The following is a 54,526-nucleotide window of genomic DNA, read 5'->3' as shown; positions in this document are numbered from 1 at the left end:
TCCGCCTCGGTGCCCAGCGTCTCGCGGGCGTACGACACCAGCGCGTCGGCGTAGCCGGGCACCTGGTCGTACAGGGCGAACTGCCCGATGTCCCAGCCGTCCGCGACGAAGAAGTCGAGGATGTTGCGGGCGATGACGCCCGCCCCGACGACGGCGATCCGCGCCGCGCGGGAGGAGCCGTGCAGCTGCGCGGCGCCGAGCACGCAGGACGCCGCGGTGCGCGCGGCGCTGATCTGCGACGCCTCCAGGCAGGCGAAGGGGTATCCCGTGGCGTAGTCGTTCAGCAGCAGAACGGCGGACGCCCGCGGGACGTTGCGCTCGACGTTCTCGGGGAAGCTCGCGATCCATTTGATGCCGGCCACGTCGTAGCCGCCACCGAGGTAGGCGGGCAGTGCGATGATCCGCGCCGAGGGCTTCTCGGGAAAGCGCAGGAAATAGCTGTTCGGGTTCACCGAGTCCCGGCCCTCATGGGCCAGATAGGCGTCCCGGACGATACCGATCAGTTCTTTCCGCGATTCGGAGATCACCTCGCGGGCGACCGTACCGCTGACTACATCGAATCCGAACATGAGGTTCCCCCACGGAGTTCACGGAGTTTCATCGGCCCATCACGGCCGGAAGCTGGGAAACGGGGTCGACGCCGAATCTCGCGGCGACCCAGTCGTCGTCGTACACGGTGCCGAGGTAGCGCTCGCCCATGTCGGGCGCGATGGCCACCACCCGGGAACCGGCGGGGATGTCGAGGGCCCGGCTCTGGACCGCCGAGAACACCGATCCGCTGGAGCCGCCCACCAGCAGGCCGTGCCGCCGGGCGAGCATCCGGCAGGCCTTCACCGCCTCCGCCTCCTCCACCAGCATGACCTCGTCGATCAGGTCGGTGCGGCTGATCTCCGGTACGCGGCTGGTGCCGAGGCCGGGCAGATGGCGCGGGCCGGGCCGGGCGCCGAAGGTGACCGAGCCGACGCTGTCGACGGCGATGATCCGGGTGCGGGGCGAGGCCTCACGGAAGTGGGAGGCGCATCCGGTCAGGGTGCCCGTCGTGCCGGCCCCGACGAACAGGTAGTCCACCCTGCCGAGTTCGGCGAGGATGGACACGGCGGTGTTCGTGGCGTGGACACGCGGGTTGGCGGGGTTGGCGTACTGGTTGAGCCACACCAGCGCCGGGTCCTCGGCCAGCATCCGCCGGATCAGCGCGATGCGCGTCCCGAGGAAGCCGCCGTTGGCGTCCCGCTCGTCGACCAGCACGACGTTCGCGTGCAGGGCCCGCATCAGCGCGACGCTGTGCGGTGAGGCGTTGACGTCGGTGACGCAGGTGAAGTCGTAGCCCTTCGCGGCGCAGACCACCGCCAGGGCGACACCGAGGTTGCCCGAAGAGGACTCCACCACCTGTCCCCCGGTGCCGAGCAGCCCGCGCCGCTCGGCGTCCTCGATCAGCCCGACCGCGGTCTTGAGCTTCACCGAGCCCGCCGGGTTCAGCCCCTCCAGCTTCAGGAAGAGCTCGCTGCCGGGCAGGACGTCGGGAAACCGCAGGAACACGTCGTCGGTGACGACGTCGTACACGCAGTCCTTGATCATGCGTTGTCCCGGCGCGCGGTCGCCAGCGACTCGAGAACGGCCATGGCGCTGGTCAGCTTCATCTCCGCCTGCGTCCAGGCGAGGGTGCGCTCGCCCTCCAGCACGCCCGCGGAGATCTCGTCGCCCCGGTGCGCCGGCAGGTCGTGCATGAGGACGGCCCCGGGCCGGCGGCTCATGAACGCCTCGTCGATGTAGTAGGGACGGAAGAGCTCCCGCCAGCCGGCGTCCGGCTTCGAGGTGCCCGTCGTCTGCCAGCGCGTCGTGTACACCACGTCGACGGCGTCGGGCGCCTCGTCCGGGGAGTGCGTCTGGCGCAGTACGGAGCCGTTGGCCTCGGCCCTGCTCCGGGCCGCGGCCAGCTCGTGCCCGGGCACGCCGTACCCGGGCGGGGTGAGCAGGGTCAGCTCCGTCCCCGGGTAGTGCGCCAGGCCGTGCGCCAGCGCCACGGCACTGTTGTTGCCCTCGCCGACGTACAGCACCTTGACGCCCTCGACGGCGCCGAAGTGCAGGTTGATGGTGGCCAGGTCGCAGACGCCCTGGGTGGGGTGCTCCTCCTGCCCCATGGCGTTGACCACGGGGATCCCGCCGTACCGGGACAGGGTGCGCAGCTGCTCGACGGGGCCCGCGGTCCGTGCGACCAGCAGGTCCAGCATCCGCCCGAAGACCCGGCCGGTGTCCTCCAGGGACTCACCGGTCTCCAGCTGGAGGTCGTGCGGGCCGTAGCTGATCACCTGGGCGCCCAGCCGGAGCGCGGCGGTCGTGAAGGCCGTGCGGGTCCGGGTGGAGGTCTTGGTGAACAGGATCCCCGCGATGGTGTCCCGCAGCGGGCGGTCGTGGTCGCTGCGGTCGGCGAAGAAGTCGCAGGACCGGCGCACCAGGGTGTCGAGGTGTTTGCCGTCCAGCTCGGACAGCGAGAAGACGCCCGTCTCGGGGACGCTCTCGGGCGTTCCCAGGAGGGAACGGGTCTCTGCAGTCATTTCCTTCTCCCGTGTCCGTCGTCAGAGCAACCCGGCGGACATGAAGGAGTCCCGTGCACCCGGCACGTCCAACACGCCTACGGATTCGAACAGTTGAAAGGTGTGCCGGGCACTGGCCCGGATGCCGTCCCGGGTCTTGTCCGGGGCGTAGACGTCGGCGAGGACCTCGCTCACCGCCGCCTCGTCCAGTCCCGCCAGCCGGAGGGAGCCGCGCACCGGCACCAGGTCGGGCGTGAGGCTGCGGCTGACCAGTTCCGGCAGGCAGCGCGAGGCCCGCTCCCGCAGGGCGGGGCTCAGGTCGTGCCAGAGCTCCTTGAAGAACGCCGCGAAGTACGCGTGGTGGCGTCCCTCGTCCTGGGCGTGGTCCCGCACGACCTCCCGCACGGTGCCGACCACCGTCTGATCCTTGGGGATGTCCTTCAGGATCGAGGTGACCAGCGTCTCGAAGACGACCACCTGGAGCAGCTGGACGAGAATCGTCTCACCGGGCAGGACCGCGGCCCCGAGGCCGTCGAGACGGTCGAGGAACGGGGCGAAGTCGTAGTCGGGCACCGCGACACCGGTGGCATCGCTCACCTGCTCCACCACGTCCAGGCTGTACAGGGCGTGGTAGGCCTCGTCGCAGTAGATCTTGTACGCGTCCAGCCGCGTCGCCGCCGGCAGCGGCAGGCCCGATGTGCCGTTCGCGATGCGCTCGGCCGCCCGGTTCACCACACTCGTCTCGAAGTGCATCGTGAACTGCATGTACTGGTACAGGTGACGTGCGGTGATCCGGTACCGCTCCGCGGGCTCCAGGGCGGCCACGAGGGGATGGTCCAGGTACGGGATCAGCGTGTGCGGGAAGAGGGTCTTACCCTCCTCCAGTTCCCGTGCCATGACCCGCCGCGGGTCGGTCCGCACCCCGGCCTTGTCGTACCAGCCGTCCAGCGGCGACTTCATCTCAGTTCTCCCGATGTCTAGATTCCCGTGACCGCGGAGACCATCAGCCACAGTCCGACGGCGACCAGGGCCGCCCCCGCGACCGTCTCCAGGACGCGGCGCCATCCGTCCTTGCGGAACACGTCTCCCATGCGGGCGACGATCGCCGCGTACGCGAGCAGGGAGAGGAAACTCAGGGCGACGTGAATGGCCGCCAGCAGCAGCGAGGAGGAAAGGGACGACCCGTCCGCCGGAATGAACTGCGGCAGCAGGGAGGTGTAGAAGACACCGACCTTCGGGTTTCCCAGACTGGTCAGGGCGCCTTGGCGCCAGTCCCTTCCCGAGCGCGCGGGCACCTCTTCCCGCCCGGTCTGACGGGCCGCGTCCGGTGTCCCGGTCCGGCGTGCCGCCACGAGCGCCTGCCCGCCCAGATACACCAGATACGCGGCCCCGGCGGCTCTGAGCAGGTTGAACAGCGTCGGCGACGCGGCCAGGGCGGTCGCGAGCCCGATGGACGACATCAGGGCCCAGGCGACCAGCCCCGCGCACACACCGACGGTGGTGCGGACCGCGCTCCTGAAGTCACCGCTCAGCGTGTTGCGCACCACGACGAGGGTGTCGGCTCCAGGAATGATCACCAAGAGACCTGCAACTGCCACGTACCCTGAAATGTCAATCAATGGGATCCACTGCCAGGTAGGCCGAATTCAGCAGGCAGGCCGGGAGAGAAATCAGTCCCAACGAATGTCGGGCGCCTGCCCGCAACGCTCGAGAGAGAACATGTCACGAATGAGCGAGGACATTTTCGGTCTCCTGCTTTCTGGGATTGCGAGTTGGTACGGGATTTCCGGGTAGTACAGGCTCGGTAGCCCGGTTTCGAGCATCACCTATCACCGTTCAACAACTCCAGCCCCGCGGCCATCATCTCCCTGCAGTGCAGGGAGATGAGCCGCACCTGCCGTGGACGGGTCGGCCGGCGGGCTCCCACAGTGGAGCGAGTCATGTCGCAACCGCCGCGAACGTCTTCGGGGCCCGAGAGAACAGAGACGGAGTGCTCTTGTCCGCACCCACTCCGGCCGGCGCCACCCTGACGCCCCTGGCCCGTCGTTCGGCGTCCGGGCCGCTGCGCATCGGCGTCCTGGTCTCCGCCACCGGCGCCAATCTCACCACGCTGCTGGACCTGCAACGGACACGGCCCGAGGAGTTCCGGGTCTGCCTCGTCGCCTCGCACGCGGAGCGGGTCAAGGCCCTGGACGTGGCACGGCAGGCCGGGGTCGAGGCGTGGCCGGGCGACTTCGACCGCGTCTGCGGAACGGCGTCGGCCGCCGTCGGCCGGGCCGGCCGCGAGGCCTACCGGGACCGGGCCCGGCAGTGGCACGACGCGCTGGACGGACGGATCTCCGACTGGGAGAGGGACAACGGCGAGCTGGACCTGGTCGTCCTCGCCTACCACCGCTGGATCGACGGCCGGCTGCTCGAACGCTACCGGGGGCGCATGATCAACCAGCACCCGGCCGACCTGTCGGTCCTGGACGAAAAGGGCCACCGGCGGTTCACGGGCAAGGACCCCGTCCGGCTCGCGATGGCGGCGGGCCGCGAGACGACCCGCACCTCCTGCTTCCTCGTGGACGGCACCCGGGACGGCGGCGCGATCCTCGCGATGGGGCCGGAGGTGCCCGTCGAGGGACGACGGCCGACCGCCGAGGACGCCCAGACGCAGGAGATGAAGCAGAAGAGCCTCAGCGACCGGCCGTGTCTGCGGTGGTCGGTGGAGGCGTTCGCGGCGGGGCGGCTCGCCCTGTCGGACCAGCAACACCGCGACGGCAGCCGGGTCGTGGTGGTGGACGGAGAGCCGACCGAGCTCGGCGGACGGCGACTGACCGGAGAGACCCAGACATGACCGACCTCGCCGACGAGCGCATCCCCTCCTACGCCGGGGCGGGCAACCTGGTCTACCGCGAACCCGACGTCCCCCGTTTCGTCTCCGGCTCGGGCAGCTGGCTGACCGCGCACGACGGGCGCCGGTACCTCGACGCGGAGGCCGCCAACGGCACCGTCGCCTTCGGCTACGACGCCACCCTGCTGCAGGAGGCGATGCGGCGCTGCGAACAGCTGCCCGCCCTGCCCTCCTTCGCCGAGTCGGAGCTGCGGCTCAAGGTGCTCTCCCGGCTGGAACCGCTCGTGTCCGACGTGCTGGGCACGCCCGGCCGGGTGGAGCTGGACCTCGGCGGAGCGCAGGCCATGGAGACGGCCCTGCGCATCGCCTTCGCCGCGAACGGCCCGGGCACGATCGTCGTCTTCGAGGGCGCCTTCCACGGCCGCTCCGGCGTGACCAGCATGCTCAGTTCCAGCCCGCGCTACCGGGAGTTGCTCGCCGCGTGGGGGCTGGAGGTGGTCCGGCTCCCGAGCCCGGACTCGCAGCGGTGCCCGCACGCCGTGGCGGGAGCCGGCTGCGGGCCGGGCTGCCGTGAGGCCGTCACCCGGTGGGGATCCGAGCTGAGCGGCGTCGGGGGGCGGGACTTCGGCCGGAAGGTGTCGGCGTTCGTCTTCGAGTCCGTCCAGAACGTGGGCGGCATGGTGGAACCCGACCACGAACTGCTGCGCGCCGCCGTGGATCACGCCCGGGAGCAGGGGGCGGTGGTCATCGCGGACGAGATCTTCACCGGTATGCACCGGGTGGGGCCGCGCTGGGGGTTCCAGCGCTCCGGGGTGACCCCGGACATCGTCGTCACCAGCAAGGGTCTGGCCAACGGCGGTGCGGCGCTGAGCATGGTGTGGTCCCGCGAGCCGCTCGGCAGCCCCGAGCGGTACCGGCCCGGCAGCCACTCCTCCACGTACATCGGCATCCCGAGCGCCCTCGCCGTCGTGGACACGGTGCTGGACCGCTGGGAGCGGTGGACGACGGTCGACAAGGACGTCCTGCGGCTGGAGGAGGCCATGCGCGGCCGGCTCACCGAGGTCGCCGCGCGGCATCCGGACCTCGTACGGGGTGTGGACGCGATGGGCGGCACCGCGCGTATCGTCCTCACCGGACCGCACGCCGGCCGGATGCGGCACCTGTTCCGGTCCGGGCACCCGGACGCCGGTGTCCTCGTCGCGACGACCGGTATGGCGCCGGACGTCATCAACGTGCACCCCCCGCTCGTCATCGGGGAGCGCGAACTGGACTTCTTCGCGGAGGTCTTCGAGACGGCGCTGAACGGCATCGCCTGATGGGGGTGGAGACGGAGCGGAAGTTCCTCGTCGGCCGCGGCTGGCGCGAGACGGTGGTGCGGACCCGGGAGGTCCGCCAGGGGTACATGTCCGCCGAACCCGGGCGCGCGGTGCGAGTGCGGATCACCGACGGCGCCGAGGCGGTCCTCACCGTCAAGGGCCCCCGCGACGGGGCGCGCCGGGCCGAGTTCGAGTACCCGGTGCCGCTGGCGGACGCCGAGGAGATCCTCGCGCGGCTGTGTCCGCAGCCGTTGGTGCAGAAGAAGCGGCACTATCTGGGCGGGCGCTTCGACGGCTGGACCGTGGACGAGTTCTACGGCTCCAACGCCGGTCTGGTGCTGGCGGAGCTGGATGCCGAGGACGCGGCGGACGTGGTCGACCTGCCCGAGTGGGTCACCGAGGAGGTCACCACCGACCTGCGGTACGACAACGCTTGCCTGCACGGCCGTCCGTACCCCACCTGGGCGGCGGGGACGGCACCCGCGCCGCGACCGCTGCGGGACCCGGCCGACGCGGATCTGGTGATCTTCGACAACGACGGCGTGCTCGTCGACTCCGAGCCGATCGCCAACCGCGTGCTGGCGGCGCTGCTCACGGAGGCCGGGTTCCCCACCTCGTACGAGGACAGCGTGCGCCGCTACATGGGCGGCACCCTGGACCGCGTCCGGGCCATGCTCAGGGCCGAGACCGGGCGGGAGCTGCCGACGGGGTTCACCGGGCACTACCGGGCCCGGCTGATCGAGGCCTTCGAGCGGGACCTGCGTCCGGTCGCCGGCATGGCGGAGGTCCTGCGGGCCCTGTCTCTGCGCGGCACCCCGTTCTGCGTCGCGTCGAGTTCGCCCCGGGACCGGCTCGCCCTCGGCCTGCGCGTCACGGGGCTGGCGTCCTTCTTCGAGGGCCGGGTGTACTGCGCGGACGACGTCACCCGGGGCAAGCCGGCGCCGGATCTCTTCCTGCACGCGGCGGTCCGGATGGGAGTCGACCCCGCCCACGCGGTGGTGGTCGAGGACAGCGTGCCCGGAGTCGACGCCGCGAAGGCCGCGGGCATGACCAGCATCGGCTACGCGGCCCTGACCCCGGCCGGCCGCCTGTCCGCCGCGACCCGCGTGGTCCACGACACCGCGGGGCTGGCAGTGGAGTTGGGGCTGAAAATCCCCGAGTGAGGGCACCTGCGCAGGCAGCCCTCCGGTACGGTCCCGCCATGGCCGAAGGCGACGGTGTGCCGGAGAAGGTGGCGTGGGTCCTGGTCCGGGACGCTCTGGTGCTGGTGACGCGCAGTCACGGCAGAGACCGTTTCTACCTCCCCGGCGGTCACCGTGAGCCCGGCGAGTCCGACCGCGAGACGCTGGTGCGGGAGATCGACGAGGAACTGCGGGCGGCGATCGACCCCGGTTCCATGGCCCACTTCGGCACGTTCGAGATCGGCGAGGGCCATCCGGATCACGACCCCTTCAGAATGATCTGCTACACCGCCGACCACCACGGCCGGCTGACCCCCTCACGGGAGATCGCCGAGAAGGCCTGGTTCCGCTACACCGACCGCGCCCGCGTCTCGGCCATCGACGGGCTGGCCTTCGACGCACTCCACGCGGCGGGCCGGCTCGCGTGACCGCGACACTTCCGGACGGGACCAGGACCCTCGGGACCAGCACCAAGAAGGAGACGCTGAACACCGCTTTGCACGGGATGCCGGGGAACCGGCGACGCGCTCTGGCGCTCACCCGCCTGCGGGCGGCGTCGTCCGAGGGCGCCTTCGACCTTGAGCTCCTCGAGGACAAGGGCAACTACCGTCGATGAACGCCGCGCAGTTACTGATCGACACCGGATGAGGCACCGTAGGTCTGGTGCGCCAAGGGTCACCCCGGGACCGCGTCCCTTCGCTCGGTGTCCGTTTCCGGGTCCTCGTGGTCGCCCAGTGTCTCGGCGGGGGCCTGGGCGGGGACGGTCGGGGTGAGGGCGGTGGGGGACGGCGGGGCCGGGGTGGGTGCCCAGCGGGCGGTGACCCGTACGTAGCCGTAGATCACCGACGCCATCGCCAGGAGGAGGAGAGGCCCGGAGACCTCCGGGACGGCGGCCATGCGCATCGGCAGGTAGCGGTACGACACCAGGAGCGCGGCGAACAGCGTCGTGCCGTAGGCGACCAGCCGGAAGCCCGCCCGGTCCCAGCCCCGGTCGTGCGCGCGGAGTGCGGCCTCGATGGTGAGGGCGAAGACCACCCCGGCGACGAGGTCCACGCCGTAGTGGTAGCCGAATCCCAAGGTCGCGGCGAGTGTGACGACCAGCCAGAACGTGCCCGCGAACCGCAGGAGCCGCGGGGCCCGGCGGGTGTGGACGAAGATCGCGACGGCCCACGCCGTGTGCAGGCTGGGCATGCAGTTGCGCGGCGTGATCCCGTCGTACGTCATCGGCTCCGGGACACCGACCGGCAGCGGCGTGTGCGGCCACAGGTTCGCCGCCGCCCACTGCACACCGCCGGTGCCCGAGGCGCCCGGGCCGTAGGCGAAGACCGGTCCGACCACCGGGAAGAGCATGTAGATGCCCGGCCCGAGAAGGCCGATCACCAGAAAGGTGCGCACCAGGTGATGGCTCGGGAAGCGGCGCTCGGCCGCCACGTCGCGCAGCTGGTAGAGGGCGACGACGACCGCGGCCACCGCGAGCTGGCCGTAGACCAGCTGGAGCAGGTGGGTGCTGAACGGGGCGGTGGCCTCCACGATCCGGCCCGCCAGCCACGACGGGTTGCCCAGCGCGTGGTCGGCGGTCGCGACGTACTGGTCGAGCACGGTCGGACGGGTCTTCGCCGTGATGAACAGCCAGGTGTCGCCGGTCTTGCGGGCGGCCACCAGCAGCAGACCCAGGCCGACGCCCTTCAGCAGCAGGACGCGTTCGGCGCCGCTGCGGCGCGTGACGGCGACGACGCCGAACCCGAGCATCACCCACAACGCACCGGTGCCCAGGGAGTGGCCCTCGGCCGCCTCGGCGCCGGCCGCCCAGCGCACCAGCAGGAGGACGGCGTCGATCCCGAGCGCGGCGCCGGCCGCGATGAACCGCTGCCGCCAGGTGAGCACCACCATCATCAACGCCAGACCGCCGTACAGCGGCCCCGGCTTGGGGGCGAAGACGAGGGCCTCCACCTGGGTGGTGAGCGGCCCGGGCTCGCCGTGGCCGCGGGCGGCGATCTCCAGAGCGACGAGGAAGGCGAGGGCCACCACGCCCGCCGTGCCCCACAGCGCCGCACGCCGGTGGCGAGACGCGCCCCCCGCGGTCATGCCACTTAGTCGGGAAAACACCCGCGATGCCCTGGATATCAATCTTTTGGCCGATTCATCCGAATGGCTGGGTCGATGGTGAGCGATGGCGGGACCACCGCGAGTTCGAACATGCTAACGGAGTGATGCGGCGCGGCGACCCTGTCGTCCGGCCACGTCCGCCACGCGGCGCCGTCCCTCTCACGCACTCACCCGCACCGCCGTGCGGACCAGCCCCGCGACTCCCCGGGAACGGCTGTGGGGCGGCCAGGCGATCACGGTCGTGACCGTCGGCGCGTCCTGTACGGGCACCGCGGCGAGGCCCTCGCGCAGCTGGGACCGGCAGGACTCCGGTGCGATCCAGCAGGCACGGCCGAGGGCGATCAGCTGGAGCAGCTGGGCGTGGTCACGGGCCTCGGGGCCGGGACCGGCCGGGTAGGTGCCGTCGGGCCCGGGCCAGCGCGGCATGGGCAGGCCAGGCAGACCGGTGACGTCGGCCGTGCGCAACCGGGGCCGGTCGGTGAGGGGGTGGCCGGCCGGGAGGATCGCGACCTGCTCCTCCGTGCAGAGCTCTTCGGTGTCGAGACCTGACGTGGTGTCGAACGGCAGGTGCAGCAGCGCCACGTCGGCCCGGCCGTCGCGCAGCATCGGGCCCTGCTCGCCCATGCCGCACAGGAGCAGATCGACGGTGACCGCGTCGGGCTCGGCGGCGTAGGCGTCGAGCAGTTTCGCCAGCAGCTCGCTGGACGCGCCGGCCTTCGTGGCGAGGACCACGCCGGCCTGGCCCGCGGGGGCGAGAGCGGCCCGGCGGGTGCGGCGTTCGGCGGCCTCGACGGCCGCCAGCGCCGCGCGGGCCTCCCGCAGCAGCACCGCCCCGGCCTCCGTCAGGGTGACCGCGCGGCTGCCGCGCTCCAGCAGCGTGGCCCCCAGGCGCCGTTCGAGCTGCCCGATCGCCCGGGACAGCGGAGGCTGCGCGATCCCGAGCCGCTGCGCGGCCCTCCCGAAGTGCAGCTCCTCGGCGACGGCGACGAAGTACCGCAACTCCCTTGTCTCCACGCCGCGATGGTACTGCCGCGAGCTGGGCCGATACCCGTGCGGTATCGCCGCCCACCCGATCGGTGTTGGCCGCACCGCACCGGCCCCGGACAGGATCGACCGCATGAGCGAACAGACGATCGCGCTGGTGACCGGCGCGAACAAGGGAATCGGATACGAGATCGCGGCCGGCCTGGGAGCCCTCGGGTGGCGGGTCGGGGTCGGCGCCCGGGACCGGGAGCGGCGCGAGACCGCCGTGGCGAAACTGCGGGCGGCCGGCGTCGACGCGTTCGGCGTGCCGCTCGACGTGACCGACGACGCGAGCGTGGCGGGCGCCGCCGCACTGCTCGGGGACAGCGCGGGACGCCTCGACGTACTGGTCAACAACGCGGGGATCACGGGCGCCGTGCCGCAGATGCCCACCTCGGTCGACCCGGCGACGGTGCGGACCGTCGTGGAGACCAACGTGATCGGCGTCATCCGCGTCACCAACGCCATGCTGCCGTTGCTGCGCCGCTCGTCGTCCCCGCGGATCGTGAACATGTCCAGCGGCGTGGGGTCACTGACCCGGCAGACCACGCCCGGCAGCGACACGGGCCCGATCGCCGCCGCCTACACGCCCTCCAAGACGTTCCTCAACGCCGTCACCGTCCAGTACGCCAAGGAGCTGGAGGGCACGAACATCCTCATCAACGCGGCCTGCCCCGGCTACTGCGCGACCGACCTCAACGGGTTTCGCGGCGTCCGCACCCCGGAGCAGGGCGCCGCGGTCGCGATCCGGCTGGCGACGCTGCCCGACGACGGACCGACCGGCGGCTTCTTCGACGACGAGGGCGAGGTGCCGTGGTAGCCCCTCACCCGTCTCTCTCCCGGGTGCGCTCGCCTGGTCCGATCGGCGACATGTTCCGTAGGGCACGGCCCGGGATACGGCCCAACGGGTGATGTGACCTTCGTCGCGACAGAGGCGTTCCGGCGGGCCCGCCACCCCGCCGCCCGGCGACGGCGACGGCAGCGGCGCATCTCCCGTCGCCGGAGGTCACAGGGCCGGCACACGGGGGCGCGACAGGAAGGTCCGCGCCCGCGAAGGGCAATATCTGTGCCCGCAAAATGAGAAATAGGAGCGGGGCCCGAAGACTATTCTTCGATCATCCGACGGACCGGAATTTCCGTACGACACTCGGCCGAACCCCCCGTGCTACTGTCGATGTCAGTTGCAGGTGTGGTTGCCAGAAGGTTCATTTCCTACGGGGTAATCATCACGGCGACACGGAATTCGCACGGTGTGAATTCCTGAAACCGCCTCCGAAGGAGAAACAAAATGGCTACCGGTACCGTGAAGTGGTTCAACTCTGAAAAGGGCTTCGGCTTCATCGAGCAGGACGGCGGCGGCGCTGACGTCTTCGCCCACTACTCGAACATCGCCGCCCAGGGCTTTCGCGAGCTGCTCGAGGGCCAGAAGGTGTCGTTCGACATCGCGCAGGGCCAGAAGGGCCCGACGGCCGAGAACATCGTGCCCGCCTGACATCGGCGCTCGCGCATATTCCGCAGCCGGGGCCCGCACCTGAAGGGGTGCGGGCCCCGGCTCGCTTTTTTCCCGACGGCCCGACCCGGCCGCATCGACTTCGGCTCGTCTCGAGATTCTCCCTGCGCCGTTCAACTGCTGCGGGATTTCCTTGCCACGCGCCCGTCAAGGAAGGTCCCGCATGAAGCGTGCCCACACATCCCGTACCCGTGACCGTTTCCCCGGAGGCGGCGGCGATGGCGGCAACCGCCGGTCCGGTGGTCCGCGCCGTTCCCAGAGCTACGGAAACCGCCGGGCTCCGCAAGGCGAGTTCGCCCTGCCGAAGACCGTCACGCCCCCGCTGCCCGCCGTCGAGTCGTTCGCCGATCTCGCCATGCCCGCGGGGCTGCTGGCCACACTCGGCCACGAAGGTGTGACCGCGCCGTTCCCCATCCAGGGCGCGACCCTGCCGAATTCCCTGGCCGGTCGTGACGTGCTCGGCCGTGGCCGCACCGGCTCTGGCAAGACCCTGGCCTTCGGCCTCGCCGTGCTCGCCCGTACGGCGGGGCGGCGCGCCGAGCCGCGGCAGCCGCTCGCCCTGGTCCTGGTGCCCACCCGCGAGCTCGCCCAGCAGGTCACCGACGCGCTCGCCCCCTACGCCCGCTCCGTGAGCCTGCGGCTCGCCACGGTGGTCGGCGGCATGCCGATCGGCCGGCAGGCGAACGCGCTGCGCACCGGCGCCGAGATCGTCGTCGCCACGCCCGGCCGCCTCAAGGACCTCATCGACCGGGGCGACTGCCGTCTGGACCAGGTCGGCGTCACCGTCCTGGACGAGGCCGACCAGATGGCCGACATGGGGTTCATGCCGCAGGTCACCGCCTTGCTCGACCAGGTGCGGCCGGGCGGGCAGCGGATGCTGTTCTCGGCCACCCTGGACCGCAACGTCGACCGGCTGGTCCGCACCTACCTGCACGACCCGGTGGTGCACTCCGTCGACCCGTCCGCGGGTGCGGTCACCACGATGGAGCACCACGTCCTCCATGTGCACGACGCCGACAAGCACCGGACCACCACCGAGATCGCGGCGCGGGACGGCCGGGTGATCATGTTTCTCGACACCAAGCACGCGGTGGACCGGCTGACCCAGCACCTGTTGAGCAGCGGTGTGCGTGCCGCGGCCCTGCACGGCGGCAAGTCCCAGCCCCAGCGCACCCGGACCCTCACCCAGTTCAAGAAGGGGGACGTGACGGTCCTGGTGGCGACGAACGTCGCGGCGCGCGGCATCCACGTCGACAACCTCGACCTGGTCGTCAATGTGGATCCGCCCGTCGACCACAAGGACTATCTGCACCGCGGCGGCCGCACGGCGCGCGCCGGCGAGTCCGGCAGCGTGGTCACCCTGGTGACCCCGGGCCAGCGTCGCGGGATGAGCCGGCTGATGTCGTCGGCGGGCATCACGCCCCGGATCGCCCAGGTGCGTTCCGGCGAGGCGGAGCTGAACCGCATCACGGGCGCCCAGGCTCCTTCCGGCGTCCCGGTCGTCATCCCCGCGCCGTCCGCGGAACGCCCCCGCGGCTCGTCCGCTGCGTCCCGCGGCCGTCGGAGGCGCCGCCCCGCCGGTGAGGCGGCGCGGCCCAGGGCACAGCGGCGCACCGGATCCGGCTCGGCCGCGTAGGTCCCGGACCCACCAGAACATTCCCCCCTCGGCAGGAGACCCCATGACGCCGGTCCGGACGCAGCACCCCGCCGCCCACGCCCCTTTGATCCGTGACGACATGACGGTCGAGGTGGCGCTGTCCCTCATGGCCGGCGCTCAGGTCGACCACCTCGTCCTCTGCGACGGGGACGACCAGAGCACGGGCCTGGTCACCCTGGCCCGGCTCACCGCGCTGCGGAACACGCCGGTCTACACGGACCGGGTCCGTCTCCGGGACGTCCCGGAGGAGTGAGACACCGGCGGATCACCGCCACCAGAACCCGTGAGGGCCCTGCCGACGCGCGTCGGCAGGGCCCTCATCGGCGTGTCGCGGGGCGATGGACGGCAGAGGATGCCTCTTTCGGCCGGACTCAAAAATCTATCTTTGCCAGAGTAGACATTGCCGCTCGCCGTGGTTAGTCTTCTTCTCGTAGACATGGTCAGACGAGAACCGGAAGAAGGACGGAGGAGCAGACGCCATCAGGATCGCCCGGCCGGGCAGCTCTCGGTCCGGGTACCGCAAGACCCCGATTGGATGGTGGTCCCCGGTCACGCAGCCGCGATCCCCGCACCCCTCCCGCAGCCGGGCCGGGTAGCGGAAACAGAAGGTCGGCACCGCATGAGGGCCGACAGATGGTGTTCAATTTCCTTCGGGGCCCTGGTGCCGTACGGCACCAGGGCCCCTCGACGCGTTGCACTACGAGGTGACATGCCAGCAGATACCCCGCTCAGCGATCGTCTGGACGACGACGACTACCCGGCCTACACCATGGGCCGGGCCGCAGAGATGCTCGGTACCACTCCCGGCTTCCTGCGCGCCATCGGCGAGGCGCGCCTGATCACGCCGCTGCGCTCGGAGGGCGGGCACCGCCGGTACTCCCGCTACCAGCTGCGGATCGCCGCCCGCGCCCGCGAGCTCGTCGACAGGGGAACCCCGATCGAGGCCGCCTGCCGCATCGTCATCCTCGAGGACCAGCTCGAGGAAGCCCAGCGCATCAACGCCGAGTACCGCCGCGCGGCGCGCGAAGCGTCCGGTGGCGCGGACGCCGGTCCGAGCTGACCGCCCGCAGCCGATCACCGCCCGAGTCGAGCGCGGCCCTCACCCGCTCCTCGTCACCCCAGGCCGGCGGCCTGGGGTTTGTTGTGACTCCGGCCGGTACGGGGGGTCCGCCCGTGGTGAACCCGTCCCCCGTCACCAGGTCAAGCGTCCCGGACCCTTGACTCGTCGAGCGGAAGTGGCGATTCTCGTCGCACACTTTGCGAGGTCATGACAAGAGGGTCTCGCTGATCCGCCGACCGAGGGACGTGGGCTGTGACCGGTTCCGGACGCCCGTACCGCCGACGCAAGAACGTCACCGTGGTGTCGCTCCTCCTACTCGTGCTGTCGATCGCGCTCGGCCCCACCCCGAGTGCGGCCGCCGGGAACGACTGGTGGGAGCCGACCGCACGGCCCGCCCCGGACTCCCGGATCGACGTCACGGGCGAGCCCTTCACCGGCACGAACGCCAGGGGCGAGGTGCGCGGGTTCGTCGACGCGCACGACCACATCTTCTCCAACGAGGCCTTCGGCGGCCGTCTGATCTGCGGAAAGGCCTTCTCCGAACAGGGTGTGGCAGACGCGCTCAAGGACTGCCCGGAGCACTACCCCGACGGCTCGCTCGCGATCTTCGACTTCATCACCAACGGCGGCGACGGCAAGCACGACCCGAACGGCTGGCCCACCTTCAAGGACTGGCCGCGGCACGACTCGCTGACCCACCAGCAGAACTACTACGCCTGGGTCGAGCGGGCCTGGCGCGGCGGCCAGCGGGTGCTGGTCAACGACCTCGTCACCAACGGCGTGATCTGCTCGGTGTACTTCTTCAAGGACCGTCCCTGCGACGAGATGACGTCCATCCGGCTCCAGGCCAAGCTGACGTACGACATGCAGGCGTTCGTCGACAAGATGTACGGCGGCCCCGGCAAGGGCTGGTTCCGGGTCGTCACCGACAGCGCGCAGGCCCGCCGGGTCATCGAGCAGGGCAAGCTGGCCGTCGTCATGGGTGTCGAGACCTCCGAACCGTTCGGCTGCAAGCAGGTTTTGGACATCGCGCAGTGCAGCAGGGCGGACATCGACAAGGGGCTCGACGAGCTCCATTCGCTCGGCGTGCGCAGCATGTTCCTGTGCCACAAGTTCGACAACGCCCTGTGCGGGGTGCGGTTCGACTCGGGCTCGCTCGGCACGGCCATCAACGTCGGGCAGTTCCTGTCGACCGGCACCTACTGGAAGACCGAGACGTGCAAGGGCCCGCAGCACGACAACCCGATCGGCAACGCTGCGGCGCCCGCGGCCGAGAAGAAGCTCCCGGCGGGCGAGGAGGTCCCGACGTACAGCGCCGACGCGCAGTGCAACGTGCGAGGGCTCACCGACCTCGGCGAGTACGCGGTACGCGGCATGATGAAGCGCGGCATGATGCTGGAGATCGACCACATGAGCGTCAAGGCCACCGGCCGGGTGCTCGACATCTTCGAGGCCGAGTCCTACCCGGGCGTGCTCTCCTCGCACAGCTGGATGGACATGGACTGGACCGAGCGGGTCTACGGCCTCGGCGGATTCATCGCCCAGTACATGCACGGCTCCGAGGGCTTCATCGCGGAGGCGAAGCGCACCGAGGCCCTGCGCGACAAGTACGGCGTGGGCTACGGCTACGGCACCGACATGAACGGCGTCGGCGGCTGGCCGGGACCGCGCGGGGCGGACGCGCCGAACAAGGTCACCTACCCGTTCAAGAGCGTCGACGGCGGCTCGGTCATCGACCGGCAGACCACCGGTGAGCGCACCTGGGACCTGAACACCGACGGCGCCGCCCACTACGGCCTGGTACCGGACTGGATCGAGGACATCCGCCGGGTCGGCGGCCAGGACACCGTCGACGACCTGTTCCGGGGCGCGGAGTCCTACCTCGGTACCTGGGCGGCCGCCGAGAAGCACGAACCGGGCGCCAACCTCGCGGCCGGTGCGGCCACTTCGGCCAGTTCCTCGGAGTGGAGCCTGTTCACGAGCTACAAGCCGCACCGGGCCGTCGACGGCGACCGCTCCACCCGCTGGGCGAGCGACTGGAGCGACGACCAGTGGTACCAGGTCGACCTCGGCTCCCCGCGGACCGTCGGCCGGGTCACCCTCGACTGGGAGCGGGCGTACGCGAAGTCGTACCGGATCGAGCTGTCCACCGACGGCACGACCTGGCGGACCGCCTGGACCACGACCGCGGGTGACGGCGGTCTGGACACCGCGCGCTTCGCCGGTACACCGGCCCGTTACGTCCGCGTCCACGGCCTGGAGCGCGGCACCGGCTGGGGCTACTCCCTCTACGAGGTCGGCGTCCACGGCGGCTGACGGGCACGAGAGGGGTTCCATGGCACGGTTGCCGTCCGCCGAGCGGCGGCGACAGCTCACCGAAGCGGCGATCAGGGCGATGGCCCGGGACGGCGTCCACCGGACGACGACCCGGTCCATCGCCGCCGAGGCGGGCGTCTCGCTGAGCGTCTTCCACTACTGCTTCGATTCCAAGCAGCAGCTGATCGAGTCCGTGATCACCACCATCACCGGGCACTACGTGACGGTGGTGAAGGAGGCACTGCGCCCCAGAGCCACCCTGGAGGAGACCGTCCGGGCGGGTTTCCAGGCGTACTGGGACCATGTCCGCGCCCACCCGGACGAGCACATGCTCACCTACGAGCTCACGCAGTACGCCCTGCGCCAGCCCGGTTTCGAACACCTGGCGCGCCGTCAGTACGCGTTGTACGCCGAGACGTACACCGAACTCATCGACCAGTTGCGGCAGGCCATGGGACTGCGGCTGCGCGTGCCCGTGCCCGTCCTGGCCCGCTACCTGGCCGCCATGACCGACGGCCTGACGCTCAACTACCTCGTCCTGGGCGACGATTCGGCCTGGACGGGCATCCTCGACACGGTCACCGCGCACGTCGCCGGACTGGTGCGGGAGAACTGACGGCGGTCTCCGCCGAATCGGTAGTCATGGGAACGCCGCTGAGGGGCATTCGAACAAAACAAGTCGAAAGTGAGGAGAGTGCGGCCCGTTCGGTCCGTGCCATCGACAACTGGGAGTTTTCCATGGCGAGTTACGGCGGTTCCTCTGCCGCGTCCTCCGGTTCGCGTACCAACGGCCTGGCGATCGCGAGCCTGTGCTGCGGCATCATCGGCCTGTTCTTCCTGAACATCATCCTCGGTCCGCTGGCCATCGTCTTCGGTGCCGTCGCCAGGCGTCAGGCGTCGGTCAGGAACGGTGCCGGAATGGCGAAGGCCGGCATCATCCTCGGCATCGTCGACGTGGTGCTGTGGCTGATACTCCTGGCCGTGGCCAGCAGCAACGGCGGATTCAGCTGGTACGTCGGCGGCTGACGACCGCCCCACCGGGGCGGGGTGTGCGGGCGGACGGCGGCGGCTCCCTGACTCAGCGGGCCGCCGCGGTCTTCTTGCGGGCGCGGTACGCGGCGGCCTTGATCTTGTTGCCGCAGGAGTCCATCCCGCACCACTGGCGCCGCATGCCCCGCGAGCGGTCGATGTAGGTACGCGTGCACTCCGGGTTCTCGCACTCCTTGAGCAGGGGCACGTCCGGGCCGCTCAGGAGCTCGACGGCGTGCCGCGCCACCAGGGAGAGGGCCTCGTCCGGCGTCGCCTGCGTCCAGCGCCCCGACGGGGTGAGCTGGGGGACGGCGGGCGGCGTGCGCGCCGCGTTGTTCAGGACGGTCAGCGCCGCCCTGTCGTACTCCTCCCCGAGCCGGCGGGCGGTGACCAGGCGGTAGACCGCTTCCCGGACGGCCCTCGCCCGCTCGACGTCGGCCTCCTGGCCCGGGGAGACCGCGTCGACCAGCCCGGACTCCACGTACCAGGCGTTCAGCCGGTCCGGCGTCACGAGCACCTCGAAGCGCGCCGAACGGCGTGCGCGGAGCGTGGCGGCGAAGTCGAGGGCCGGGTTCCCGCAGACGAAGACGTGGTCGAGATTCACGTCACCATTCTGGCCGGTGACCATGGCCGGGGCAAGCCTCAGAGGCGGTCGGCGTCGACGACGGCCTGGGGGTCTCGGCCATGCCGCCGGCCGCTCCGGCGTCAGGGGTCGTACGGCCCCTCGACCCTCGTGGGATCCATGCGGGCGCGGGAGGGAACCAGGCGGCGGTAGGCGGCGCGGGCGTGGACGACACGGGCCAGACCGGTGCCGACGAGGGCGGCGGTGAGCAGGCAGGCGAGCCAGGAGGTGTCGCGGTCACCGGCCCAGGTGAGCACGCCCGCGGGCGGTATGGCGAAGCCGTTGAGGAACAGCCAGCACAGGAGGGCCGTGCCGGGGGCGGCCGTGAAGCGTGCGCACAGGCCCAGCAGTGCGGCCAGCACGGACAGCGCGAGCAGGGCCAGGCCGGGCCGGTCCGGCCCGACCACGGTGTTGAGGAGCGCCACCAGCGCCAGCGCGCCACCCCCGGCCCCGGCCCAGACCAGCGGCGTGGCCACGGGCTGGGGTACGGGCCTGGCTCCGGTGCCCAGGGGCTTCCACTCGATCATGCTGGCGCTTCCTTCCGGTCCTCCTGGACGGAATTCTCCCCCGGTCTCCCCCGCCGGTGCCCGGGGTGCTCGCCAGGGTGCCAGCGGGCCCCGCCGCGGAGAACAGCCAATCCGGACAGCCGTTCCCGGCTCAGGGGCGGGGCGGGCGAGGAGGCCGCCGGCGCCCTCGGCGACCTCGCCGGACAGGGCGACGCCGACCAGGAAGAATCCCGGCGCACGGCAACAGCCCTTGACCGCACACGAGTTCTGCGGAGCCGACGGAGGAGCGCCGCGGCCCTCACGCCCCCGCGGCCTGCCGTACGGCGCGTGGGGACGCGCCGAGTTCCTTGCGGCAGGCCTTGTTGAAGGCCTGGAGGTCGGGGATGCCGACCGTCGCCGCGACGGCCGGGATCGCCAGGGTCGAGGCGACGAGCAGGTGGCGGGCGCGCTCCATACGGCGGCGCCGGACGTAGCCGACGACCGTGTGCCCGGTGTCCTCGCGGAACAGCCGGGTCAGGTGAGTGTGCGACACCCCCGCGACCCGGGCGATGCCGGGAACGCTCAGCGGATCGGCCAGGTGCTCCTCGATGTGGGCGACGGCCGCGCGCAGCGCCGGGTGCCGGGGCCCCGAGGGCGGCGCGGCGGCCTCGGTCAGGCCGGTCGTGCGCCACAGCACCGTCCACAGTTCCGCGGAGGCCCGGGCCGGGGACTGCGCGCAGGCCGTGATCGTCTGGCGCAGCAGCGCGCTCAGCACCGCCGCGTCCGCCCCGGCGTCCTGCATCGCCGGGAGCCGCCGCCGCTCCCCGTCGCCGGGCAGCCGGAAGTGGGCGTACAGGTGCTCGCAGCGCGCGGCGCCGTAGTGGAAGTGCACCTCCGTGCCGGGCGGCACGAGGCTGAGGTGCCCGGGGCGGATCGGGTGCCGGGCGCCGTCGAACTCCAGGGTGCCGGAGTAGCCGTAGAGGTGCAGCTGCCACAGGTGCGGGAGGCGGAAGACCTCGTGCGGGCCGGCCGAGCCGTGCACGCCCACACCCGCGTGCACCAGGTCCGGCGGCACGTCGAGGGGCAGTTCCACGGAGGCAGGCATGGTGGAAAGTTACCAGTGGTTGCCGATTACGACCCACGACAGCCCGCCTCCCCGCTTCTACGGTTGCGTCATGTCAACCACGAAACAGCTGCTGAGCTCGGCCGAGGTGGCACGGTTCACGGCCCATGGTTTCCTGCGCCTGGACGGCGTCGTGCCCCAGGAGATGAACGAGGATGCGCTCGCGGTCTTCGCCGCCGGAGCGATGCCCGCCGTGCCGTACGGCACTCCCGTACCGGCGGCGTTCCCCGAGGGTTCCTTCACCCGTCGGCTCATCGAACTGCCCGTGGTCGCGGGCGCCCTGGAGAGCCTGGTGGGGCCGGATCCGGACGTCGACCACCACTTCCTCCACACCCGCCCGCCCCATGAGGGCAGCGCCCAGCCGTTGCACGCCGACGCCCTCATCGACGTGCGGCCCGACGCGTTCGACGTGCAGCTCATGTACTACCCGCAGGAGGTGACCGCCGACATGGGCGGCACGCTCGTCGTCCCGGGCAGCCACCTGCGCCGCACCAACGAGTCCGACACCGGCCGCTATCAGAACCTGCGCGGCCAGACCCGGCTGACCTGCCCGGCCGGGACCGTGCTCCTGCTGCACCACGGCATCTGGCACGGCGGGCGGCGCAACGACAGCGACACCGTCCGCCACATGTACAAGATCCGCTTCAACCCGACCGTGCCGCAGGTGCGGCTGTGGGACACGCGGGACCTGGACTCCCCCGCCGTCCGCGAGGAGTTGGGCCGCTCCTTCCCCTGGTACGAGCAGGCCACCGGCCGGCTGGAGATCCACAACCGGGTTCTGCTGTGGCGCTCCCTGTCCGGCGACCCCGGCTTCGACATCGAGCACTGGGCCACCCGCATCGCCAACCGGCCCGCCGTGTCCGCCGCGCACGCCACCCTGAGGAGCACCGCATGACCACCACCCGGCAACAGGTCCTCGTCCTCTACCTCGACACCTCCGCCCTCGACTCCCGGGTGGTCGGCTGGGCCCGATACGACGGCACCGGCTCGACCCGCCCGACGACCGGCGACAGCGACGAACCCCCGTACGAGACGGGGGTCGGCGCCCTGGAGGACGGCTGGCGGCTCTTCCAGGCCGCCCCGCTGGTGCCGCCGTATCCGGGGGCGGAGCACACGACGTCGTTCCTCAAGCACGAGTTCTTCTTCGAGAAGCTGGTGCGTCACTGAGGACGGCCGCCGGAGCGCGCCTCGGCGGTGGCCTTCAGGTCGCGCAGCCAGGTGTCGAGGCCCCGGCCGAGGGCCTCGGTGGCGGTGGGGACGTCCGCTTCGACCTGGTCGCCGGTCCAGGTCTCCTCGGTGTGGACGCGCACACCGCCCTCGGCCTTCCGGAAGGTCCACAGGTGGACGCCCTCGTCGATGCGCAGGCCCTCGCCGATCGCGGGTCCCTTCCACAGGATGCAGTCCTGGTGCCGCAGTTGCCGGACCGTGGACGTGATCTCGAGGGTGGTGGCGGGGGTCGTCGGGGTGGCGGGTGCCGGGGTCGTCCAGCGGAACCGCGAGCCCTTCCGCAGCGGGCCCGCATCGAGGTGACCGGCGGCTGCCACACGGGCCAGCCCTCGACGTCCGTCTGCAGCGTCCAGACCGTGCGCAGCGGCGCCTTGATCACGATGTCGGACTCGTGGCGGACGAGGGCACCGGGGTCGGCGCCGTGCCCCGCACACCGGGACGCGCCGGCGGTGTCATGGCGATCCTGCTGGACGCCTGCGCCGAGGTGGACGCGGACGCCCCGGCCACCCCGTTCGGCACCCACCTCGACGAGCACCGGGAGTGGGCGAACGGGCATCCGGCCCCGCCCGCGGCCCTGCACCGGGCCATGACCTTCTGGACCCGGCTGCACGGCGTGCTGTCACTGGAACTCGCCGGTCACTTCACGGGGATGGGCTTCGACCCGGCCCCGTTCTTCGCCGCCGAGGTCGACGCACTCGCAGGCCGCGTCCGGCCTGGCGCTTCTGCGCCCGAGGCCGCCCGCCGGGACGTCTCCTTCCGCGCACCCGGCGCCTGAACCCCGCCCGCCCCGCTACGGTTCCGGACGTCGGGCCGTACGAGACGGGGGTCACACGTCGCCATGGGCATACGCGGGGAACTGCGCGGGTGGTGGGAGCGGGGACGGGTCCTCGCGGTGACCCATCCGCTTCTGGTGGACATCGGCGTCGCGCTGCTCGTCCAGGGCGCGATGTCCATGCCGTTCCTCGTGCCGCGGGCGGCCGGGGCGCCGCCGGCGACCTGGGCCGCCTACGGGCTGAGCACGCTCACCGTCGTACCCCTGGTCTGGCGGCGGCGCGCGCCCCTCGGCGTGCTGTTCGCGGTGCTGGCCGCCAACGCCCTGTACCGGCTGGCCGTCGACGGGCCCGGGCAGCCGTTGCCGTACACCGGGCTGATCGTCACGTACACCATCGCCGCGCTGGCGGCCCCGCTGCGGCGGCTCCTCGCCGGGCTCGTCCTGCTGGTCGCCGTGCCCGTGGGGGTCTGGCTCAACACCCGGTCCGCCCGTGAACTGACCTTCTCCCTCATGGTGTTCGCCGCCGCCTACGTGTTCGGGCGGCTGACCGACGCCCGGCAGCGGGCCCACCGCGTCGAGGCCGAACAGGCCGCCGCGCGCGAACGCGCCCGGATCGCACGGGAGATGCACGACGTCCTCTCCCACGCCGTGAGCCTGATGATCGTCCAGGCGGAGGCCGGTCCGGTGGCCGTGCGGGCCGCGCCGGAACGGGCCGAGGCCGCCTTCGACGCCATCTCCGCGACCGGGCGGGACGCCATGGCGCAGTTGCGGGACATGCTGGGCGTGCTGCGGGACGGGGGTGACGAGCCCGGCCCCGCCGCCCCGCGCGAACCGCAGCCCGGGCTCGCCGCGCTGCCCGGGTTGCTCGACCGGGTGCGCGGGAGCGGGCTCGACGTGACGTACCGGGTCGTGGGGGACGTCCGGCCCGTCCCGGAGGGCGTCGGCGCAACCGTCTTCCGGGTGGTCCAGGAGGCCCTGACCAATACGCTCAGGCATGCGCAGGCGCGGACGGCGCAGGTGGAGTTGGCCTACGGGGGTGGCGAGTTGGCGGTCCGGGTGACCGATGACGGGAAGGGGCCGAGGCCCGTGTCCCGCCGGGGTGGGCACGGGCTCACCGGGATGCGTGAGCGGGCGGCGGCGCACGGCGGCAGCGCGGACACGGGGCCCGGGGCGGACGGGCGGGGGTTCGCGGTGCGGGTGCGGATCCCCGTGCCCGACGCGGCGGAGGCGGGGCGATGACGATCCGCGTGGTCGTCGCCGACGACCAGGAGCTCGTGCGCAGCGGCTTCGCGATGACCCTGGACGCGCAGCCGGACATCGAGGTCGTCGCCGAGGCGGCCGACGGCGGCGAGGCCGTCGACGCGGTGCGGCGGCACGCACCCGACGTGGCGCTGCTCGACGTCCGGATGCCCCGGACGGACGGCATCGAGGCCTGCCGCGTGATCAGCGGGAGCGGCGACTGCCGGACGGTGATGCTGACGACCTTCGACTCCGACGAGTACGTGTACGACGCGCTGCACGCGGGCGCGAGCGGCTTCCTGCTCAAGGACGTCCGCCGGGACGACCTCGTGCACGCCGTGCGGGTCGTCGCCCGGGGCGACTCGCTGCTCGCGCCCTCCGTCGCCCGGCGTCTCGTGGAGCAGTTCACCCGGCCCGCCGCCGCCCGGACCCGCCGGCCCGATCCACGGCTGGACGTCCTGACCGGCCGGGAGCGCGAGACTCTGCTCCTGCTCGCGCGCGGCCTGTCGAACGCCGAGATCGCCGCCGCGCTGGTGGTCAGCGACCACACCGTCAAGACGCACGTCGGCAACGTGCTCGCGAAGCTGGGCCTCAGGGACCGGATCCAGGCCGTGATCTGCGCCTACGAGACCGGCCTCGTCGCGGCCGGGGATCCCCCGCCCGGGGGAGCGGCCGGGGCCGGGCCCTCCCCCGCCCCGGCGAGGAAGTGACGCCGCAGGACCGCCCGCCGGGGTGATCCGCGGGGCGGCTGTGCCGCGGAGGATGAATCCGTTCTCTCAACGCCACTTCCTCGCAACGGAGTTCGCCATGAAGACCGGTACCCGCCTCCTGACCGCCGCCGCGCTCGTCGTCTCGGTCGCGGCCGGGCCGTCCGTCCTCCCGGCCGCCGCCACCGCCCCCGCCGCACCGGCCGCCGCGCGGGACACCACGGGGCGGTCCCCGCACGCCGCCCTCGAAGCGGCCATCGCCGGCCTGCCCACCGCCGACGCCACCGCCGCCCTCGTGCGCGTCGGCGGCAAGGAGGGGACCTGGCACGGCAGTTCAGGCGTGCACGACCTGCGGACCGGACGGCCGGCGGATCCGGCCGCCCGCTTCCGCGCCGGGTCCGTGACCAAGGTCTTCACCGCCGCCGTCGCCCTGCAACTGGCCGCGGAGGGACGCCTGGACCTGGACCGCAGCGCCCGCTCGTACCTGCCGGACCTGATCCCGGCCTCGTACGCGCGCGTCACCGTCCGGCAGCTCCTGAACCACACCCACGGCATCCCCGCCGCGGACGTCCCCGGCGCCACCGTCGAGGAGTGGTACGCGAACCGTTTCCGGATCCACCACCCCGAGGACATGGTCCACTCGGCCACGTCGAAGAAGCCCGAGTTCGCACCGGGCGAGCGGCAGCACTACCTCAACATCGGGTACACCATCGCCGGCCTGATCATCGAACGCGTCACCCATGACTCCTACGAGCGACAGGTCGCCCGGCGCGTGCTCGGCCCGCTGGGGCTGCGGGACACATACCTCCCGGGGACGAACCCGCGCATCACCGGGCCGCACAACCACGGCTACCAGACCATGCGGCTCGACGACGGCACGACCGGGCTCCGGGACGTCTCCGTGTGGGGGGCGACGGACGCGTGGGCGGCCGGCAACCTCATCTCGACCACCGCGGACCTGGAACGCTTCACCCGCGCCCTGTTCCGGGGGCGGATCGTGCGCGGGCCGCTGCTGGAGGAGATGTTCACCCTGCCGGAGGTGACCGACGTCAGGACCGGGGAGCCGGCCGCCTACTCCGTCGGTCTGTCCATGAAGGTGCTCGGCGGGCGCGAGGTCTGGGGCAAGACGGGCGGGCGCTGGGGGTACAACGCCGCCATCGCCTCCACCCGGGACGGCTCCCGCACCCTCGTGTACAGCGTCAACTCCACCGACGCCAAGGGCCAGGACATGAACAGGACCGCCGAATCCCTCATGGTCGCGGCCTTCGGCAAGCCGTAGGGGCGTGGGGGCGGTCAGCGGGCTGAGGGTGAGGTTTTCGGCGATCTCCGTGTTGACCTGCCCTCGGCGGCCAGGGCCATCACCTCGCGTTCGCGGACCGTGAGGTCGGCGAGGCGCTCCGGCGGGGTCAGGCGGGTGCCGGAGGCGGGGGCCATGAGGAAGCGCGTGATCAGGGAGCGGGTGGCGACCGGCGACAGCAGGGCCTCTTCGGAGGCCCTGCTGGGACTCGATGCCGGGCATCGAGAACTCCTCGTCGACGGCCCACTCGATACAGGAAGTCAGCCACGGCAGGAGGTCTCCCCATCTGATGTCGCACGTCTGCCGAGCTTCTCGGGCAGCGGGCTGTCCCGTCGTCGTGCGGCTGCCGACGATCTCCGGTACTCGATACGCAGTACGAACGGCCCGCCGGATCCACCTCGGGTACGACAAACCCGAGCCGTCCGATCCGGCCTGTGCTACCTTGGCTCGCGTTGCAGTTTTGGTTCCCAGAGACTTCGAGTGCTCTTTCGACCTTTCGTCGACGAGCACTTTTTTTGTTTCCGAGGATTCTCGGATCTCCCAAGGGTGATCATTTCGGCGACTACGGGCCCGCAAGGTGCGGGCCCTGAGTACTGCCCTCTAAGGAGATTCAGATGGCTAACGGCACCGTGAAGTGGTTCAACTCGGAAAAGGGCTTCGGCTTCATCGAGCAGGAGGGTGGCGGCCCGGACGTCTTCGCCCACTACTCGAACATCGCCACCTCTGGCTTCCGTGAGCTCCAGGAAGGCCAGAAGGTCACCTTCGACGTCACGCAGGGCCAGAAGGGCCCGCAGGCCGAGAACATCCTTCCGGCCTGACGCGTACGCGCATGCCCTGACCGGGGCCCGCACCCTCGCGGTGCGGGCCTCGGCTCGTTTTGTTCGTCTCCGGCTCAACTCTTGCGAATCCCGCGGCCTCTCCGTGCCGCCGCGCATTCCTCGACGCGTGCCGCATCGAGGAAGGTTCCCCATGGACCGTACGGCTCGCAGGAACAACGGCTCCCCCCATACCCGCGGCAACGGGTCCCGGTCGCGCAAGCCCGGTGGCGCGGGCAGCGCCTCCCGCCCGTCGGGCGGCGGCCGCGGCGGGCGCCGCCCCGCCGCCGGCCGGGAGTTCGCACCGCCCGCCACACTCACCCCGGCGCTGCCCGCCGTCGAGGCGTTCGACGACCTCGACCTGCCCGAGCGGCTGCTGGCCGCGCTGCGCGCCGAGGGGCTGACCGCGCCGTTCCCGATCCAGGCGGCGACGCTGCCGAACTCGCTGGCCGGCCGGGACGTCCTGGGCCGCGGGCGCACCGGCTCGGGCAAGACGCTCGCCTTCGGCCTCGCCCTGCTGGCCCGCGTCGACGGGCGGCGGGCCGAGGCCCGGCAGCCGCTCGCCCTCGTCCTGGTGCCCACCCGGGAGCTCGCCCAGCAGGTCACCGACGCCCTCACCCCCTTCGCCCGTGCGCTGCGGCTGCGGCTCGCCACGGTGGTCGGCGGCCTGCCGATCGGCCGGCAGGCGAACGCGCTGCGCACCGGCGCCGAGATCGTCGTCGCCACGCCCGGCCGCCTCAAGGACCTCATCGACCGGGGCGACTGCCGTCTGGACCAGGTCGGCGTCACCGTCCTGGACGAGGCCGACCAGATGGCCGACATGGGGTTCATGCCGCAGGTCACCGCCTTGCTCGACCAGGTGCGGCCGGGCGGGCAGCGGATGCTGTTCTCGGCCACCCTGGACCGCAACGTCGACCGGCTGGTCCGCACCTACCTGCACGACCCGGTGGTGCACTCCGTCGACCCGTCCGCGGGCGCGGTCACCACGATGGAGCACCACCTGCTGCACGTGGAGGACGACGACAAGCACGCCACCACGACCCGGATCGCCGCCCGCGACGGACGCGTGATCATGTTCCTGGACACCAAGCACGCCGCCGACCGGCTGGCCAAGAAGCTGCTCGCCGTCGGGGTGCGCGCCATGGCCCTGCACGGCGGGAAGTCCCAGTCCCAGCGGACCAGGACCCTGGCCCGCTTCAAGGACGGCGAGGTCACGGTCCTGGTGGCGACCAACGTCGCCGCCCGCGGCATCCACGTCGACAACCTCGACCTCGTCGTCAACGTGGACCCGCCCGGCGACCACAAGGACTACCTGCACCGGGGCGGCCGTACCGCGCGGGCCGGCGAGTCCGGCACCGTCGTCACGCTGGTCCTGCCGCACCAGCGGCGCGAGATGACCCGGCTGATGGCCGATGCCGGGATCACCCCGCAGATCACCCGGGTCCGCTCGGACGAGGACGAGCTGAGCCGCATCACCGGGGCGCAGGAGCCCACGGGCGTGCCCGTCGTCCTCGCCCCGCCGGCCGCCGGGAAGCCCCCCGCACGCACGGGCTCCGGCCCGAACCGGCGGCGGAGCAGGCCGTCCCGGGGCCGCCGCCGCTGAACCGACGGCCGCGGGCGGTGCGACCACGCGCCGCCCGCGCCGTACGGGCACGCCGGGCTCTCCGTCGCAGCGGCCGCGGCCGACGCCGCCGGGGTGCGCAGGGGTCAGCCGCTCGTCACGTCCGTCACCTTCCAGCGCTGGTTGGAGCCGGAGTTGGGCTGCCACACTCCGACGGAGGCGCCGTCGTTCGTGGACTGGCCGCCGACATCCGGGAGCTGCCCGGTCGCCGCGTTCACGAGCGTCCATGAACCGTCGCCGGTCGAGGACGCGATCCACTGCGCGGCGTCGTCGCGCCGGCCTTCGTCGGTTTCGGCGACCAGCGCACCGTCACGGACGGCCAGGCGCTTGCCGGAAGCCGTCTCCGTCAGCACGTACCGCTTGCGGTTGTCCGCGCCGCGGATCTGCTCCACCCGCCACTGCTGCCCACTGGGGTCGGTCGTGTTCGGGGTCTTGATGACCAGGCCCGTGCCGTTGCCGGCGAGGGTGAGGTCCTTGCCGCTCTGGACGCCGGTGAGGCGGTAGGTGTGGCCCCTGCGCAGCTCGGCCGCGTCCTTCGCGACACCGGAGACACCCTTGACCAGGAAGGATGTCACCGACTGGGCGGGCACGGCGAGCGTGGCCTGCTTGCCGGTGACCCGGACGGCCTTCTGCTTCTCCAGCTTGCCGTCGGCGCTGGTCACCACCGGGGTGACCGTGGCGCGGGAGGAGACGCGGCCGAACTTCGACAGGTCGAGCGTGACCTCCCGTGCCTCGGCGGCGCTGTTGACGTGGACGACGGTCGCCGCGTCGCCCTTGCGGGAGATCGCCGCGGTGCTGGACGTGTCGTTCGTCTTGATCAGCCGGTCGCCGGGCTTGATGTAGTGCGTGAAGTTGCGGGCCGTGTCGAACTTCGTGTTGGTGTGGATCGGGCAGGACGTCAGCGTGTCCTTCGAGGTGCAGCTGAAGGGGAGCTGGATCTCGCCCCAGTTGCCGCCCTTGGCGGACTCGCCGCCCGGCTTCATGTTGTCGTAGTCCTCGACGGGCTGCCAGAAGACCCAGGCCTTGGGCTCGAGTTCGCGCAGGTCGTCCACCATGCGCTGGGCGAGCCCCAGGCCGGGCCGCATGTCGGTGAAGCTCTGGCCGTCGCCCCAGTCGCCCTCGACCTCGCTCATCCACAGCGGCTTGCCGGCGGCCTTGGCCAGGTCGCGGACGGTGGTGCGCAGGCCGGTGCCGTAGGTGTGGACGTTCATCTGGCCGACCAGGTCGCGGACCTCCTGCGGGTAGGAGTTCCAGTTCGTCGCGAACGTGCCCGGGTTCGTCTCGTCCATCGCGGATATCTCCGCGTGCGACCGGGACTTCTCCAGGACCGGGGCCAGGGCGCGGATCACCTTCTGCTGGAGCTCGGGGCCGATGTGCGCGCCCTCCTGGCGTCCGCCGACCGGCTCGCCGTCCGGGCCGAGCCTGGTGCCCCAGTAGTCGGTGTTCGGCTCGTTGAACGGGTCGAGGGTGTCGACCTTGATGCCGTGCGCCTTCTCGAGACGCTCGGTCGCGCCCACCAGGTACCGGGCGAAGTCGTCGACGGAGCCGGGCTTCAGCTGGTCCTTGCCGGCGTCGAAGTTGCCGGAGACGTAGCCGCTCTCGGTCATGAACCAGGGCGGGGAGTTGCTGAAGGTCTCCCAGTGGGTGATGTCCTTCTTGATGCGGTCCACCCACCAGCGCTGGGTCTTGTCGGCGTTCCTGTTCCAGTCGGCCGGGTCGTCGGCGTCCCACCAGTCGACGTCCTCGCGGGTGGTGCCCGCCGGGGCCTTCCACCAGCCCTCGACCGCGCCTCCGGCCCGCAGGTAGTCCTTGACGTCGGGGGCGTTGCCGCCGCCGATGTTGTAGCGGGCGATGTTCAGGTTGAGGCCGTCGTCACCGAAGAGGAGCTTGTAGAGCTTCTCGCGGATCGCGGGCGGGTAGTCGCCGGTGGCGTTGGCGAACCAGACCAGGCTGGTGCCCCAGCCTTCGAACTCGTCCCCGGCGTAGGAGGGGTCGGGCCGGACGGTGACCCCGGCGGCCGCGGCCCGGGCCGGCCCGGCGTGCGCGGCGGGCAGGGTCGTCGTGGCCAGGAGGGTTCCGGTCGCCACGGCGGTGACGCCGATGGCCCCGAGGAGCCTTCTCTTACGGGTGCGGTGTGCCATCTCGAGTACTCCAGCTCTTCTGCGTGCCGCGCGTCCCGGCGGGCGCAGAGATCGGGGCCTGCGTAGTACGACTGGTACGGATTCGGTGCCTTTGCGTACGATTTCGACTAGGTGATGTTTACGTAAACATCCACTGGCGGGATGTCTACACTGTCCGAATCTCAGGGGTCAAGGAGTCGTTCCGGACCTGAATTCCGCGCCGGGGGCGCGTCGAGGGAGGCGAGGGGCGGGTGGGCACGGTGAACGGCGAGAGCGAGCCGGGAGGCACGAGCCGTACGAGACGGCGCGCGGCGCGGCCCCGGCAGGGTGCCTCCATGGCGGACGTCGCCCAGCTCGCCGGGGTCTCCTCGCAGACCGTCTCCCGCGTCTCCAACGGCTTCCCGGGCGTCACCGAGGACACCCGCGCGCAGGTCCTGGCCGCCATGCGGGAGCTCGGCTACCGCCCCAACAGCGCGGCGCGGGCACTGCGCCGGGGCGAGTTCCGCACCCTCGGCGTGATCACCTTCTCGCTCTCCACCATGGGAAACATCCGCACCCTGGAGGCCATCGCCACCTCCGCCGCCGAGCACGGCTACGCCGTCACCCTGCTGCCGGTGGCCGTCCCCACCCAGGACGAGGTGAACGGCGCCTTCTCCCGGCTGGGGGAACTCGCCGTGGACGCCGTCATCGTCATCATGGAGATCCACCTGCTCGACGCGGTGACGGTGTCCCTGCCGCCCGGTGTGCAGGTCGTGGTGGCCGATTCCGACGCCGGCGACCGCTACACCGTCGTCGACACCGACCAGGCGGGCGGCGCCCGGGACGCCGTACGGCATCTGCTGGACCTCGGGCACGACACGGTGTGGCACCTGGCCGGCCCGGAGGGCTCCTTCGCCGCCCAGCGCCGTGCCAACGCCTGGCGCACCACCCTCACCGAGGCGGGCCGCACCCCACCGCCCCTGGTCCGGGGCGACTGGTCGGCGGAGTCCGGTTACCGCGCGGGGCTCCGGCTGGCCGGCGAGCCGGACTGCACGGCGGTGTTCACGGCCAACGACCAGATGGCCCTGGGCCTGCTGCGCGCCCTCCACGAACGCGGCCGCCGCGTCCCCGAGGACGTCAGCGTCGTCGGCTTCGACGACATCCCCGAGTCCGCGTCCTTCCTGCCGCCCCTGACCACGATCCACCAGGACTTCGCGGAGGTGGGGCGGCTGTGCGTGGAGGGGGTGCTCAGCAAGCTGCGGGAGGCCGGCACGGAGCACGGGACGACGCTGGTGCCCACGCGCTTGGTGCAACGCCGGAGCACGGCCCGCAAACCGTCTCCGGGCCCGGCATAGGGGGCACCCTGGGCTTGCGGCGTGATCGGCGGTCCGTCGGAGTACCCGGAACTGTGGGCGTTCCTGGTATCGCTGCGCCAGGGCGAGGTCCTGTCCGGCACGGTGACGGCGACGAACGGTTCGGCGTGTTCGTGGCGCTGGACGACGGCCCCCGCCACCCGGTCTTCCCCGGCGACGGATTCCTCTCGTGCGCCGAGCTGTCCTGGCACCGCTTCCGAGCGCCCTCCGACGTCGTGAGGCCAGGCTGTCCTTGAAGGCGATGTGGCCGGATCCCTTCGGTGCCTTCGCCGACAGCACCACGACGGGCCGGGAACTGCGGGGACACGTCACCAAGCTGGTCCCGTCCGGCGTCTTCGTCGAGGTCGCGGACGGCATCGAGGGACCGCTCCAGCTACGCGATCTCGCCCGGCCGCCGGTGGCGGATCCGCCGGAGGCCGTCAAGGCCGGCGACGAACTCACGGTCGTCGTCACCGGAACAGACCGACGACGGCGAACACCTTCGCTCTGCCCGGCGACTCGGGTGACCCCGGCCGACAGGAACGGCTCCGACGGGCGGCCCACGGTGCTCCGCCCCGCTCGGCTACCGTGGGCCGGTGATCACGCTGCTGCAATGGGACGGGCTCACCGATCGCGCGCGCTTCAACCAGTGGTACCTGGACCGGCGTGATGCCTTCTCGGACCTGGCACGGGACGCCGACTGGGAGCGGCTGTTCGAGGCCTTGGGGGAGTGGCCGGAGTGGGTCAATCTGCCCCGGCCCGGGAACCGCAGCGGTTTCTCCCCGTTGCATCAAGCGGCCTGGCACGGCGCCGAGTTCGCCGTGGTGTCCCGGCTGATCGCGCACGGCGCCTGGCGCACCCAGCTCACCCGGGACGGCCGCCGTCCCGTCGACATCGCCCGGGAGCGGGGGCACACGCACCTGCTGGAGCTCCTCGAACCGGTCACGGTACGGCCCCTGCCCGCCCCGGCGGACGCCCTGGAGCACCACGTCCACACCCTGATGCGCGAGACGACCGGCCGGTGCTTCGAGGAGATCGAGCACCTGCTGCCCCCGCTCGCTCCCCTCACGGAGGGTCCCGCCGTGAAGGTCGTCTTCACGGTGGTCGGCATGATGGGCGGCTTCCGGTACCACCACGAGGGGGACCACGTGCACGTGCACGCCAGCTCGCGGATGGACGCCGACGACGGGGACCACTACAGGGTGACGCCCGAAGGCTGGACCGAGATCAAGTAGCCGCGGTGCACCGCGCCGGCGGAGTTCGGCGGTCGGGCTTTCGTCGCGGTCGACCGCAGGAACGGTGAGAGGGGACATCTCGCATGGCCGAGCTCCATCCCGCCGGCATCGAGCCGTACGAGCACGGCATGCTCGACGTCGGTGACGGCAACCGCGTCTACTGGGAGACCTGCGGGAACCCCGCGGGCAAACCCGCCCTCGTGCTGCACGGCGGGCCGGGGTCCGGGGCGGGGCCGTTCTGGCGGCGGCTGTTCGACCCGGCGGCGTACCGCATCGTGCTCCTCGACCAGCGCGGGTGCGGGCGCAGCACGCCCGACGCCGCCGACCCGCGGACCTCGCTCGCCGCCAACACCACCCACCATCTGATCGCCGACGTCGAGCAGTTGCGAAAGCACCTCGGCATCGGGAGATGGCTCGTCCTCGGCGGCTCCTGGGGCACGACCCTCGCGCTGGCCTACGCCGAGCGGCACCCCGCCTCCGTCTCCGAGCTGGTCCTCTTCAGCGTCACCCACACCACCCGCCGCGAGGTCGAGTGGGTCACGCGGGACATGGGGCGGATCTTCCCCGAGGAGTGGGCCCGGTTCCGGGACACCGTGCCCGCGGCGGAGCGCGAGGGGAGTCTGGCCGACGCCTACGCCCGGATGCTCGCCGATCCCGATCCCGCCGTGCGGGAGCGGGCCGCGCGGGAATGGTGCCGGTGGGAGGACGTGCATGTCTCCACCGCTCCCGGGCACCGGCCCGACCCCCGTTACGACGACCCGCGCTTGCGGATGCGCTTCGCCCGCCTCGTCACGCACTACTGGCGGCACGCCGCGTTCCTGGAGGACGGGGCGCTGCTGCGCGGCGCCGGGAGGCTGGCCGGCATCCCGGGCGTGCTGATCCACGGCCGGATGGACATCAGCAGCCCCGCGGACGTCGCGTGGCGGCTGGTCCGGGAGTGGCCGGACGCCGAACTCGTCCTGATCGGCGACGAGGGGCACGGGCTGTCGGGGACCTCCACGACGGCGGCCGTCGTGGAGGCCACGGACCGGTTCCGGAACACCTGAGCCCGGTTCACCGAACCCACGGACGGTTCCGGAACACCTGAGCCCGGTTCACCGAGCCCACGGACGGTTGCGGAACACCTGAGCCCGGTTGCCGGCGGCGTGACGGATTCCTCACGGATGCCGCGCGCACGGCACTGGCCACGCCGCCCCGCCCCATCCGAGGGTGGGCACCATGGATGATCACGCTGCCGAGTCCGACGCCGTCCGCCGCTTCTGGGGGCGGCTCGGGCTCCCCGGTCTCGTCGACGTGCACACGCACTTCATGCCCGAGCGGGTCCTGCGCAAGGTCTGGGAGTACTTCGACTCCCTCGGGCCGCTCACCGGCGGACTGGAGTGGCCGATCACCTACCGGGAAGCGGAGGCCGAACGGGCCGCGATCCTGAGGGGGTTCGGCGTGCGGGCCTTCACCTCGATGCTCTATCCGCACAAGCCCGGCATGGCCCGCTGGCTCAACGGCTGGGCGGCCGACTTCGCGCGCCGCACCCCCGACTGTCTGCACACCGCCACCCTCTTCCCGGAGCCGGGCGTCGAGGCGTACGTCCGGGAAGCCGTCGAAGCGGGCGCGCGGGTCTTCAAGTCGCATGTGCAGGTGGGGGCGTACGACCCGGCCGACGAGCTCCTCCGGCCGGCGTGGGGCCTGCTGGCCGAGGCCGGTGTCCCGGTGGTGATCCACTGCGGTTCCGGTCCCGCGCCCGGCAAGCACACCGGCCCGGGACCGATCGCGCGGGTGCTGGCCGAGCACCCCCGGCTCCGGCTGATCGTCGCGCACATGGGAATGCCCGAGTACGAGGAGTTCCTCGGCCTCGCCGAGCGGTACGGGGAGGTGCGGCTGGACACGACGATGGCGTTCACCGACTTCACCGAGGCGTTCATGCCGCTCCCCCGCCGGGCCCTGCCCCGGCTGGCCGGCCTCGGCGACCGGGTCCTGCTCGGCTCCGACTTCCCCAACATCCCCTATCCGTACGTGCATCAACTCGACGCCCTGGAGCGCCTCGGCCTCGGCGAGGAGTGGCTGAGGGCGGTGTGCCACGACAACGGGGCGGAGCTCTTCGGGTTGTGAGGCCGGGACCGCGGGGGGACGCCGCCCGAACCCCTGCCGGCCCCCGGTCGCGGTCGGCACCCGGACCCTGACCGCCGTCGGCACCCTCGACGTGGCGATGGCCCCGGCGGGCGGCCAGGCGGTCGTGCCGAAGCCGAGCTGAAGTCGGTCAGCCGGTGTCCACCACCCGGGCCCACTCCGGGGGCGAGTCCGGGACGTACTCGGAGCGGGACTCGTCGAAGGAGTGGTTCTCGTAGCGGCGGGGGAACAGGCCCACCACCGTGCGGCACGGCGGCCGGGTGCCCGGCCAGGGCGTCCGGCCGCCGGTGAGGGCGACGATGACGTCGGGGGCGCGGACGGGTGCGCAGGGCCCGGGTGAAACCGGCCCGCAGGTCCGTGCCACCGCCGCCGGTGAGCGGGATGCCCTCGGCGCGGCACAGGCGCCGGGCGGCCCCGGCCGAGGCGTCGCAGGGCACGACGGTGACCAGGTCGCGGCAGCCGCCCACGGCCCGGGCGATCGCGGCGACCTCCGGCAGCGCACTGCCCGGTTCGGCGTCGCCGACCGAGCCGGAGGTGTCGATGACGACGGACACGCGGGGCGGCCGGCGGCGCAGGCTCGGCAGGACCGTGCCGGGCAGTGCGGTCGAACGGCGGGCGGGCCGCCCGTAGGTGCAGTCCTCGCCCGCGCCAGGGACCGCCCCGGTGCACCTCACCGGTGGGCAGCCGGTGCATGAGCGCGGGGCGGGCGGCGAGCAGCACGCACACCGCGCCCCCGCACGCAGCCGAACATTTCGGAGGCCCCGCGGCGGCTTTGCCATCTCTTTACAACCTGCCGGGCCGCCGCCTCGTCTCTCCGCACGATCTGTCACCCAGCCCGCCGACCGTCGGGCGGACCGACGAAGGAGTGCGATTCCATGCGCCGAACTGTCCTCAGCACCCTGGCCCTGGCGGGCGCCGCCGTACTGCTGGGCACGGGGCCCGCCTTCGCGGACGGGGCGACGACCCCGAGCCCGGTCCCGTCGGCCGCCTCGCCCACCACCCGGCCGGCGGAGAGCGCCGAACCGACCCGGGCGCCCGAACCGACCCGCCCGCCGGCCGCTGCCGAGCCGACCCGGGCGCCCGCCGAGGACCAGGTCTCCGTCCGGCCGAGCGGCGCGCCCGACACCGGTGTGACGACGGCCGCGGCCCCGGGAACCGGCGGCACGGCGATCGGAGCGGGCGCCGCCGCGGTGCTCGCCCTGGGCGGCGGCACGGTCCTCGCCGTGCGCCGGCGCCGGGCGAGCGGGGCGTGAGCCCGTTCTCCAGGCGCGCCTTCACGGCCGGGGCACTGGCGTCCCTGCTGACGGCGTGCGCGGGGCACGGAACCACCCGCCACGACGCCGCCGCGCGCCGGCCGAGGAGCACCGCTTCGCCGGTGCCGTCCGACGGAGCACGCCCCCTGGCCCGTTCGGTCCCCGTCCGGCTCCTGATCCCGGCCATCGGCGTCGACACCCCGGTCATCCGGCTGGGCCTGGCGGCCGACGGCACGGTGCAGGTGCCGCCGGTCACGGACCACGACCGTGCGGGCTGGTACCGGCACTCGCCGGCCCCCGGCGAGACCGGCCCGTCGGTGCTCCTCGGCCATGTCACGGTCGGCCCGTACGGTGACGGCGTCTTCCGGCACCTCGCCCGGCTGCACCGGGACGACCGGATCGTGGCGCGCCTGGAGAACGGCACGGCGGCGGAGTTCGCCGTCACGGCCGTACGGACCGTCCCGAAAACCGACTTCCCGGCGGACGACGTCTACGGGAACGTGGGCCGCCCCGAGCTGCGGCTGATCACGTGCGGCGGAGCGCGGTACGGAGACGGATACACGGACAACGTGATCGTGTTCGCGGCGCTGAGCGGTGCGAAGTCCCCCACCCATGGAGAGCGTTGAAACGGTCCCGCGAGAAGGCAGCGTCCGAGCTGTTCGCCGCCCTCTACCCGCGCCTCGCCGGCTGGTGCCGCCGACTCGTCGACGACGACGGAACGGCCCACGAGATCGCCTCGGAGGCGTTCACCCGGCTCTGGGCCCGCTGGACGTCCGTCGACGAGCCGCGCGGCTTCCTCTACGTCACCGCGGCCAACCTGGTCCGGGACCACTGGCGCAAGACGGAGCGCGAGCGCCGGGCCCTGCACCGCGTCACCTCGGAAGCCGCCGTACGCCCGCCCGACGAGCAGGCCGACCCGTCCGTGCGGCTGCTCGTGCAGTCGCTGCCGGAACGACTGCGCGTCCCGATCCTCCTCCACTACTACGCTGACATGCCGATCCGGGAGGTGTCCGCACTGACCGGGCGGAAGGAAGGCACCGTCAAGGCCGATCTGCACGCGGCCCGGGAACTGCTCCGCGTCCACCTGAGGAGAAGCCTTGACCACACGTCTTGACGGAGATCCGGGTGACCCGGAGCACGCCCCCGACGACCCGCTCGCCGTGATCCTGCGCCCCTCCGGCCCCGACTACCTGGGAGCTCCCGCCGGCCGGTACGAGGCGATCCGGCGCCGCGCGGCCCGGCGCCGCCTGCTGCGCACCGCGGCCGGGGCGGGGCTGTGCTGCGTCGCGGCGGCCCTCATCGCGCTCCCCCTGCGCCACACCGTGCCCGAACACCCTCCGACCCCGACGATCCCGATGGCCCCGCCCACCGCGCGACCGGCGCCGGCCACCGACTCGGCGGCCCCCACCCCCGAACCGTCACCGTCCGCTCCCGGCTCGCGGCCCTCGTCCCCGGGCACCGGCGCCCCCCGCACGACCAGGCCCGGCACACCCGCCCCCCGGGAGGCGACCGGCCGGACGGAGCCGTCCCGCGCCCCGTCGGCCACCCCCACCTCGGTACGCCCCGTGCCGTCGGCGGCCCGGCCGGACACGGACCGGGGGACGGTGCCGGAGAGCCGCTGACCGTCACCGGCAGGGGCCCGGGTCGGTCCCCGCCCCCCGCCTCCGCACCCGCTCCACCGCCTCGCCCGCTTCCGTCTCCCCCCAGGGCCGGACCAGTTCGGCGAGCACCGGCCGACGGCATGTGCCCGGCCCGGTGGCGCCGGTAGCCTGGCCGTATGGCACTTGCATGCAACGCATTGCCGCACTGCTTCCTCTGACGCCGCGGTGAGGACGGCGACGTGCACCCGTCACGTCGCCGTCCTCGGCGTACCCGCCCCCGGCCACCGGTTCACGGTGGCCGGCCGGCGCACGCCGACGCCTCACCGTCCGCCGCCCGTACGTGATGCGCCGCCCCGCCGCGGCGCGCCGCGTTCCGAGGAGCACCCCTTGTCTTCCGATCGTCTCCTGTCCGTCCTGACCTGCCCGCTGTGCCCGTCCGCACTCGAACACACCGCCGGTGCGCTGCGGTGCGCGGGCCGGCACACCTTCGACATCGCCCGCCACGGCTACGTCAGTCTGCTGACCGGCCACCGGCGGGCGCCGAGCGCCGACTCCCCCGGCATGGTCCGCAGCCGCGCCGCGTTCCTCGGCGCCGGGCACTTCGGCCCGCTCGCCCGCACCCTCGCGAGGCTCGCCACACAACTGGCCCCGCCCGACGGCACCGTGCTGGACGCCGGGGCGGGCACCGGCCACTATCTGGCCGCGGTCCTGGACGCCCTCCCCGAGGCCCTCGGGCTGGGGCTGGACAGCTCCGCCGCAGCCCTGCGCATGGCCGCCCGGTCGCACCCCCGCGCGGCGGCCGCCGGCTGGGACGTGTGGCGGCCCTGGCCGGTGCGCACCGGCTGCGCGGACCTCGTACTCAACGTGTTCGCACCCCGCAACGGGCCCGAGTTCCACCGCGTCCTCGCCCCGGACGGCACGCTGCTCGTCGTCACGCCCACCGTCCGGCACCTGCGTGAACTGCGCGGGCCGGTCGGCCTGCTGGCGGTCGATCCGAGGAAGGAGGAGCGTCTGCGCCGGTCCCTGGACGCCCTCTTCCGGCTCGACCGCACCGAGCCGCTGGAGTACCCGATGCGGCTCTCGGCCGACGACGCCGCCTGCCTGGTGGCCATGAGTCCGACCGCTCATCACCTCACCGCCGCGCAACTGGGCGACCGCGTCCGCCGGTTGGGGACTCCGGTGCCGGTGACGGCGTCGTTCGCCGTTTCGGTGTACCGGCCGGTGCGGGCCCGTCAGTAGCCCTTGCGGGCGATGTGCTCCTGCTGGGCCGTCGTGAGCGTGTGGACCATGAGGGCCGCTGCCGCGGCCGCGGCCACGATCACCAGGTCGGCGGCGAGCAGGGGCGTGACCTCGTGGTAGGCACGGGCGATGACCTCGTCCGTGTCGTCGGCGTAGATGATCCCCACGCCGCCGGCCAGACCGAGCAGCCACAGGCCCCACCACCAGTTCACGACGGCGGGCAGCGGCCGCTCGGGGAAGACGGAGCGGTGGACGTCCGCGACGACGCCCCGGGGTATCCACAGGTTCGCCACGGGCACGATCCAGCCCAGCCAGAGCCAGCCGTAGCCGTAGCGGGGGGCCGAGCCCGTCAGGGCTTCGGCGTTGTCGCGCGCCCGGTCCAGCCAGAACAGGAACACGACCGCGCAGACGGCCGTGACGCCGGCACCCGCCGAGGAGACCAGGTGGTAGGAGTCCTCCAGGGCGTTCAGCGGGCGGTGCACCCCATCGCCCTGGTCGGGCGGGCCGGACGCCGGTTCGCCCGCGGCGGCGAGCCGGAGGTGCCAGACCGCCCGGACCGACCAGGCGAGGGCCGCGAGCGCGAGGGCCGCGACGGCGCAGCGGGCCGCTCCCCGGAGGGGGCGCAGCGGGCGAGGAGGACCGGCGGGGACGGATTCCTGTTCGATCATCCGGTCATCCTGCCGTACGCAGCTCCGCGGCCCGGCCCTCCCCGTCGAACCGCACCTCCAGGACATGGTCGACGGCGTCCCGGTCGAGGGGGCCGAACACGTGCGGGAACAGGACGTCGCCGGACACCCCGGGCGGCGGGGCGGGGTCCGCCGCCTCCCACTCGACCCGGGCGGTGAGCCGCGCCTCGTCGAGGGCGAGCACCAGCAGGGTGCCGGGCGCGTCCCGGTAGAAGGCGTCGACGACGGCCAGTGTGGTCGCCTCGTCCGGGGAGCAGTGCACGAACCCCTCCTCGGCGAGGGAGTCCGGCGCGTACGTCGGGCCGGTGGCGGTGGTCCAGACGGTGAGCGGTACGACGTGATAGATCATGGCCCCGTTATAGACGCCGACGGCGGCCCAGGGAGCCTCAGGGCGGCGACGGTCCGCCGGGTCGCCTCGGCGACCAGGGCGTCCGAGGGCTCGGTGCCCTGTCCGGGCCGGTCGGTCATGACGGCCAGCACGAGCGGCGCGGTGCGCGGCGGGTGGACGATCGCGATGTCGTTGGCCCGGCCGTAGTCGCCCGTGCCGGTCTTGTCGGCCACCTTCCAGTCGCCGGGGAGCCCGGCCCGGATGCGGCGGGCACCGGCCCCGGTGGCGTTGCGCGAGAGCCAGTCCATGAGGAGCCGGCGTTCTGGGGCGGGCAGGGCGGTGCCCAGGAGGAGCGCGCGGAAGTCGGTGGCGATCGCCTGCGGGGTGGTGGTGTCGGCTGGGTCGTCGGGTGGCACGTCGTGCAGTTCGGGCTCGTAGTGGTCCATGCGGCTGACGGTGTCGCCGAGCCGGCGCAGGTAGGCGGTGAGTCCCGGCGGGCCGCCGATGTCGCGCATCAGGAGGTTGCCCGCCGTGCCGTCGCTGTGGCGGACGGCGGCGTCGCAGAGCTCGCGCAGGGTCATCCCGGTCTTCACGTGCCGGCCGGTGACCGGCGCCGTCGAGCGCAGGTCGGCCTCGGTGTAGGTGACGCGCCGGTCCAGGCCGCTCGCGGTGCGGCGGTGCAGGACGGCCGCCGCCGCCAGCGCCTTGAACGTCGAGCAGAACGCGAAGCGTTCGCCGGCCCGGTGCACGGCCGTGGCACCGGTGCCCGTCGCGAGGGCGTAGACGCCGACGCGGGCGTCGTACGCGCGCTCCAGGTCCGCCAGCCGGGGGCGGTGGACCGGCGGCCTGCCCGACGTTTCGTCCGAGCGTGTGCCGGTGGGCGCGGGAGTCCTGGCCGGGCCACCGGCGGGCCGGTCGTCCGGGCCGCAGGCGGACAGGGGCAGCACGGCCGCGGCGGCCAGGAGGGCGCGGCGGGACGGGGCGATCCGGTCGGGGGTCATCGCGGTGCTCCTGTCGCGGCGGTCGTGCGGGCCGGGCTCCCGTCCCGGCGGACAGGTGCCCGGCCCGGCTCGCTGATCAGGGCTGCGTCACAGCTGACATCGGAGCTGGGATCGGAGCCGGAATCAGAGCTGGAACTCGGCCGGGGACACCCCCAGCGTCGCGCAGGCCTCGCGCAGGACCATCTGCTCGGCCTGGGAGAAGTCGCCGTCGGAACCGGCGATGACGATGCCCGTCTGAATCACGGCCCTGGCCTCGGTGGGCTTCTTGGCGGCCTTCGCGATCTCCTGCATCGCCTCCGACTTGCCGAGCTGGAAGTTGGCCGTCAGCTGATCCACGTGCTTGTTGAAACGCTGCCTGAGCTGTTCCGGCGGGAAGTTCTGCAGGACGTCGTTGTTGAGGATCATGGACTCGACCTGGTGGCGCTCGGCCGGGTCGACATGCCCGTCGGCCGCCGCGACCAGGGCGCACATGGCCATGCTCGCGTCCCGGTACGCACCGCTCTTCAACTCGTTCTTCAGCGAGCCGAGCTGTGTCTTCAGCAGGCCGACCAGCTGGGCCTTGCCGCCACCGCCGGGCCTCGTCCCGCTGCCGTGCCCGCCGGTCGTCGCACCCCGCGCCCCCTGACCCTGCTGGAGAGCCTTGGCCTGGTCCTTGAGCCGGTCCCACACTGCCATTGACGTCACCTCGGTACTAGTCGGCATCACCTGGCGCACCCGCTCACGCGCGCACACCCCTCCAACGCCCGGCCCCCGGGCAAAGGTTCCGCAAAGACGAAACGGCGACGGCCCGCACCCGGAGACCGGGTGCGGGCCGTCGCTGTGCCGTGTGATGCGCTGTCAGGCGCCGTCGCGCGAGCGGCGCTTCAGGCGCGGGGCGAGGCGGACGGCCGCGAAGCCCACCGCTGTCAGGCCCGCCGCCGCCGCGAGCACCAGACCGATGCCACCCGCACCCGTGGAGGCGAGGCTGCCGCCGTCGAGGGCGGTGGACGTGCCGCCGCCGGTGGTCGAGGTGCCGTCACCGCCGGTGGTGCCGGAGGTACCCGCACTGGTCGACGGGCTCGGCTCCACGGAGGGGCTCGGGTCGGCCGTGGGGCTCGGGGACGGGGAGCTGGACGCGTCGCCGGGGCCGGGCTCCTGCGTGCCGTCACCGGGGACGACCTCGACCGCGAACTGCGTCATGGCGTCACCCACCGACGCGGCCACGGTGTACGTGCCCGTGCCCTCACCGGCGGTCAGGACCGGGGCGGCCGCCGTGCCCGAGCCGTCGGTCTTCACCCGCACGACCCGGTCCTCGCCCCCGAAGCGGGGAGCACCCTCGTCACCGTCCTCGACGCGGAACTCCACCTCGGTGCCGGCCGGCACCGCCCGGCCCGACTCGACCACCCGGGCGAGCAGCGCGTCGGCGAAGTCCCGGCCCTGCTCGGCCTTCTGCTCGTTGCCGCCGACAGCGCTCACGGTGTACGGGGACTCCTTGACCCGCACGGTGAGGGCCGCCGAAGCGCCCAGGGTCTTCGCCCGGACGGTGAACGAGCCCTCCTTGCGGCTGCCCAGACCGATCCACGGGGTCTGCGCACGGCCCCGGGCGTCGGTCGCCACGACGGTCTCGTCGTCGTCCGGGCCGCCGTGGAGGTAGAACAGCGGCTTCAGGCCGTCCGGGTCCTCGACGGTGAAGGTCACCGAGGTGCCGGCGACCGGCTTGCCGTCCTTGTCCCGGGCCACCACGGCCAGCGGCCGGACGTCGGTGCCCGGCTGGGTGGTGGCGTCGGTGCCGGAGACCTGGACCAGCCGGTCCGTGGCGGGGGTCTGACGCCACTGCAGGACGATCCGGCCGGGGCCGCCGGGCGCGTTGACGCCGCCCTCGGCCACGCCCGAGTCGACCGGGTTGCCGGAGGACGCCCAGAAGGGGTCCTTCTTCTCCGGGGCCGTGTACCGGTCGCCGACGACGAGCCGGGCGTCGTCCACCCGGGCCGGCTCGGCGTAGCCGGAGCCGCCGCCGCCGCTGCCGGTGGTCGGGGCGTTGCCGGTGGTCGAGCCGGTCTCGGCGCCCGTGCCGCCACCGCCGCCCGCGTATCCGGCACCGCCGCCGCCACCGCCGTAACGGCCCGTGCCGCCGGCGCCGCCGGCCCCGCCCTTGGCGTGGTCGGCGCCCGCGGCGCCGTTGCCGGTGCCCGCACCGCCCTTCGCGCCGGTGGCGCCCTTGCCGCCGCGGTCCTTCTCGGAGCCGTCCTGGCCGTTCTCGCCCCCGGCGGCACCGGCCTGGCCGTGGGCCACGTCGCCACCGGCGCCGCCACCGCCGCCGGCGACGACGAGCGCCGAGCCGCCGCTCGTGCGGATGGCGCTGCTGTTGCCGCCGCGCTCACCGCCCCCGCTGCCGCCCTTGCCGGCGAGGGCGTCACCGGAGCCCGGCCCGCCGACGGCGAGGCTCAGGACCTCTCCGGGGCTGACCTTCAGGCTGCCGGCGACGAAGCCGCCCGCACCGCCGTACGCCATGGAGTTGCCCGCGCCGCCCTCACCCCAGACCCGCACGTCGAGGCTCGTCACCCCGGACGGCACCGTGAAGTCCTGGTCGGCTTTGGTGGGCACGAACAGGCGGCAGCCGGAGAAGCCCTCCGTCGGCGTGCAGGCCTTCCCTGCGGGCGCCTGGCCGCCGTCCGCCGTGGCGGCCTGCGCACCCGTCAGGGCCGTGCCGGCGGCCAGCGCCACGAAGGTCAGGGCCGCGGCGCCGCGCCGGAATCCGGCGCGGCGCGGCACGGCGGAACCGTGATGCATCAAGGGGACTCCCCAACTCGTCACAAGCTCCCCCCCAGGGAGCCATCAACTGCTCGATCAGAATCGAACACGACTGGTGGGACAGCTGATCAAACCTGAGACTCCTGGTCAACCGAGAATGGTTGATTCCGGACACGGGAGGGGGAGCGGCACGCTCCCCGCGCGGCACGGGGAAGGCCGGGTCCGGCTCCCGAGCGGCACACGCGGGGACGCGACGGCCGGACCCGGCCTCTGGCCGCAATCTGCCACCCGGCGCCCCGCGCCGCCTCCCGGGCGGGCCCGACGGGGGACGGGCCGGGCGGGCCTGTGATGATGAGCGCATGTCGACCGTCGCCACGCTCGCGGTGCTGGCCCTCGCCGCGCTCCACGCCTACATCCTGGTGCTGGAGATGTTCCTGTGGACCACGCCGAGGGCCCGGGCGGCCTTCGGCACCAGTGCCGAGTTCGCCGCCGGGACGAAGGCCCTGGCGGCCAACCAGGGCCTCTACAACGGCTTCCTCGCCGCCGGTCTGGTCTGGGGTGCGGTGGCGGCCGACCCGGTGGGCTTCCAGGTCTCGGTGTTCTTCCTGGTGTGCGTGGCGGTAGCGGGCCTCTACGGCGCCGCGACCGCCAGCCGGAAGATCCTCTTCGTGCAGACCGTCCCGGCGCTGGCCGCCCTTGCGCTGGTGCTGGCCGCGCACTGACCGGCCGGGCGGGACGTCACGCGTCCCCCGCGACGGCCCGTTCCATGAGCCGGTCCGCCTCGGCCTCGGCCGTCGCGGGCGGCACCACCAGCAGGTCGTAGCGGCCCCGGCCGGGGGCGATCAGGCAGACGGTGTGGGGGGCGGTGGGCGAGTCGTCGTGGCCGATGTGCACCGGCTGCCCGGCGACGATCATCTGCTCCGGGCAGCCGGGCCAGGTGTCCCCGTGGACCAGGACGCTGGCGATGTGCCCCCAGGCGGGCGGCAGCACGCCCAGCAGTCCGGTCAGCTCCTCGGCCAGGTCGTCGGACCGGGGCCACCACGCGCCGTCGATGCGGCGGGCCGTACGGCCGTAGCGCGTCGGCTCGGCGAGCCGCAGCCGGACTTCCCGCGGTGCCGGGTGCGGTGGCGGGGACGAGGAGGCGGACGTCATCGGGGACTCCTGCTACGGACCGGGTGGTGTGGCCGGAAGGCCGGTTGGGCCACTGTCTGCGTACCCTCCGTTCCTTCACCGTACCCCGCGGGGCGGCACGGGGGCCGGACTGCCGCGCGCACCGCCCCGCGACCGTTCACAGGCCGTAGCGGCTCTTCGGATGGCGCCAGAAGTCACGCGCCATACCCCCAGTCGTCGGCGGCCGGCGCCGTGCCGGACACCCAAGCCGGGCGTGGGGAACGCCGCCGTCGGCACGGCCAGCACGGTGATCAGGCGCGCCAGGTGTCTGCGCATGGTGATCTCCTCGTGGGGGGAGGGCGGGTGACACCCCGAGGTCGTCACCGGCGGGGCCGGGGTTGCCGTGCAGACCGGCCTTCCGAGGTTGCCGGCCTTCTGGCCCGTCGGTCTTCTGGCCCGTCGGCCTGTGGTCAGACATTCCGGGCGCTTTATCCCATTCCGTCAGTGATACTTGGGGCATGAATACGGCTACGTATGCAGAACTGGCGGCCTCGTCAGATCACGCGGTCGCCGTGACCATCGCGTTCGTCGGCGGTCTGATCGTGGCCTGCGCGCTGATCTGGGCCGTGCGGGTCGGGATGCGGGTCATGGACAAGGACACCCATCACCCCGCTCCGGAGGAACAGCCGCACATGCCGGACGGCGGGCCGGTCCGCGAGACCCGGGAGATGCGGGAGCCCGACGACATGCCGGTCGTGGCACGCGACGGTCAGCGGCTCATGCCCCATGAGCTCCACCGGGCGAGCACCAGGACCGGCAAGGACCAGAAACCGCGCCGCTGGTCGCCCGGATCCAGCGGATCCTTCGGCGGCGGCGGGCTCGGACGCACATGACCCCGCGCGGCCCGGGAGCCGGCGGGCCCCCAGCAGGGGGCACGACCGCCCGCCGCCGCAGGCGCCGGGCGACGGGCGGGGCCGCCCTGGCGCTGGGTCTGTCCGCCGTGCTCGCGGGGTGCGGCGGCGACGACAGCCCTTCGGACACCGCACGTAAGGCGGAGTCCGCCGTGGGCTCGATCGCCTCGGAGGCCTCCGAGGCGGTGGAGTCCGCGACCGCCGAGGCCGGGCGGCGCCTCGACGACATCCAGGACGGCATCGACGTCAAGAAGGACGTGACGACCGGTCCGCCCGTCACCGGGTCCGACGGCCGGGTCCGCACGGAGGTCACCGCGCGCAACACCGACGACTCGACCCGGTCCTTCGCCGTCCAGGTCAACTTCCGGGACGCGGACGGGCAGCTGGTCGACACGGTCATCGTCACGGTGGACCACGTGCAGGCCGGCCACTCCGCCACCGCCACGGCCCGCAGCACCCACGACCTGTCCGGCAAGCCCCGCACCGAGGTGGCCAGGGCGGTCCGCTACTGACCACCATCCGGGGCTCGGCCCGCGCCCCGAAGGACCGCGGGAAACCGCGCGACCAGCCACCAGGCCGCCACAGCCGAAGACCGACCCGGCACCCGCCACATCCAGCCCGACCAGGCCATCCACGCCCGCCAGGCCCGCGGAGAACCGCGCGACCAGCCGCTACGGCACCGCGGCCGAAGACCGACCCGACACCCGCCACATCCAGCCCGACCAGGCCATCCACGCCCGCCAGGCCCGCGGAGAACCGCGCGACCGGCCACTACGGCACCGCGGCCGAAGACCGACCCGACACCCGCCACATCCAGCCCGACCAGGCCATCCACGCCCGCCAGGCCCGCGGGGAACCGCGCGACCAGCCGCTACGGCACCGCGGCCGAAGACCGACCCGACACCCGCCACATCCAGCCCGACCAGGCCATCCACGCCCGCCAGGGCCACGGGGAACCGCGCGACCGGCCACTACGGCGCCACAGCCGAAGACCGGCCCGGCGCCCCATCGGCAGTGCCCTCACCGTCCCAGCCACACCGTCGTATCCGGCCCGGCCATGCCGTCCTCCAGCGGCGCACTGCTCAGCAGCACCTCCCCGGCCGGCAGTTCGACCGCCGTGCCGGAGAGGTTCGTGACGCAGCGCCACCCCTCGCAGCGGTCGAACCGGAGCACGCCCGGCGGGGCGTCCGCCGCCCAGGTCAGCTCCTCGCCGTCGAGGAGTTTGCGGCGCAGCCTGAGGGCCGTGCGGTACAGCTCCAGGGTGGAGCCCTCGACGCCGTCCTGGGCCTCCACGGCGTAGGAGGCGAAGCCGGGCGGCTGCGGCAGCCAGGCACCGCCGGGCCCGAAGCCGTACGACGGTCCGGTCGTCGTCCACGGCAGCGGCACACGGCAGCCGTCACGGCCCTTGCGGACGTGCCCCGTCTGCTCCCAGATCGGGTCCTGGAGCACCTCCGTGGGCAGGTCGGCGACCTCGGGCAGGCCGAGTTCCTCGCCCTGGTAGACGTACGCAGACCCGGGCAGCGCCAGCATCAGCAGGGTGGCCGCCCGGGCCCGGCGCAGTCCGGCCACCTCGTCGACGGCCGGGGCGTGCCCGCCGGCCAGCAGCCAGGCGTTGAGGTCGGTGCCGGGAGGCAGCATCAGACGGGAGGCGTGCCGTACGACGTCGTGGTTGGACAGCACCCAGGTGGCCGAGGCGCCCGCCGCCCGGGCGGTGGCGAGCGAGTCGGTGATGACCTGCCTCAGCTCCTGCGCGTCCCATCCGGCTTGCAGGTACTCGAAGTTGAAGGCCTGGCCCAGCTCGTCCGGGCGGGCGTACAGCACCCGGCGGGCGCCGGGCACCCACGCCTCGGCGACGGCCATGCGGGGCGGGCGGTAGGCGTCGAGGATCTTGCGCCAGTCGCGGTAGATCTCGTGCACGTCGTCACGGTCGTAGAAGGGGTGCGTGCCGGGCGGCAGCGCGGTGAGTGCCTCCTCACGGCTCAGCTCGGGCCGGCCGAGGTCCCGCAGCGGTTCGCCGAGGTCCTTGACGAGGGCGTGGGCGACGTCCACGCGGAACCCGTCGACCCCGCGGTCCGACCAGAAGCGCAGGGTGGTGCGGTAGTCGGCGCGGACCTCCTGGTTGTCCCAGTTGAGGTCGGGCTGCTCGGGGGCGAACAGGTGCAGGTACCACTGGCCGTCGGGCACCCGTTTCCAGGCGCTGCCGCCGAAGACGGACTGCCAGTCGGTGGGCGGGAGTTCGCCGTGCTCGCCGCGGCCGTCGCGGAAGACGTAGCGGTCGCGGGCCGCCGAGCCGGGCCCCGCGTCCAGGGCCTCCTGGAACCACGGGTGCCGGTGGGAGGAGTGGTTGGGCACGATGTCGACGATGACCTTCAGGCCGAGCCGGTGGGCCTCGCCGGCCAGGTCGTCGAAGTCGTCGAGGGTGCCCAGGCGCGGGTCGACGCCCCGCGGGTCGGCGACGTCGTAGCCGCCGTCGGCGAGTTCGGACGGGTAGAAGGGGCTCAGCCACAGGGCGTCCACGCCCAGGGCGGCGAGATGGGTGAGGCGGCGGGTGATGCCGCGCAGGTCGCCGAGTCCGTCGCCGTCGGCGTCGGCGAAGCTGCGGGGATAGATCTGGTAGACGACGGCCTGGCGCCACCAGTTGGGGTCCCGGGACGACAGGTCGAGGGTCGAGCGATCGGTCACGCGGTCTCCTTCGCAGGGCATACGGGCGACAGCATTGAATCTGTCCAGAATGCCGGAAAAACGAACCATCGCATCGATCGGAGCGATCCATTCCTGCTGTGACGAAAGTGTGATGGCGACTCAACTTCCTTTGCATCACCGCAGGTTGACAGTGTGCTGCGGCGCCGCCACGATGGGGCCACTGAGGCACATGTGACCAATGAGCCCAGTGTTTCTCAGACCACTCACTTCCCGGTGCGGCCCGGCAGCCGCGCGCCGCGCGCTGCCCGCAGGCCGTCACCCGGGTCCCTGAACACGCCAAGAAATGGGATACGCATGTCCATAGGGAGACGTGTCACCGCGCGACGCCTGCTGGGGACGGGCGCCGCGGCCCTCGTCCTCTGCGCCGCCTCCGCCACGACCGCGTTCGCGCACGGTGCGCCCGGCGGAGACGGCTGGTCGTCCGGCGGCAGCTACAAGCCCGGCACGGGCGCGGGCACGGAGACCGGGACCGACCGCTGCCAGTTCTCGCTCGACGGCACCGACTTCCACGACTCGGTCAAGGTCGACGACCAGAACCTGAAGCCGACCGAGGACGGCAAGGTCCACATCAAGGTGCGCACCGCCGGTGACGCGGCCAGCTGCACGGCCTCCCTCGCCTCCTACCTCGCCCACGGCGCGACGTTCGCGACCTCCGGCGAGCAGGTGTTCGTCGACTTCGACACGGTGACGGTCAAGCCGGGCGGCACCGACTCGCTCGACATCGCCATCCCGGACAAGGGCTGCTTCGGGCAGATCGACCTCTACCGCGGCGCGGTGAAGTTCGACGGCAAGACGGACGCCAAGGACGGCTTCGAGCACGGCGACCTGCCCAAGGGCCCGGACCGCCCGGTCATCAAGGACAAGCTGATCGCGGCCTGGAACGGCGGCACGAAGGACTGCACCACCCCGCCGCCGGCGGAGGAGGAGCCGCCCGCCTCCACGCCGCCCGCGAGCCCGTCGGAGCCCGCCGGGGAGACGACGCCTCCGGCGTCCCCGTCCGAGCCGGCCGAGCCCTCGACGCCGCCGTCCTCCGACACGGACACGCCCACCCCGAGCGCCTCCGAGTCGACGCCCGTCGCGCCCGAGCCGAACGGTGGTGGCGGCGACCTCGCCGAGACCGGCGCCGACAGCAGCACCGGCCCGATCGCCCTCGGCGCGGCGGTCCTGCTGGCCGGCGGCGCGGCCCTCGTCGTCGTGACCCGTCGCCGCGCGGCCAGGCGCGGCGCGTAAGGACGCCCGAACCCGAAGAGTCCCCGGTGTGCTGTCGTCCGGCGGCGACAGCACACCGGGGCACTCTCATGCCCCCTTGGTCAGACCACCGCGGCCATCTCGCTCTGCAGGCTCGTCGCCTTGCTCAGCAGGCTCCGCATGACCAGCATCAGCATCGCGAACGCCGCCCCCACGGCGACCGCGGCCAGGGCCGCGGCCAGGGCGCTCTCGACGGCCATGCCGTCGCCGGGGGAGGGGATCTCCGCCACGGCCAGGTGCCCGGCGGCCCCGAGGGCCAGCGCGGTCGCCACCGCCGACGCCCCGATGACGACGTCGACCCACCGGAACGCCCGCGGTGTGAAGATCGCGTCGCGCTGCACCATCGTCAGCAACATCCACACGGCGACGAGCGCGACCTGGACGCACACGACCCCGGCGATCGCCACGGCCGCGTACGGCGTGGCGAAGGGCTCGTAGGGCGGGAAGCGGTCGGCCTCGTCGGCCGCCGTCGTCGGTATGACCACGATCTGCCCGAAGAGCCCCGCCAGCACGGCTAAGGCGATACCGGCCCGGAGCGTGGCGATGAGAAAGCCATTCATTTATCGATTCTCGATCGGTACCGATCGACAGTCAATAGATCACGTTTCCAGGGTCGCCAGGTACAGCTTCACGTAGCGTTCCACGTCCACGTCCAACCCCACGTCGACGAGCGGCTGTTCGCGCGTACCCTCGTGCAGTTCCGCCTCGCCGGGCCGGGGGCGGCGGTCCACGATCGTCATACCGCGCGTGGGTCCGGGCGCGAGGGAGACGTCGACCGGGAGGCGGTGGGTCGTCAGGCCCTCCGGGTCGGCGACCGCGCACACCGCACCGGCGTCACCGAGGCCGCCGGACGTCTCGGCCGGGTCGTCGGGGCGGCTGTCCGGATGGGCCGGGCGGTACGAGAGCAGCTCCCCGGCCAGCCGCGCTCCCGGCTCCCCGCTCGTGCGCAGCCTCCGCACGTCCGCCGCGGGGACCACGACCCGGTTGAACACGTCCAGCCCGTACATGGTGATCGGCACCCCGGCAGTGAGCAGGATCGCGGCCGCCTCCGGGTCGTGCCAGACGTTGAACTCCGCGACGGGCGTGGCGTTCCCGACGGCCGCCGCGCCGCCCATGAAGACGATCCGCTCGATGTTGCGGACCACCTCCGGATGCGTGCGCAGGAGCAGCGCGATGTTGGTGAGCGGTGCCGTCGGGACGAGGGTGACCGGGCGCGGGGAGCGGAGGATCTCGCGCCGCAGCAGCGTCACCGCGTCGACGTCGGCGGGCCCTCGGGACGGTTCGGGCAGCCCCAGGTCGCCCATGCCGTCGCGCCCGTGCACGTGCCGCGCCGAGCGGGGCGCCTCGATCAGCGGCCGCTCGGCGCCCCGGGCGACGGGAATGGGCGGAGCGCCCGCCTGTTCCAGCACGGTCAGGGTGTTGCGCACGACGCCGTCGACGTCCGTGTTCCCCGCCACGCAGGTGATCGCCCGCACGTCGAGCGCCGGGTGCCGTACGGCGAACAGCAGGGCGAGGGCGTCGTCGACACCGGTGTCGCAGTCGATGATCACCGGGGTGCGCTGGCCGTCCGTCACGGCGGGGACTCCTTCCAGTGGCTCCGCGGGAAAGCTCCGCGGCAGCGACCCTACGGCCCCGGCCCCTTCCGGGCTCCGGTCCGCGTCAGGACCGGCGTACCGCCGTGACGTCGACGTCCGGCGTCCCTTCCGGCCGTCCATGCCGCGCGCCCCGCTGACGCCCCGGTCGTGGCGGTCGATGGCCGTCCGGCCCTCCGCCCGCCGCCGTGTCCGCGCGCAGCGGCCTCCCGCGACGACGCCCGGGGCCCGGCGCGCGGACGTGGTCAGGGCGTTCCGGGCGGCGTGGGAGGCCCAGGACATCGACGGGCTGATCGGCGTGCCGGCCCCCGACGCGACCGCGACCGGCGACGGCGGCGGGCTCGTGCCGGCCGCGCCGCACCCGGTCGAGGGCGCCGGGCCGGTCGCCCGCTTCTTCGCCGAACGCGCCCGCGAGGTACCCGGCATCTCGCTCCTGGAGTGCGCGGTCAACGGCCGGCCCGGCCTGGTGGCCCGGAAGGACGGCGTCACCGTGGCGGTGCCGGCGTTCGACGTCGCGGGCGACCGGATCCAGCACGTCCGGGCCTGCTCGACCCCGACACGCTCCGCCCCTGGACGGCACCCTGACCGGTGCCGCCCGGCCACACGAACGGACGCGGCGATGATTCCGGCCCCGCCGGACGGTCGTTACGGGCAGGAGACGACGAAGGAGTCCCGCCATGCCCGCTCAGCAACCGACGACCGAGCTCGACGCCCGCTACAGCTCCGCGCTCACTCCCCGCCCGGGTGCCTCGGAGGTGACCGCCACCGCATGGGACGAGGCCCAGGGACGGCTGGCGGCCGCCGAGATCTTCTGGGTGTCCACGGTGCGGCCCGACGGCCGGCTGCACGTCACACCCTGCATCGCCGCCTGGCACGACGGAGTGCTGTACTTCTCCACCGGCCGCACCGAGCAGAAGGCGAAGAACCTCGCACACGACGCGCACTGCGCGCTGACGACCGGCGCGAACTCCCTCACCGAGGGGCTCGACCTCGTGGTCGAGGGCACCGCCGAGCCGGTCGCCGACCGGACGTTGCTGGAGGAGGTGATCACGGCGTACGAGACGAAGTACGGGCCGCACATCACCTCCCCCGAGGGCACGTTCCACGGCATGGGCGACGCGTTCCGCAGCGGCGACGTGGTGGTGTTCGCGGTGGCCCCGGACACGGCCTACGGCTTCGGCCGGGACGACGGCGTCTACAGCCACACACGGTGGACGTTCTGAACCCGTCCTACGGCAGGTCCCACAACTCGGTACCGCGGGCCGCGACCCGGCCACCGATCCGCCGCAGCAGCTCGGCGGCGGGGAGCGCGTCGACCCGGCGGCCGTCCCGCAGGCGTGCCGCCACCAGGCCCGATGCCGCCTCCCGCCCGCCGAACACCGCCTGATACGGCACCAGCCGGGCCGCGCGGATCCGGGCGGCCAGGGTGCCCTGCCCGGGGCCGGCGACCTCGGCGCGCAGACCGAGTCCCCGGGCGCCTGCGGCCAGGGCGTCCGCGGCCTCGGCGTGCTCCTCCGCCACCGGCAGGACCGCCAGCTGCACCGGCGCCAGCCACGGCGGGAAGGCGCCGCCGTGCTCCTCGACGAGGTGGGCGACCGCGCGCTCCACGCTGCCGATGACGCTGCGGTGCACCATGACCGGGCGGTGCTTCGCCCCGTCGGGGCCGATGTAGTGCAGGTCGAAGCGTTCAGGCTGGTGGAAGTCGATCTGCACGGTGGAGAGGGTGGCCTCCCGGCCGGCCGGGTCGGTGATCTGCACGTCGATCTTGGGGCCGTAGAACGCCGCCTCGCCCTCGGCCTCCTCGTACGCGATGCCGGAGCCGTCCAGGACCTCCCGCAGCAGGGCGGTGGCACGCCGCCACAGCTCCGGGTCGGCCACGTACTTGCCGCCCTCCCCGGGCAGCGACAGCCGGTACCGGGACGCGCGGATGCCCAGGTCCGCGTAGGCGCGGCCGATCAGCTCCAGCGCGGCCCGGGCCTCCTGGACGGCCTGCTCCAGGGTGCAGAAGATGTGCGCGTCGTTGAGGGTGATGCCCCGGACCCGGGTCAGGCCGCCGAGGACACCGGACAGCTCCGAGCGGTACATGCCGCCCAACTCGGCCATGCGCAGGGGCAGTTCACGATAGCTGTGGGAGCGGGAGCGGTAGATCAGGGCGTGGTGGGGGCACAGGCTGGGGCGCAGCAGCACCTGCTCGGCGCCCAGGTCCATCGGCGGGAACATGTCGTCGCCGTAGTGGTCCCAGTGCCCGGAGATCTCGTACAGCTCGCGTTTGCCGAGGACCGGCGAGTACACGTGCCGGTAGCCGGCCCGGCGTTCCGCGTCGCGGACGTACTCCTCCAGGGCGTGCCGCACGATCGCGCCGTCGGGCAGCCAGTACGGCAGCCCCGCGCCCATCAGCGGGTCGGTGTCGAACAGGTCCAGTTCACGGCCGAGTCGGCGGTGGTCGTGCATGGCGTGACTCCTCGCGGTGGGGAGGCGAGCACCACGCGACGAAGCCCCGGGGCACTCGCCCCGGGGCTTCGGACATCTGGGTCAGCTGTCAGCGCGCCGGGACACTCTCCGGCGTCGTCGTGGAGGACGGGAACGGCTGGACGCGCTGCATGGGCGCGACGGTAACAGGGGTGTGGGGGGCGGGGCGAGGGGATTCCGGCCGGCCCCCATGCGGCCGGCGCCGACGCCGCCCCGCGGCACGGAGTGTGTCGGCGTCCTGGGTGCCCGCGAGGGCGCCGGGGTTTCGGGGGTCCGCCGGGGTCGGGGTTCCGGGGATCCGCCAGGGCCGGGGTTCCGGGGGCCCGCCAAGGCCAGAGTTCCGGGGGTCCGCCGAGGCCAGAGCTCCAGGGC

56 protein-coding genes and 4 pseudogenes (1 of these 60 only partly in view) are annotated in these 54,526 nt (G+C 72.9%); 36 read left to right on the top strand and 24 right to left on the bottom strand.

The genetic code is table 11. The features are described from left to right. The 5 genes in view from sbnB to AB0937_RS00475 are tightly spaced (at most 28 nt apart) and all read right to left on the bottom strand, a layout consistent with a single transcriptional unit that may run on beyond the window. On the bottom strand, positions 1-569 hold the 5' portion of the coding sequence (sbnB, locus tag AB0937_RS00495) for a 2,3-diaminopropionate biosynthesis protein SbnB (RefSeq protein ID WP_366708749.1). Its footprint begins 445 nt before the window's first position; the window shows 569 of its 1,014 coding nt (coding positions 1-569); the start codon lies at positions 567-569; its stop codon lies beyond the left edge, outside the window. Positions 570-597: 28 nt separating this feature from the next. Then, positions 598-1,575, bottom strand: coding sequence for a 2,3-diaminopropionate biosynthesis protein SbnA (gene sbnA / locus AB0937_RS00490; RefSeq protein ID WP_366708747.1), 978 nt, complete (start codon positions 1,573-1,575; stop codon positions 598-600). Next, entirely contained in the window at positions 1,572-2,552 is a 981-nt protein-coding gene (locus AB0937_RS00485) for an ornithine carbamoyltransferase (protein ID WP_366708745.1), read from the bottom strand. Before AB0937_RS00485 ends, sbnA begins: the two co-directional genes overlap by 4 nt. A gap of 21 nt (positions 2,553-2,573) precedes the next feature. Continuing rightward, positions 2,574-3,491 (bottom strand): diiron oxygenase, encoded by a 918-nt coding sequence (locus AB0937_RS00480; protein WP_366708743.1) that lies wholly within the window; start codon positions 3,489-3,491, stop codon positions 2,574-2,576. Positions 3,492-3,508: 17 nt separating this feature from the next. Further along, positions 3,509-4,108 (bottom strand): LysE family translocator, encoded by a 600-nt coding sequence (locus AB0937_RS00475; protein ID WP_366708741.1) that lies wholly within the window; start codon positions 4,106-4,108, stop codon positions 3,509-3,511. Between the two features lie 419 nt (positions 4,109-4,527). Between AB0937_RS00475 and AB0937_RS00470 the strand changes: the two genes are divergently transcribed. From AB0937_RS00470 to AB0937_RS00450, 5 genes are read left to right on the top strand one after another with little or no spacing between them, the layout of a single operon-like run. Continuing rightward, entirely contained in the window at positions 4,528-5,370 is an 843-nt protein-coding gene (locus AB0937_RS00470) for a formyltransferase family protein (protein ID WP_366708739.1), read from the top strand. Further along, entirely contained in the window at positions 5,367-6,683 is a 1,317-nt protein-coding gene (locus tag AB0937_RS00465; protein ID WP_366708737.1) for an aminotransferase class III-fold pyridoxal phosphate-dependent enzyme, read from the top strand. Before AB0937_RS00470 ends, AB0937_RS00465 begins: the two co-directional genes overlap by 4 nt. Further along, positions 6,683-7,846 carry an HAD-IA family hydrolase gene (locus AB0937_RS00460; RefSeq protein ID WP_366708735.1) on the top strand — a complete coding sequence of 388 codons (1,164 nt, stop codon included), beginning with the start codon at positions 6,683-6,685 and terminating at the stop codon, positions 7,844-7,846. Before AB0937_RS00465 ends, AB0937_RS00460 begins: the two co-directional genes overlap by 1 nt. Positions 7,847-7,884: 38 nt before the next feature. Beyond that, positions 7,885-8,292 carry an NUDIX domain-containing protein gene (locus tag AB0937_RS00455; protein WP_366708733.1) on the top strand — a complete coding sequence of 136 codons (408 nt, stop codon included), beginning with the start codon at positions 7,885-7,887 and terminating at the stop codon, positions 8,290-8,292. Next, a complete protein-coding gene (locus AB0937_RS00450) occupies positions 8,289-8,480 on the top strand; it encodes a type II toxin-antitoxin system VapB family antitoxin (protein WP_366708731.1) in 192 nt (63 codons plus the stop codon). The genes AB0937_RS00455 and AB0937_RS00450 overlap by 4 nt, the downstream gene beginning before the upstream one ends. Positions 8,481-8,539: 59 nt before the next feature. Here the strand turns inward: AB0937_RS00450 and AB0937_RS00445 are convergent, their stop codons facing one another. Together AB0937_RS00445 and AB0937_RS00440 are read right to left on the bottom strand one after the other, a co-directional pair. Continuing rightward, a complete protein-coding gene (locus AB0937_RS00445; RefSeq protein WP_366708729.1) occupies positions 8,540-9,949 on the bottom strand; it encodes a phosphatase PAP2 family protein in 1,410 nt (469 codons plus the stop codon). 180 nt (positions 9,950-10,129) lie between these two features. Continuing rightward, positions 10,130-10,984 (bottom strand): LysR family transcriptional regulator, encoded by an 855-nt coding sequence (locus tag AB0937_RS00440; RefSeq protein WP_366708727.1) that lies wholly within the window; start codon positions 10,982-10,984, stop codon positions 10,130-10,132. 103 nt (positions 10,985-11,087) lie between these two features. On the opposite strand from AB0937_RS00440, the gene AB0937_RS00435 reads away from it, so the two are divergent. The 8 genes from AB0937_RS00435 to AB0937_RS00400 all read left to right on the top strand — a co-directional run bounded on the left by AB0937_RS00435 (position 11,088) and on the right by AB0937_RS00400 (position 18,562). Further along, complete coding sequence (locus AB0937_RS00435) at positions 11,088-11,813, top strand: SDR family oxidoreductase (protein WP_366708725.1); 726 nt, start codon at positions 11,088-11,090, stop codon at positions 11,811-11,813. A 468-nt stretch (positions 11,814-12,281) separates the two neighbouring features. Further along, positions 12,282-12,485, top strand: coding sequence for a cold-shock protein (locus AB0937_RS00430; RefSeq protein WP_020119326.1), 204 nt, complete (start codon positions 12,282-12,284; stop codon positions 12,483-12,485). 181 nt (positions 12,486-12,666) lie between these two features. Next, on the top strand, positions 12,667-14,139 hold the full coding sequence (locus AB0937_RS00425; protein ID WP_366708722.1) for a DEAD/DEAH box helicase: 1,473 nt from the start codon (positions 12,667-12,669) through the stop codon (positions 14,137-14,139). Between the two features lie 43 nt (positions 14,140-14,182). Continuing rightward, positions 14,183-14,413, top strand: a complete 231-nt coding sequence (locus AB0937_RS00420) for a CBS domain-containing protein (protein ID WP_366708720.1) — start codon at positions 14,183-14,185, stop codon at positions 14,411-14,413. A 456-nt stretch (positions 14,414-14,869) separates the two neighbouring features. After that, on the top strand, positions 14,870-15,220 hold the full coding sequence (locus tag AB0937_RS00415; protein ID WP_366708718.1) for a MerR family transcriptional regulator: 351 nt from the start codon (positions 14,870-14,872) through the stop codon (positions 15,218-15,220). 252 nt (positions 15,221-15,472) lie between these two features. Next, positions 15,473-17,536, top strand: a complete 2,064-nt coding sequence (locus AB0937_RS00410) for a discoidin domain-containing protein (RefSeq protein WP_366708716.1) — start codon at positions 15,473-15,475, stop codon at positions 17,534-17,536. Between the two features lie 19 nt (positions 17,537-17,555). Further along, the gene (locus tag AB0937_RS00405; protein WP_366708714.1) at positions 17,556-18,152 is read left to right on the top strand and encodes a TetR family transcriptional regulator; all 597 of its coding nucleotides are present in this window, start codon (positions 17,556-17,558) and stop codon (positions 18,150-18,152) included. A 122-nt stretch (positions 18,153-18,274) separates the two neighbouring features. Further along, positions 18,275-18,562, top strand: coding sequence for a DUF4190 domain-containing protein (locus tag AB0937_RS00400; RefSeq protein WP_104782852.1), 288 nt, complete (start codon positions 18,275-18,277; stop codon positions 18,560-18,562). 52 nt (positions 18,563-18,614) lie between these two features. Here the strand turns inward: AB0937_RS00400 and AB0937_RS00395 are convergent, their stop codons facing one another. The 3 genes from AB0937_RS00395 to AB0937_RS00385 all read right to left on the bottom strand — a co-directional run bounded on the left by AB0937_RS00395 (position 18,615) and on the right by AB0937_RS00385 (position 20,777). After that, on the bottom strand, positions 18,615-19,169 hold the full coding sequence (locus tag AB0937_RS00395; protein WP_366708712.1) for a CGNR zinc finger domain-containing protein: 555 nt from the start codon (positions 19,167-19,169) through the stop codon (positions 18,615-18,617). 101 nt (positions 19,170-19,270) lie between these two features. Further along, a complete protein-coding gene (locus tag AB0937_RS00390; protein WP_366708710.1) occupies positions 19,271-19,714 on the bottom strand; it encodes a hypothetical protein in 444 nt (147 codons plus the stop codon). Between the two features lie 277 nt (positions 19,715-19,991). Next, positions 19,992-20,777 carry an AraC family transcriptional regulator gene (locus tag AB0937_RS00385; RefSeq protein WP_366708708.1) on the bottom strand — a complete coding sequence of 262 codons (786 nt, stop codon included), beginning with the start codon at positions 20,775-20,777 and terminating at the stop codon, positions 19,992-19,994. 70 nt (positions 20,778-20,847) lie between these two features. On the opposite strand from AB0937_RS00385, the gene AB0937_RS00380 reads away from it, so the two are divergent. After that, positions 20,848-21,690: a phytanoyl-CoA dioxygenase family protein gene (locus tag AB0937_RS00380; protein WP_366708706.1), complete on the top strand. Its 843-nt coding sequence runs from the start codon at positions 20,848-20,850 to the stop codon at positions 21,688-21,690. Further along, positions 21,687-21,962 carry a hypothetical protein gene (locus AB0937_RS00375; RefSeq protein WP_366708704.1) on the top strand — a complete coding sequence of 92 codons (276 nt, stop codon included), beginning with the start codon at positions 21,687-21,689 and terminating at the stop codon, positions 21,960-21,962. The genes AB0937_RS00380 and AB0937_RS00375 overlap by 4 nt, the downstream gene beginning before the upstream one ends. On the opposite strand, the pseudogene AB0937_RS00370 reads toward AB0937_RS00375, so the two are convergent. After that, positions 21,956-22,461, bottom strand: a pseudogene (locus tag AB0937_RS00370) (SRPBCC family protein); the annotation flags it as partial. The gene AB0937_RS00375 and the pseudogene AB0937_RS00370 overlap by 7 nt on opposite strands. A gap of 12 nt (positions 22,462-22,473) precedes the next feature. On the opposite strand from AB0937_RS00370, the pseudogene AB0937_RS00365 reads away from it, so the two are divergent. The 4 genes and pseudogenes from AB0937_RS00365 to AB0937_RS00350 all read left to right on the top strand — a co-directional run. Continuing rightward, positions 22,474-22,797 (top strand): annotated as a pseudogene (locus tag AB0937_RS00365) (TetR-like C-terminal domain-containing protein); the annotation flags it as partial. A gap of 63 nt (positions 22,798-22,860) precedes the next feature. Further along, positions 22,861-24,033: a histidine kinase gene (locus AB0937_RS00360; protein WP_366708702.1), complete on the top strand. Its 1,173-nt coding sequence runs from the start codon at positions 22,861-22,863 to the stop codon at positions 24,031-24,033. Beyond that, complete coding sequence (locus AB0937_RS00355) at positions 24,030-24,743, top strand: response regulator transcription factor (protein WP_366708700.1); 714 nt, start codon at positions 24,030-24,032, stop codon at positions 24,741-24,743. Before AB0937_RS00360 ends, AB0937_RS00355 begins: the two co-directional genes overlap by 4 nt. A 97-nt stretch (positions 24,744-24,840) precedes the next feature. Then, positions 24,841-26,019 carry a serine hydrolase domain-containing protein gene (locus AB0937_RS00350; protein WP_366708698.1) on the top strand — a complete coding sequence of 393 codons (1,179 nt, stop codon included), beginning with the start codon at positions 24,841-24,843 and terminating at the stop codon, positions 26,017-26,019. A 12-nt stretch (positions 26,020-26,031) separates the two neighbouring features. On the opposite strand, the pseudogene AB0937_RS00345 reads toward AB0937_RS00350, so the two are convergent. After that, positions 26,032-26,240 (bottom strand): annotated as a pseudogene (locus tag AB0937_RS00345) (LuxR C-terminal-related transcriptional regulator); the annotation flags it as partial. Between the two features lie 411 nt (positions 26,241-26,651). Here AB0937_RS00345 and AB0937_RS00340 point away from each other — a divergent pair. Together AB0937_RS00340 and AB0937_RS00335 are read left to right on the top strand one after the other, a co-directional pair. Continuing rightward, positions 26,652-26,855, top strand: coding sequence for a cold-shock protein (locus AB0937_RS00340; protein ID WP_015031667.1), 204 nt, complete (start codon positions 26,652-26,654; stop codon positions 26,853-26,855). 151 nt (positions 26,856-27,006) lie between these two features. Beyond that, positions 27,007-28,455: a DEAD/DEAH box helicase gene (locus tag AB0937_RS00335; protein ID WP_366708694.1), complete on the top strand. Its 1,449-nt coding sequence runs from the start codon at positions 27,007-27,009 to the stop codon at positions 28,453-28,455. A gap of 104 nt (positions 28,456-28,559) precedes the next feature. Here AB0937_RS00335 and AB0937_RS00330 read toward each other — a convergent pair whose 3' ends face one another. After that, complete coding sequence (locus AB0937_RS00330; protein ID WP_366708692.1) at positions 28,560-30,614, bottom strand: RICIN domain-containing protein; 2,055 nt, start codon at positions 30,612-30,614, stop codon at positions 28,560-28,562. Positions 30,615-30,928: 314 nt separating this feature from the next. Between AB0937_RS00330 and AB0937_RS00325 the strand changes: the two genes are divergently transcribed. The 5 genes from AB0937_RS00325 (at position 30,929) to AB0937_RS00305 (ending at position 35,265) form a co-directional block, all read left to right on the top strand. Then, on the top strand, positions 30,929-31,927 hold the full coding sequence (locus AB0937_RS00325; RefSeq protein ID WP_366708690.1) for a LacI family DNA-binding transcriptional regulator: 999 nt from the start codon (positions 30,929-30,931) through the stop codon (positions 31,925-31,927). Positions 31,928-32,186: 259 nt separating this feature from the next. Continuing rightward, a complete protein-coding gene (locus tag AB0937_RS00320; protein ID WP_366708688.1) occupies positions 32,187-32,594 on the top strand; it encodes a S1 RNA-binding domain-containing protein in 408 nt (135 codons plus the stop codon). Continuing rightward, complete coding sequence (locus AB0937_RS00315; protein ID WP_366708686.1) at positions 32,521-33,159, top strand: ankyrin repeat domain-containing protein; 639 nt, start codon at positions 32,521-32,523, stop codon at positions 33,157-33,159. Before AB0937_RS00320 ends, AB0937_RS00315 begins: the two co-directional genes overlap by 74 nt. An 83-nt stretch (positions 33,160-33,242) precedes the next feature. Next, positions 33,243-34,205: a prolyl aminopeptidase gene (pip, locus tag AB0937_RS00310; protein WP_366708684.1), complete on the top strand. Its 963-nt coding sequence runs from the start codon at positions 33,243-33,245 to the stop codon at positions 34,203-34,205. Positions 34,206-34,377: 172 nt separating this feature from the next. Continuing rightward, complete coding sequence (locus AB0937_RS00305; RefSeq protein WP_366708682.1) at positions 34,378-35,265, top strand: amidohydrolase family protein; 888 nt, start codon at positions 34,378-34,380, stop codon at positions 35,263-35,265. A 148-nt stretch (positions 35,266-35,413) separates the two neighbouring features. On the opposite strand, the pseudogene AB0937_RS00300 reads toward AB0937_RS00305, so the two are convergent. After that, positions 35,414-35,936: pseudogene (locus AB0937_RS00300) on the bottom strand (VWA-like domain-containing protein); the annotation flags it as partial. 222 nt (positions 35,937-36,158) lie between these two features. Here AB0937_RS00300 and AB0937_RS00295 point away from each other — a divergent pair. The 5 genes from AB0937_RS00295 to AB0937_RS00275 all read left to right on the top strand — a co-directional run bounded on the left by AB0937_RS00295 (position 36,159) and on the right by AB0937_RS00275 (position 39,376). Continuing rightward, complete coding sequence (locus tag AB0937_RS00295) at positions 36,159-36,536, top strand: sortase-dependent protein (RefSeq protein ID WP_366708680.1); 378 nt, start codon at positions 36,159-36,161, stop codon at positions 36,534-36,536. Then, entirely contained in the window at positions 36,533-37,162 is a 630-nt protein-coding gene (locus tag AB0937_RS00290; RefSeq protein WP_366708678.1) for a class F sortase, read from the top strand. The genes AB0937_RS00295 and AB0937_RS00290 overlap by 4 nt, the downstream gene beginning before the upstream one ends. Continuing rightward, the gene (locus AB0937_RS00285) at positions 37,159-37,650 is read left to right on the top strand and encodes an RNA polymerase sigma factor (protein ID WP_366708676.1); all 492 of its coding nucleotides are present in this window, start codon (positions 37,159-37,161) and stop codon (positions 37,648-37,650) included. Before AB0937_RS00290 ends, AB0937_RS00285 begins: the two co-directional genes overlap by 4 nt. Further along, entirely contained in the window at positions 37,634-38,158 is a 525-nt protein-coding gene (locus AB0937_RS00280; RefSeq protein WP_366708674.1) for a hypothetical protein, read from the top strand. The genes AB0937_RS00285 and AB0937_RS00280 overlap by 17 nt, the downstream gene beginning before the upstream one ends. Before the next feature lie 366 nt (positions 38,159-38,524). Then, the gene (locus AB0937_RS00275) at positions 38,525-39,376 is read left to right on the top strand and encodes a putative RNA methyltransferase (protein WP_366708672.1); all 852 of its coding nucleotides are present in this window, start codon (positions 38,525-38,527) and stop codon (positions 39,374-39,376) included. On the opposite strand, the gene AB0937_RS00270 is transcribed toward AB0937_RS00275, so the two are convergent. The 5 genes from AB0937_RS00270 to AB0937_RS00250 all read right to left on the bottom strand — a co-directional run bounded on the left by AB0937_RS00270 (position 39,370) and on the right by AB0937_RS00250 (position 44,160). Then, a complete protein-coding gene (locus AB0937_RS00270; RefSeq protein WP_366708670.1) occupies positions 39,370-40,044 on the bottom strand; it encodes a DUF4328 domain-containing protein in 675 nt (224 codons plus the stop codon). The genes AB0937_RS00275 and AB0937_RS00270 overlap by 7 nt on opposite strands. Positions 40,045-40,048: 4 nt before the next feature. After that, positions 40,049-40,411 carry a DUF952 domain-containing protein gene (locus tag AB0937_RS00265; protein ID WP_366708668.1) on the bottom strand — a complete coding sequence of 121 codons (363 nt, stop codon included), beginning with the start codon at positions 40,409-40,411 and terminating at the stop codon, positions 40,049-40,051. Continuing rightward, complete coding sequence (bla, locus tag AB0937_RS00260) at positions 40,408-41,391, bottom strand: class A beta-lactamase (protein WP_366708666.1); 984 nt, start codon at positions 41,389-41,391, stop codon at positions 40,408-40,410. The genes AB0937_RS00265 and bla overlap by 4 nt, the downstream gene beginning before the upstream one ends. A 123-nt stretch (positions 41,392-41,514) precedes the next feature. Continuing rightward, positions 41,515-42,066 (bottom strand): TerB family tellurite resistance protein, encoded by a 552-nt coding sequence (locus AB0937_RS00255; RefSeq protein WP_366708664.1) that lies wholly within the window; start codon positions 42,064-42,066, stop codon positions 41,515-41,517. Between the two features lie 162 nt (positions 42,067-42,228). Continuing rightward, the gene (locus AB0937_RS00250; RefSeq protein ID WP_366708662.1) at positions 42,229-44,160 is read right to left on the bottom strand and encodes a hypothetical protein; all 1,932 of its coding nucleotides are present in this window, start codon (positions 44,158-44,160) and stop codon (positions 42,229-42,231) included. A 320-nt stretch (positions 44,161-44,480) separates the two neighbouring features. Between AB0937_RS00250 and AB0937_RS00245 the strand changes: the two genes are divergently transcribed. Then, positions 44,481-44,843: a DUF1304 domain-containing protein gene (locus tag AB0937_RS00245; protein WP_366708660.1), complete on the top strand. Its 363-nt coding sequence runs from the start codon at positions 44,481-44,483 to the stop codon at positions 44,841-44,843. Positions 44,844-44,859: 16 nt separating this feature from the next. Here AB0937_RS00245 and AB0937_RS00240 read toward each other — a convergent pair whose 3' ends face one another. Further along, entirely contained in the window at positions 44,860-45,273 is a 414-nt protein-coding gene (locus AB0937_RS00240) for a DUF5994 family protein (RefSeq protein WP_366708658.1), read from the bottom strand. Positions 45,274-45,749: 476 nt separating this feature from the next. Between AB0937_RS00240 and AB0937_RS00235 the strand changes: the two genes are divergently transcribed. Next, positions 45,750-46,124: a DUF6479 family protein gene (locus AB0937_RS00235; RefSeq protein WP_366708656.1), complete on the top strand. Its 375-nt coding sequence runs from the start codon at positions 45,750-45,752 to the stop codon at positions 46,122-46,124. Beyond that, complete coding sequence (locus AB0937_RS00230; RefSeq protein ID WP_366708654.1) at positions 46,121-46,654, top strand: FxLYD domain-containing protein; 534 nt, start codon at positions 46,121-46,123, stop codon at positions 46,652-46,654. Before AB0937_RS00235 ends, AB0937_RS00230 begins: the two co-directional genes overlap by 4 nt. Before the next feature lie 508 nt (positions 46,655-47,162). Here the strand turns inward: AB0937_RS00230 and AB0937_RS00225 are convergent. Next, a complete protein-coding gene (locus AB0937_RS00225; RefSeq protein ID WP_366708652.1) occupies positions 47,163-48,845 on the bottom strand; it encodes a glycoside hydrolase family 13 protein in 1,683 nt (560 codons plus the stop codon). Between the two features lie 294 nt (positions 48,846-49,139). On the opposite strand from AB0937_RS00225, the gene AB0937_RS00220 reads away from it, so the two are divergent. Beyond that, a complete protein-coding gene (locus tag AB0937_RS00220) occupies positions 49,140-50,075 on the top strand; it encodes an LAETG motif-containing sortase-dependent surface protein (protein ID WP_366708650.1) in 936 nt (311 codons plus the stop codon). Positions 50,076-50,155: 80 nt separating this feature from the next. Here AB0937_RS00220 and AB0937_RS00215 read toward each other — a convergent pair whose 3' ends face one another. Beyond that, the gene (locus AB0937_RS00215) at positions 50,156-50,653 is read right to left on the bottom strand and encodes a DUF2975 domain-containing protein (RefSeq protein ID WP_366708648.1); all 498 of its coding nucleotides are present in this window, start codon (positions 50,651-50,653) and stop codon (positions 50,156-50,158) included. A 39-nt stretch (positions 50,654-50,692) separates the two neighbouring features. Beyond that, positions 50,693-51,667, bottom strand: coding sequence for a nucleoside hydrolase (locus AB0937_RS00210; RefSeq protein WP_366708646.1), 975 nt, complete (start codon positions 51,665-51,667; stop codon positions 50,693-50,695). A 695-nt stretch (positions 51,668-52,362) separates the two neighbouring features. Here AB0937_RS00210 and AB0937_RS00205 point away from each other — a divergent pair. Then, positions 52,363-52,908 (top strand): pyridoxamine 5'-phosphate oxidase family protein, encoded by a 546-nt coding sequence (locus AB0937_RS00205; protein WP_366708644.1) that lies wholly within the window; start codon positions 52,363-52,365, stop codon positions 52,906-52,908. A gap of 7 nt (positions 52,909-52,915) precedes the next feature. On the opposite strand, the gene thrS is transcribed toward AB0937_RS00205, so the two are convergent. After that, positions 52,916-54,136 carry a threonine--tRNA ligase gene (gene thrS, locus AB0937_RS00200; protein WP_366708642.1) on the bottom strand — a complete coding sequence of 407 codons (1,221 nt, stop codon included), beginning with the start codon at positions 54,134-54,136 and terminating at the stop codon, positions 52,916-52,918. Between the last annotated feature and the right edge of the window lie 390 nt (positions 54,137-54,526).

Source organism: Streptomyces sp. NPDC047880 (assembly GCF_040706515.1).
Taxonomy (GTDB): domain Bacteria; phylum Actinomycetota; class Actinomycetes; order Streptomycetales; family Streptomycetaceae; genus Streptomyces.
This window is presented reverse-complemented; position numbering and strand designations above follow the sequence as displayed.

What these genes read in the sequence shown, in the direction of transcription:
- sbnA (WP_366708747.1), bottom strand. Translation starts at nt 1,575, where the DNA reads ATGATCAAGGACTGCGTGTACGACGTCGTCACCGACGACGTGTTCCTG.
- AB0937_RS00485 (WP_366708745.1), bottom strand. Translation starts at nt 2,552, where the DNA reads ATGACTGCAGAGACCCGTTCCCTCCTGGGAACGCCCGAGAGCGTCCCC.
- AB0937_RS00480 (WP_366708743.1), bottom strand. Translation starts at nt 3,491, where the DNA reads ATGAAGTCGCCGCTGGACGGCTGGTACGACAAGGCCGGGGTGCGGACC.
- AB0937_RS00465 (WP_366708737.1), top strand. Translation starts at nt 5,367, where the DNA reads ATGACCGACCTCGCCGACGAGCGCATCCCCTCCTACGCCGGGGCGGGC.
- AB0937_RS00460 (WP_366708735.1), top strand. Translation starts at nt 6,683, where the DNA reads ATGGGGGTGGAGACGGAGCGGAAGTTCCTCGTCGGCCGCGGCTGGCGC.
- AB0937_RS00455 (WP_366708733.1), top strand. Translation starts at nt 7,885, where the DNA reads ATGGCCGAAGGCGACGGTGTGCCGGAGAAGGTGGCGTGGGTCCTGGTC.
- AB0937_RS00445 (WP_366708729.1), bottom strand. Translation starts at nt 9,949, where the DNA reads ATGACCGCGGGGGGCGCGTCTCGCCACCGGCGTGCGGCGCTGTGGGGC.
- AB0937_RS00435 (WP_366708725.1), top strand. Translation starts at nt 11,088, where the DNA reads ATGAGCGAACAGACGATCGCGCTGGTGACCGGCGCGAACAAGGGAATC.
- AB0937_RS00430 (WP_020119326.1), top strand. Translation starts at nt 12,282, where the DNA reads ATGGCTACCGGTACCGTGAAGTGGTTCAACTCTGAAAAGGGCTTCGGC.
- AB0937_RS00425 (WP_366708722.1), top strand. Translation starts at nt 12,667, where the DNA reads ATGAAGCGTGCCCACACATCCCGTACCCGTGACCGTTTCCCCGGAGGC.
- AB0937_RS00420 (WP_366708720.1), top strand. Translation starts at nt 14,183, where the DNA reads ATGACGCCGGTCCGGACGCAGCACCCCGCCGCCCACGCCCCTTTGATC.
- AB0937_RS00415 (WP_366708718.1), top strand. Translation starts at nt 14,870, where the DNA reads ATGCCAGCAGATACCCCGCTCAGCGATCGTCTGGACGACGACGACTAC.
- AB0937_RS00405 (WP_366708714.1), top strand. Translation starts at nt 17,556, where the DNA reads ATGGCACGGTTGCCGTCCGCCGAGCGGCGGCGACAGCTCACCGAAGCG.
- AB0937_RS00400 (WP_104782852.1), top strand. Translation starts at nt 18,275, where the DNA reads ATGGCGAGTTACGGCGGTTCCTCTGCCGCGTCCTCCGGTTCGCGTACC.
- AB0937_RS00390 (WP_366708710.1), bottom strand. Translation starts at nt 19,714, where the DNA reads ATGATCGAGTGGAAGCCCCTGGGCACCGGAGCCAGGCCCGTACCCCAG.
- AB0937_RS00385 (WP_366708708.1), bottom strand. Translation starts at nt 20,777, where the DNA reads ATGCCTGCCTCCGTGGAACTGCCCCTCGACGTGCCGCCGGACCTGGTG.
- AB0937_RS00380 (WP_366708706.1), top strand. Translation starts at nt 20,848, where the DNA reads ATGTCAACCACGAAACAGCTGCTGAGCTCGGCCGAGGTGGCACGGTTC.
- AB0937_RS00375 (WP_366708704.1), top strand. Translation starts at nt 21,687, where the DNA reads ATGACCACCACCCGGCAACAGGTCCTCGTCCTCTACCTCGACACCTCC.
- AB0937_RS00360 (WP_366708702.1), top strand. Translation starts at nt 22,861, where the DNA reads ATGGGCATACGCGGGGAACTGCGCGGGTGGTGGGAGCGGGGACGGGTC.
- AB0937_RS00355 (WP_366708700.1), top strand. Translation starts at nt 24,030, where the DNA reads ATGACGATCCGCGTGGTCGTCGCCGACGACCAGGAGCTCGTGCGCAGC.
- AB0937_RS00350 (WP_366708698.1), top strand. Translation starts at nt 24,841, where the DNA reads ATGAAGACCGGTACCCGCCTCCTGACCGCCGCCGCGCTCGTCGTCTCG.
- AB0937_RS00340 (WP_015031667.1), top strand. Translation starts at nt 26,652, where the DNA reads ATGGCTAACGGCACCGTGAAGTGGTTCAACTCGGAAAAGGGCTTCGGC.
- AB0937_RS00335 (WP_366708694.1), top strand. Translation starts at nt 27,007, where the DNA reads ATGGACCGTACGGCTCGCAGGAACAACGGCTCCCCCCATACCCGCGGC.
- AB0937_RS00330 (WP_366708692.1), bottom strand. Translation starts at nt 30,614, where the DNA reads ATGGCACACCGCACCCGTAAGAGAAGGCTCCTCGGGGCCATCGGCGTC.
- AB0937_RS00325 (WP_366708690.1), top strand. Translation starts at nt 30,929, where the DNA reads ATGGCGGACGTCGCCCAGCTCGCCGGGGTCTCCTCGCAGACCGTCTCC.
- AB0937_RS00320 (WP_366708688.1), top strand. Translation starts at nt 32,187, where the DNA reads ATGTGGCCGGATCCCTTCGGTGCCTTCGCCGACAGCACCACGACGGGC.
- pip (WP_366708684.1), top strand. Translation starts at nt 33,243, where the DNA reads ATGGCCGAGCTCCATCCCGCCGGCATCGAGCCGTACGAGCACGGCATG.
- AB0937_RS00305 (WP_366708682.1), top strand. Translation starts at nt 34,378, where the DNA reads ATGGATGATCACGCTGCCGAGTCCGACGCCGTCCGCCGCTTCTGGGGG.
- AB0937_RS00295 (WP_366708680.1), top strand. Translation starts at nt 36,159, where the DNA reads ATGCGCCGAACTGTCCTCAGCACCCTGGCCCTGGCGGGCGCCGCCGTA.
- AB0937_RS00270 (WP_366708670.1), bottom strand. Translation starts at nt 40,044, where the DNA reads ATGATCGAACAGGAATCCGTCCCCGCCGGTCCTCCTCGCCCGCTGCGC.
- AB0937_RS00265 (WP_366708668.1), bottom strand. Translation starts at nt 40,411, where the DNA reads ATGATCTATCACGTCGTACCGCTCACCGTCTGGACCACCGCCACCGGC.
- bla (WP_366708666.1), bottom strand. Translation starts at nt 41,391, where the DNA reads ATGACCCCCGACCGGATCGCCCCGTCCCGCCGCGCCCTCCTGGCCGCC.
- AB0937_RS00255 (WP_366708664.1), bottom strand. Translation starts at nt 42,066, where the DNA reads ATGGCAGTGTGGGACCGGCTCAAGGACCAGGCCAAGGCTCTCCAGCAG.
- AB0937_RS00250 (WP_366708662.1), bottom strand. Translation starts at nt 44,160, where the DNA reads ATGCATCACGGTTCCGCCGTGCCGCGCCGCGCCGGATTCCGGCGCGGC.
- AB0937_RS00245 (WP_366708660.1), top strand. Translation starts at nt 44,481, where the DNA reads ATGTCGACCGTCGCCACGCTCGCGGTGCTGGCCCTCGCCGCGCTCCAC.
- AB0937_RS00240 (WP_366708658.1), bottom strand. Translation starts at nt 45,273, where the DNA reads ATGACGTCCGCCTCCTCGTCCCCGCCACCGCACCCGGCACCGCGGGAA.
- AB0937_RS00235 (WP_366708656.1), top strand. Translation starts at nt 45,750, where the DNA reads ATGAATACGGCTACGTATGCAGAACTGGCGGCCTCGTCAGATCACGCG.
- AB0937_RS00230 (WP_366708654.1), top strand. Translation starts at nt 46,121, where the DNA reads ATGACCCCGCGCGGCCCGGGAGCCGGCGGGCCCCCAGCAGGGGGCACG.
- AB0937_RS00225 (WP_366708652.1), bottom strand. Translation starts at nt 48,845, where the DNA reads ATGCCCTGCGAAGGAGACCGCGTGACCGATCGCTCGACCCTCGACCTG.
- AB0937_RS00220 (WP_366708650.1), top strand. Translation starts at nt 49,140, where the DNA reads ATGTCCATAGGGAGACGTGTCACCGCGCGACGCCTGCTGGGGACGGGC.
- AB0937_RS00215 (WP_366708648.1), bottom strand. Translation starts at nt 50,653, where the DNA reads ATGAATGGCTTTCTCATCGCCACGCTCCGGGCCGGTATCGCCTTAGCC.
- AB0937_RS00205 (WP_366708644.1), top strand. Translation starts at nt 52,363, where the DNA reads ATGCCCGCTCAGCAACCGACGACCGAGCTCGACGCCCGCTACAGCTCC.
- thrS (WP_366708642.1), bottom strand. Translation starts at nt 54,136, where the DNA reads ATGCACGACCACCGCCGACTCGGCCGTGAACTGGACCTGTTCGACACC.